This window comes from Nocardiopsis sp. SBT366 (genome assembly GCF_001083815.1).
Taxonomy (GTDB): Bacteria; Actinomycetota; Actinomycetes; order Streptosporangiales; family Streptosporangiaceae; genus Nocardiopsis; species Nocardiopsis prasina.
Genome location: NZ_LAVM01000006.1, coordinates 1 through 56,026 on the forward strand (window position 1 = coordinate 1; position 56,026 = coordinate 56,026).

A 56,026-nucleotide genomic window follows, 5' to 3' on the forward strand; every position below is an offset into this window, starting at 1 on the left:
CGAAGGGGACGTGGGTGGGGGAGTCGGGGGCCTCCCTGCCGTCGGGGTGCCGCCACAGGCCGCGTTCACGTAGGAGGGGGAGCACGCCCTCGCCGAACCAGTACGCCTCCTCGAGGTGCGGGTAGCCCGAGAGCACGAACTCCCCGATGCCCGCCCGGTGGTACTCCTCGATCAGGTTCGCGACCTGCTCGTGGCTGCCGACCATAGCCGTACCCGCTCCGCCGCGCGCCAGACCCACACCGGCCCAGAGATGGGGGTGGATCTCCAGGTCGTCGGCGCGGCCGCCGTGCAGATCCAGCATCCGCCGCTGACCCTCGGACTCGCTCCGGCGCAGACTGCTCTGCACCTGTGCGACCGTCTCGGGGGAGAGCCCGTCGAGCAGACGCCGGGCCTGTGCCCACGCCTCCGCCTCGGTGTCGCGGCTGATCACGTGCAACCTGATCCCGTACTCCAGCCTGCGGCCGCGCTCGGCGGCGAGCGCGCAGACCCGGCCGATCTTCTCCTCGACGGCCGCCGGGGGCTCACCCCAGGTCAGGTAGGTGTCCACGTGGGAGGCGGCCACCTCCAGGGCGGCGGGGGAGGAACCGCCGAAATACACGGGCGGGCGCGGGTCGGGCGTCCGCTGGAGCACGGCCCCCTCCACCGTGACGTGCTCTCCCTGGAGGTCCACGGTCCGGCCGCGCCACAGCGCGTCCACCACGCTCAGGAACTCGCCGGTGCGCCGGTACCGGGCGTCCTTGTCGAGGAAGTCCCCGTGCTGGCGCTGTTCGGCGGACTCGCCGCCGGTCACCACGTTGAGCAGCAGGCGACCCCCGCTGAGCCGCTGGTAGGTGCTGGCCATCTGCGCGGCCAGGGTGGGTGAGAGCAGCCCGGGGCGGAACGCCACCAGGAACTTGAGCCGCCGCGTGTCCCTGACCAGCATCGCCGTGGTCAGCCATGCGTCCTCGCACCACGAACCGGTGGGGGTGAGGACGCCCTCGAAGCCCAGCCGTTCGGCGGCCTGCGCGATCTGGCCGAGGTACTCCAGGGAGGGTTCGCGCGTCCGCCAGGCGGAGGAGGACACGACGTCCGCGCCGTGACCTCCGCCGACGACGCCTCTGCTGTCTCCCTGCGTGGGCAGGAACCAGTGGAAGGTCAGGGGCATGGGGTGTCAGTCCTTGCTCTCGTGGTGCTAGATCTGTCCGTGCCGGGGAGGACGGCGACGGTTGAGGGAGTACTCGCCGATGTGCTGGACCTTCCAGCGCACCGGGTCGTGGACGGTGTGGGTGCGGGCGTCCCGCCAGTGGCGGTGCAGGTTGGCGTCGTCCGCCGTGGCGCGGGTGCCCGCCGCCTCGAACAGGGCGGAGGAGACCTCCACGGCGGCCCGGCCGCCGACGACCTTGGCGGCGGCGACCGCTATCGAGGCCTCCGCGGTGGCCTCCTCGGTGCCGGGGGCGCCCTCGGTCAGAAGCGCGTCGGCCGCCTCCACGCGTTCGGCGGCGGTGACGAGCAGGGCCTCGGCCGAGCGGACCTGGACCTCCAGTTCACCGAAGCGCTGTACGAGCAGGGGGTCCTCCGTGGCGGTGTCCACGCCGCTCTCGAACCAGGGGCGGCTCTTGGTGCGCACGAACTCCGAGGTCTCCTCCAGCGCGCCGCGCGCCGCACCGACGTCGATGGCGGCGTGCAGGAGCTGGGCGAGGGCTCCGTACGTGGTGGGCTCCTCGAAGGTCCGGTACTGCTCCAGGACCAGCTCGGGGGAGACCGTCACACCGGCCAGGTGGACGGTGCCGCTGGCCGTGGTGCGCTGGCCCATGCCCGCCCAGTCGTCCTCGATCCGGACGCCCGGGTGGTCCGCGGGGACGAGGGCCAGGTGGGGACGGGGGCCGTCGGGTGTGGAGGCGGGGGCGACCACGGCCAGCCACCCGGCGAACAGCGAGCCGGTGGCGTAGTACTTGGTCCCGTCGATCCGGAAGGCTCGCCCGTCACGTTCGATTCGGGTGGCGTGGGTGTGCGCGTTCCTTCCGGAGCGCTCTGCCTGGGCGTTGCTGACCAGGGCGCCGGCGAGGACGTCGGGGTACACGCGGCGCCGCGCCTCGGTTCCGCCGCGCAGGCGCAGGGCGTTGAGGAACGCGAAGTGCGGTTGGAGGATCTGGGCCAGGCTCAGGTCGGCGGTGCCGAGCAGGCGCAGGACCTCGGCGACGGTGGAGGCGCCCACAGCCGCGCCGCCGAGGTCACGGGGGACGGTGACGCCCAGCAGGCCGGAGCGGGAGATCGCGCGGACCACGTCGTGGGGCAGACAGCGTTCCCTGTCTCGTGTGGAGGCCTCGCGCGCGACCAGGGGGACGAGGGTGCGGGCCACGCGGAGGGCCTCGGCGGCGGAGGTGAGGACGGGAACCGGCGCGGTGTCGGGGGCCGTGCCGGGGGTGGGTCCGGCGATGGTCTCGGACAAGGGGAACCTCCTGGGCTGGGGCGCGACCGACACGCCCGGTAATCCGAAATGCCTACTGGAATTACCTGGAATCAAAGCACGGGTGGGCCGGGTCGGTCGTGAGGCACACCGATCGTCGGTGTGGCGCGGCGGTTCCTGTGGTGTCCCGGGCCGAGGGTCGGGCGGCTCCGCGCATGGCAGCCCCCTCGGCCCGGAACGTGGACCGGCCTCGCGCTCGTGTGTCCGTCCGGCGGGGTGGCCCGGACGGCGCGAGGGTTCGGCGGGTCCTCGCCGACCGGCTCCGCGATTCCGGTCGGCCCGGTGTCCACTGTGGTCGCCGTAACCCGATTTTGTCAACCAATAAAGTAGGGATTTCTGAAAAGCGCTGGTCAGGGTGGATGGTGATGGAGTTCCGCATGGTGTTGCTGGGGTTGGTGAGGCGCGTGTCGAGTCGCTACTACCGACTAAACCTGTAGGGAATATGGTTTACTGGCGAGCATGGCAGTCAGCGCATCACCACACCTTCGGCCCTGGTGGCGACCGCTCACCTTCGACGAGCGCTGTCAGTGACCCCGTCCCAGCACGACCACTGACGCCGCCCGGAGAGAAGCAAGAAGCCCCATGACCCTCGACGACACCGCAGTACGCGCCGCCGCGCCCACACCGCTCACCCTGGACCGCCTGTCCGAGCTGACCGCGAAGGTCGCCGAGGAGGTCCGCCAGGGGATCCACGAGATCCGCTTCGACGCCGAGGACCGTTGGTCCGTCCGCCTCCATGCCGACGACTACACCGACGTCTGGCTCATCTCCTGGACGCCCGACCAGTCCACCCGGCTGCACGACCACGCGGGCTCCCTCGGCGCCCTGACCGTCGTCACCGGCGAACTGGTCGAGCACTACTGGGACGGGGAGCTGCGCGAACGCATCCTCGCCGAGCGCGGCGGCGGTCGCTTCCCGCTCGGCCACGTGCACGACGTCATCAACACTTCGGACCGTCCGGCCGTGAGCGTGCACGCCTACTCGCCGCCGCTGACGGCCATGCACTACTACGAGGTGACCGAGGACGACTCGCTGCGCCGCACGGGCAGCATCCTCACCACCGACCCCGAACCCGACGTCCCCACGCTGGAATCGGTGCCCGCCGCCGAAGGGGTGGACCGATGAGCGTCATCGAACGCGTCCTGAACAGCAGGCGCGCGCACCTGGAGCGGCTCACTCCGGTCGAGGCGCTGCGCGCCCAGCGCGACGGCGCTCTCCTGGTCGACACCAGGCCGGTCGTCAACCGAGCCGCCGAGGGGGAGATCCCCGGTGCCCTGGTGATCGACCGCAACGTCCTGGAGTGGCGGCTCGACCCCACGAGTCCGCACCGGGTGCCCGAGGCCGACTCGCCGGACCTGCACGTGGTGCTGTTCTGCAACGAGGGCTACGCCTCCAGTCTGGCCGCCGTCCAGCTCCAGGAGCTGGGGCTGGCGCGCGCCACCGACCTGGTCGGCGGCTTCCGAGCCTGGCGTGAGGCCGGTCTGCCCGTGACCGAACCCGCGCGGGAACGCGATTCCGTCTCAGCTTCCTGACCCGACCCACCGGCTCGGGCGGCCCTGACTCCGCCGCCCGGGGTCTGGTGCCGTCGCATGTCCTTTATCTATACTAAATGAGTAGGTTTAATGAGGAATGGTCGCCGGGACCGCGACCATCCACCCGTCCCACCCTCCTTCCCCTTCCCCCGACCCAGGGCGCCGGAGGCGCCCGGAGGAGAAGCGTCATGAGTGAAACACCCTCCACACCACCACCCGCCACCCCCGAACGGACCGGGTTCAGCATCAGCGAGGACTGGGCCGCCACCCTCACGGGTCTCGTGCTGCTCGGCCTGTGCCTGCTCGGCGTGATCCCCGAGGGGCTGATCCCGTGAGCGCTGAGAACACCGACCCCCACGGCTCCGACGACGCTTCCGGGAAGGGCGGACCCCCGGAGGCCGCCGCTCCAGCCACCACCGAGACTGCCGCTCCGGCCACCACCGAGGCCGAGGCCCCGGGCACGGGCGGGGCGTCCGGCGTCCCCCAGGACGCCACGCCTCCAGCCGCCTCCCGGGGCTGGACCGCGCTCGGCCTGCTCGTCGTGCTGGCGCTGGCCGCCGCCACCCGGTTCCTGGAGTCCTGGGTCCCCGAAGTCGCCGAGGGCACCGCGCTGTCCGGTTTCGCCGGCGCGGTCGAGTACCCCGTCTACGCGATCCTCCTCGGCCTCGCCGGGAACCTGGTCCTGTCACTGACCGGGCTGCTCGACCGCCTGTCACCGGCCTTCCGGACCGAGTTCCTCATCAAGACCGGTCTGGTGCTCCTGGGCTCCACGGTCCTGTTCGACGTCATCGTCCGCGCCGCCGGACCGGCCGTCCTCCAGGCCCTGGTCCTGGTCACCTCGGTGTTCCTCTTCACCTGGTGGCTGGGCGGCAGACTCGGCCTCGACGACCGCCTGCGCGCCCTACTGGCCTCCTCGGTCTCCATCTGCGGTGTCAGCGCCGCGATCGCCGCGGCCGGGGCCGTGCAGGCGAAGAAGGAGCAGCTGGCCTACACGGCGAGCCTGGTCATCCTCTTCGCGGTGCCCTCGATCTTCCTCCTTCCCTGGCTGGTCCAGGTGATCGGGCTCAGCGACGCCCAAGCGGGCGCGTGGATCGGCGGCAACATCGACACCACCGCCGCCGTCGCCGCCTCGGGGGCGATCGTGGGCGAGGAGGCGCTCCAGATCGCCTCCATTGTCAAGGCCACCCAGAACGTCCTGATGGGCGTGGTCGCGGTCCTGCTCACCGCCTACTTCGCCTTCCGGGTGGCCGCGGCCGACGGCACGGCCGCCGAGGGCCGTCGTCCCGGGGTGCGCACCCTGTGGGACCGCTTCCCCAAGTTCGTGCTCGGCTTCCTGGTCGCCTCGGTGGTGGCCACGCTGTGGGCCAACAACGCCGCCGAGGACGCCCAAGCGGGCCTGGACACGGCCAAGGCGCTGCGCGACTGGTTCCTCATCGCTGCCTTCACCAGCATCGGCCTGGAGTTCCGGCTCGGTTCGCTGCGCGAGGCGGGTTGGCGTCCGATCGGCGTCTTCGGCGCCGCCACCGTGTTCAACCTGCTGGTCGGTCTGCTGCTGGCGATGCTGCTGTTCCGGGACTTCTCCTTCTGACCCGGGAGGCTCCGGGCCGCCGGGTGGCCCGGCCGGACGAGGGGCGCGGCGCCTCCCCAGAGGGGGGCGCCGCGCCCCTGTCGTGTGCGTGGGAGCGGAGCGGGCCGCCGCGCGTTCTCCGAGAACTCCGCGCGGCGGCCCCGCCGGTCAGTCCCCCCGTTCAGGGACTGACGCCGAGGGGCCGTGGTAGATGTACCCGACCTTGCGCACCGTCGCGATGCGGCCCCCGGCCCGGCCGAGCTTGCGGCGCAGGCGGTGGATGTGCACGTCGATGGTGCGCGAGTGCAGTTCGCGGCTGGAGCCCCAGACCCGTTCCATGAGCTCGCCCCGGGTGACCGCGCGGCCGGGGGCGGCGGTCAGGCACTCGAGGAGTTCGTACTCCTGGAAGGTCAGCTCGACCTCGGTGCCCTGGGCCCACACGCGGCGCGAGTCCCGGTCCAGGAGCAGGTCGCCGCCGGCCTCCGGCACGGGGCGGACTCCGGGGTGCGGTTCGTCCACGACGACCCCGTACACCAGCATGTACCGGCCGCTCTCGGGGAGCGGGAGCAGGCCGAGGAGCGAGTGTTCGCCCTCCGGGGTCTCCGCGCCGGGGGAGACGGCGGGTCCGTGTACGGCGGTCAGGGCCGGGTGACTCCGCGTCGGGGTGGGGCGGTCGTCGGCTCGAGGAGGTGCGGTGTGTGCGCTGAGCATGTACCCATGATGCTTCCGGTTTCCTTCAAAAGCTACCGGATTAGTGGGTAATTTTTCACGCTGTGGGGAAGGCCACGATCGACCTCGGGCAAAACGGATTTTTCCTACCAACAAGGTGGTCTAGTCTCTGGTACCAACACGCCCGCGCCCCACGAGGGTGCCGGGCCTGCCGGTGTCGGTTCCCCCGCCGCCGGACACCCCCCGCGATCCTCCGTCCCACGACCACGAAGGAGTGCACCATGCGCACGACCTCGACCCTCATCGGCGCGTCCGCCCTGGCTCTGACCCTCGCCGCCTGCGGTGCCCCCAGCGAGCAGGACTCCGGGTCCGCCGACGCCGAGTCCGGGCAGGGGCCGCTCCGGGTCGGTGTCAGCCCGGTGCCGCACGGTGACATCCTCGCCTTCATCGACGAGAACCTCGCCGAGGAGGCCGGGCTGGAGCTGGAGATCGACGAGATCGCCGACTACAACACGCCCAACGCCGGGCTCGTCAACGGTGACCTGGACGCCAACTACTTCCAGCACCGCTCGTTCCTGAACGAGTGGGTCGCGAACGGCCCCGACGCGGAACTGACCTACGTCACCGACGTCCACATCGAGCGGTTGGGGCTCTACTCCGAGACCTACGAGGGCGTGGACGATCTGCCCACGGGAGCCAAGGTCGCGGTACCCAACGACCCGGCCAACCTCAACCGCGCGCTGACGATCCTGGAGACCGAGGGTCTGATCACCGTGGACCCCGACGCCGGTGAGACGGCCACGGAGAAGGACGTCGTCGACAACCCGCAGGACCTGGTCATCACGCCGCTGGAGGCCGCGCAGCTGCCGCGCTCCATCGCCGACGTCGACGCCGCGGTCATCAACGGCAACTACGCCATCGAGGCCGGGGTCACCGAGGACGCCAACGTCCTGGCCTGGGAGCCCGAGGGCGACGACTACGTCGAGAAGTACGCCAACGGCCTGGTGGTCCTGGACGAGAACACCGACGACGAGCGCGTCCAGCTGCTGGCCGAGCTGCTGCACGACGAGCGGGTCCTGGAGTACGTCCGGGACACCTGGCAGGGCGTGGTGCTGCCGGTCAACGCCGACGGTTCCCTCGCGGAGTAGTGTGCACGGGCCTTCGGGTCCGGCGTGCCCGACGGGCGCGCGCCTTCACCCCCTCGGGGCGGTGGAGCCCCTCGGGCCTCCACCGCCCCTTGCACGTTCCCGCTGGTGGGTGGCGGGTTGATCACTTTCCGTGATCGAACGTGGGTAAAGTGTCCTGAGTCATAGGAAACCTTTGCGCCTCCTATTCCACAAAACCTACTTATTAAGTAGAGTTTGGCCCGTTCGCCCCTCTGATCACCCGAAAGGGACCCTCATGAGCCTGCGCAAGCCCGTGCTTTCGGCCGCCGCCACGGTACTGGCGATCGGGATGGTCGCGACCGCCTGTGGAGGGTCGGGTGGTGACGGAGGCGGTGACGCCGACACCCTGACCCTCGGTTACTTCCCGAACATCACCCACGCTCCCGCCCTGGTCGGCGTGGAGAACGGCACCTTCGCCGACGCCCTGGGCGACGTCGAGCTGTCCACCCAGACCTTCAACGCGGGCCCGGACGCCATCAACGCGCTGTTCGCCGGGGAGATCGACGCCACCTTCATCGGGCCCAACCCGGCCATCAACGGGTGGTCGCAGTCGGACGGCACCGCCCTGCGCGTCATCGCGGGCTCCACCTCGCGTGGCGCGGGCCTGGTGGTCCGCCCGGGGATCGACTCCGTCGACGACCTGCCGGGCACCACCCTGTCCACGCCGCAGCTGGCCAACACGCAGGACGTGGCGCTGCGCTGGTTCGCCCAGGAGCAGGGCTGGGAGGCCGACACCGAGGGAGGCGGCGACCTCTCGATCATCCCGCAGGACAACTCGGACATCATCAACGCCTTCGAGCTCGGGGAGATCGACGGGGCCTGGGTGCCCGAACCCCACCTGAGCCGCCTGCTGGTGGAGCTCGACGGAGAGCTGCTGGTGGACGAGGCGGACCTCTGGGAGGAGACCGGCGGCGACTTCGTCACCACACACCTGATCGTCAGCGCCGACTTCCTGGACTCCCACCCCGACGTGGTGGAGGACCTGCTGCGCGGCCACATCGAGACCGTCGACTGGATCAACGACAACTCCGAGGAGGCGCAGGAGGCCGCCATCGCGCACCTGGGAGCGGTCTCCGGAAGCGGCCCCAGTCCCGAGGTGGTCGCCTCGGCCTTCGAGAACACGGTCTTCACCGTCGACCCGATCGCCCCCTCGCTCCGGGGCGGCGCCGAGCACGCCGAGGCCGTGGGTCTGCTGGACCCGGTCGACCTGGAGGGCATCTACGCCCTGGACCCGCTCAACAGGCTGCTCGACGAGGGGTCCCGTGAGCAGGTCGCCGGGCTGTAGCCGCCCGGCGGTCGAGGGGTGGCGGGCTCGGACGGGGCCGCCACCCCGGCTCACACCGCCCCGGTGCTTTCACAAAACCTACTTATTAAGTAGAGTTTTCCCCGTCCCTCCGCAGACACCGACAAGGACCCCTGAGATGCGCGTTTCCCCGACCCCGCTGAGAACCACCGCGGCCGCCCTGGCCTTGGGGCTGGTCGCCACCGCGTGCGGGGGCGAGGGGGACGGTGGCGCCGCCGACACCCTGACCCTCGGCTATTTCCCGAACATCACCCACGCCCCCGCGCTCGTGGGTGTGGAACGGGGCATCCTCGACGAGGCCCTGGGCGAGGTCGAGTTCGCCACCCAGACCTTCCACAACGGTCCCGACGCGGTCAACGCCGTCTTCTCCGGGGAGATCGACGCGGCCTTCCTCGGCCCCAACCCCGCCGTCAACGGCTGGTCGCAATCCGAGGGCGAGGCCCTGCACGTCATCGCCGGAGCCGCCACCCAGGGCACCGGCCTGGTGGTCCGCGACGACATCGAGACCGTCGCCGACCTGCCCGGACACACCTTCTCCACACCGATGCTCGGTGGTACCCAGGACGTGGCGCTGCGCTGGTTCGCCCAGGAGCAGGGCTGGGAGGTCGACACGGCGGGCGGTGGCGACCTCTCGATCATCCCCCAGGACAACCCCGACACCGTCGACGCCTTCCGGCTCGGCGAGATCGACGGCGCATGGATCCCCGAACCCCACCTGAGCCGGGTCCTGGCCGAGGACGACGCCCACCTGCTCGTCGACGAACCCGACCTGTGGGAGGGGACCGGCGGACAGTACGTCACCACGCTCCTCGTCGTCAGCGCCGAGTTCCTGGCGAACGACCCCGACGCGGTCGCCGACCTGCTGCGCGGTCACGTGGAGTCGGTCGACTGGATCAACGACAACCCGGGGGAGGCCGCCGAGACCTCCCGGACGCACCTGGAGGCGCTCACCGGAGGCGAACTCGATCCCGAGCTCACCACCGCGGCCTTCGAGAACGTCACCTTCACCGTCGACCCGGTCGCGCCGTCGCTCCTGGTCCAGGCGGAGCAGGCCGAGGCCATCGGACTGCTGGACCCCGTCGACCTCAACGGAATCTACGCCCTCGACCCGCTCAACGACGTCCTGGCCGAGGCCGGACACGAGCTGGTCGCAGGGCTGGAAGGGTAAGGGCACCAATGACCGCCATCACCGAACCCAGGACCGGGACGAACGCCGTGGAGATCGATTCCATCTCCAAGGTCTTCGGCCGGGGCAGGGGCGCCGTGACCGCCGTCGACGGCATGTCGATCCACGTCGGCACCGGAGAGTTCCTGTCCATCGTCGGGGCCTCCGGCTGCGGCAAGAGCACCCTGCTGTCGCTGGTCGCCGGCCTGGAGGAACCCACCACGGGTTCCGTGGACGTCGGAGACCACCGAGTGGCCATGATGTTCCAGGAGGCCGCGCTCTTCCCGTGGCTGACCGTGGGCGCCAACATCGAGGTCCCCATGAAGGTGAACCGGGTCCCCACGGCCGAGCGCCGCAGGCGCGTGACCGAGCTCCTGGACCTGGTCCGCCTGACCGGCTTCGAACGCAAGCGCCCCCACGAGCTCTCCGGGGGTATGCGCCAGCGCGTGGCCCTGGCCCGCGCCCTGGCCCAGGACGCCGACGTCCTGCTGATGGACGAGCCCTTCGGCGCGCTGGACGCCATGACCCGGGACATTCTCCACGACGAGCTCGAACGGATCTGGCAGGAGAAGTCGCTGACCGTCCTGTTCGTCACCCACAACGTGCGCGAGGCCGTGCGCCTGGGCGACCGGGTCGTGCTGCTGTCCAGCCGCCCGGGCCGCGTCATCGAGGAGTTCACGGTGCACGGCGAACGCCCCCGCCGGATCGACTCCGCGCCCATCGCCGAGCAGGCCGCCGCCATCACCGACCGACTGCGTGAGGAGGTTTCGCGCCATGCCTGAGACCGACGTGCGGGACCGACAGGTCCAGGGGCTCGACGCCCTCGAACTCCAGCCCCAACGCGGCGTCAACGAACGCGGCGCCGGTGAGATCGCCCGGGGGGTGTGGGCCGCGACCTGGCCCAAGCTGGCCGCGGTCGTCATCGTGCTGGCGGCCTGGCAGGCGGTCGTGTGGTCCGGCTGGCGCACCGAGTTCGTGTTCCCCGGCCCGGACCGGGTGCTTCCCACCCTGTTCAACGAGGTCACCAGCCCCGAGTTCTGGACCGCCGTCCAGGTCACCATGCGGCGCGCCTTCGTGGGGTTCGCCCTGGCCCTCGCCGTGGGCGTGGTCGTCGGGCTGGCGGTGTCGCAGTTCAAGCCGTTGCGGACGGCGATCGGCTCGCTGATCACGGGCCTCCAGACCATGCCGTCGATCGTGTGGTTCCCGTTCGCGATGCTGCTGTACGGCATCAGCGAGTCGGCCATCATGTTCGTGATCATCCTGGGCGCGGCCCCGTCGATCGCGGGCGGTCTGACCTCGGGCATCGACTACGTGTCCCCGTCCCTGCTGCGGGCGGGCAAGGTCATGGGTCTGCGTGGGGTCCAGCGCTACACGCTGCTGGTCATCCCGGCCGCGCTGCCCATGTTCGTCACCGGTCTCAAGCAGGGCTGGGCGTTCGCCTGGCGTTCACTGATGGCCGGAGAGCTGCTGGTCATCATCAACCAACAGAACTCGATCGGCTGGGCGCTGAGCCAGGCCCGTCAGCTCAACGACGCCGAGCGGCTGCTCAGCTACATCATCATCGTGCTGGTCATCGGCATCATGATCGACGTCTTCTTCAGCTGGGCCGACCGCTCCCTGCGCCGCCGCTGGGGCATCACCCAGTAGCCAGGGAACCCGAGGGGGAGGGGCCGTGTGTTCGCGAGGGCGCACGGCCCTTCGGCGTCGCGCCCACGGGACGCGACGTCAGACCAACAGCCCGACCAGGTAGGAGATCCCGGTGAGCGTCAGCAGCCCGCCGAGCAGGACTCGTAACGGCTGCTCTCCCAGGCGGCGGCTGAGGGACAGGCCCACCAGCGCGCCGAGCGCGCCGCCGATCCCCAGCGCCAGGCCCACACCCCAGTCGGGGGCGGCGGGGGCGGCGCCGAAACCCACCCGGTCGAAGACGGCGTAGGCGCCCAGCCCCACCACGGATGTGACCAGGGTGGTGGTCAGACCCACCACGGCCGCGCGGGAGGTGGGCCACCCGCCCACCGCGATCAGCAGCGGGGCCAGGACCGACCCCCCGCCGATCCCCACAGCGGCGCCGAGGAGCGCGGCGCCCCCGGCTGCGAGGGCGAGCGGAGCGCCACCCCGCCGGACCCGGGCCTGGGCTGGTTCGGGCCCCGGTCGCGACCTCGTGACCAGCAGCCGGGCGCCCATGAACAGCATGAGCACGGCGAGCAGGCCGCGGAAGAGCGCCGGGTCCGACAGCCACGTCACACGGACAGCGGCACCGGCGATCGCGCAGGGCGCCGCGGCGCACGCGGCGACCAGCATCGCCGTTCCGTGGCCGCGGGTGGAGAGGGCCAGACGTCTCAGTCCGAGCGGGGTGGACACCACGTTGTAGAGCAGGTTGGTGGCGCTGACCGCTGGGCCGTGCAGGCCCAGCACGCCGAGCTGGACGGGCAGGAGCAGCACGGCGCCGGAGATCCCCACCGGAGTGGTGACGGCGGCGACGCAGAAACCGGCCAGGACGGCGAGGAGCAGAGTCACCCCAAAACCCTACTGTAAAGGTAGGAATAAGGGCGTCGGTTCCTCGATCAGCCGTACACCGCGTGGTACAGCTCCACGATCTCCTCGGCGACGGGCACCCTCGGATTGTTGCCGGGCGATCCGGAGGCCAGCGCCTGCTCGGCCATCAGCGGCGCCAGCTCCCACCATCGCTCGACCCCGATCCCGTACTCGCGCGGGGTCGGCACCTCCAGCTCCTGGTTCAGCAGGCGAAGCTCCCACACCAGGGCGCCGGTGGCCTCACCATCGGTGCTGTCCGGGGCGGCCAGACCCATCGCCCGGGCGCAGTCGGCGTAGCGGGAGGGGGCGGAGGGTACCGAGAACTCCGTGACCGCGGGCAGGAGCATGGCATTGGACAACCCGTGGGCCACCCCGAAGTGCGCCCCGAGAGGTCGGCTCATCCCGTGCACCAAGGCGACACTCGAGTTCGAGAAGGCCATCCCCGCCTGGGTGGAGCCCACCATCACCGCCTCCCTCGCGGCCTGGTCGTCCGGGTCGGCGTAGACGGACCGCAGGTGGGTGAAGATCGTACGCATCGCCTCGCGCGCGAACCCGTCCGAGACCGGGTTGGCCCGGGCACTCACGTACGCCTCGATCGCGTGGGTCAGGGCGTCCACCCCGGTGTCGGCGGTCAGTCGCCGGGGCATGCCCAGCGTGAGTTCGAAGTCCACCAGCGCGGCTCGGGGCAGCATCGCCAAGCCAGAGCAGAGCATCTTCTCCCCGGACTCGGAGTCGGTGATGATGCTGTGGCGCGTGCACTCCGAACCGCTGCCCGCCGTGGTCGGCACCGCCACCACCGGCAGAGCGAGGGCGTCGGTGACCACCGGCGCCCGGTAGTCGCGCATCCGCCCGCCGTGCGCGCCCAGCAGGGCCACCGCCTTGGCAGTGTCGATGGGGCTGCCACCGCCCACACCGACCAGGGAGTCGAAGCCGCCCTCCCGAAGCGTCCGCACCCCCTCCTCCACCACGGCGGTCGTGGGGTCGGGAACGGTGTCGGCGAACACCCTCGGGGAGAGGCCGGACTCCTTGAGGCCGGCCAGGAGTCGGTGGAAGAACGGCTGCTCCGCGATGAAGGGGTCGGTCACCAGGAGCGGACGGGACAGTCCGAGGGAGTCCAGGGTCCCGGCCAGTTCGGCCGAGGACCCCGCGCCCACGCGGATGACCTGGGGCAGGACGATGGAAGCGGACACTCGGGGTACCTCCGGGGGACGGGAGTACGGGCACCGGCGGCGCCCCCCGGGGTGCCGGGGCCACGGCTCGCCGCCCGGTACCTACCCCGCTCTCCGATTCGACTCCTCCCGCGCCGTACCGATTTCGTACCGCCTCGGTGACGCACGGTCCCCGAGTGGGCGGAGGGCCGGGCGCCAGGCCCGGCCCTCCGGCAGGTGTTCGACGGCGCTGGTCCGGTCAGGTGTGCACGAGCGGCGTGTCCACCAGGTGCTCGGCCACGAACCAGGCCTCCAGCTCGTTGGTGCGGATGACGTCGGAGACCAGGACGTCGTTGGTGCCGTCGTCGCCCATCTCCTGCACGCGTGCCGCGGCGTCGTGGCAGTCATCCAGGACGGCCTCGTGTGCCTCCAGCAGCCTGGAGAGCATCGCCGGGACCTCCTCGACCCCGTTCGGCGGGCGCGGGATACTGGTCAGCTCCGCGACGTGCCTCGGGTCGCCCACCGCGACCCCGCCCAGGGTCTGGATGCGCTCCGCGACGGTGTCGATCAGCGCCGTCTGCTCCTCGGCGTGCTTGTCCATCAGCAGGTGCAGCTGGTAGAAGGTGTGCCCGCGCATCAGCCAGTGGTGCTTCTTGTACATGTCGTGCAGGATGCGGAGGTCGCTCAGCACCTGGTTGAGCCGCTGACACGAGTACATGCGCGTGTCGTAGGACAGACCGACCGGTAGCTGACGGACCGTCCCGAACTGCTGGATCTCCTCACCCCTCTGGTGAAGCCACGGCTGGCTGCTGCGCGGCTTGGGTGTCTGGCTCGAACTCTGGTCGGCGGTGGTCACTACGGGTTCCCCCTCCGGGTCGGTGTGCTGCGTGGAACAGAAGAGCTCCGCCAGCCAGTCTTGGTCACCGACCGTTGTCGGGAGAGAAAACGCACGCCATGTCAGGGCAAGGATTCAGGAGTTGTCCCGGTCGAACGCGACGGGGAGCGCGAACAGCCCGTGCATGATCATGCTCGGCCACCACCGCAGCTCGTCCTCGTCCACGGCCAGACGCAGGCCCGGGAGCCTCTCCAGGACCGCGGTGACGGCCACCCGCGCCTCCACACGGGCCAGCTGCGCGCCCACGCAGAAGTGGGCCCCGTGTCCGAAGGACAGGTGTGAGGCCCCGCGCCGGGGGTCGAAGACGTCCGGGTCCTCGTAGCGCCGCGGGTCGCGCCCGGCGGCCAGCAGTGACACCAGCACCGGTTCCCCGGCCTCCAGGCGAACCCCGCCCACGGTCGTCGGCTCACCCGGGAAGCGCCAGGTCGCGTTCTGCAACGGGCTCTCGAGCCGCAGCGACTCCTCGATCGCCGGGCCCACGAGTTCGTGGTCGGCGCGCAGACGCGCCATCTCCTCGGGGTCGCGCAGCAGGAGCAGGAGCATGTTGCCGATCAGCGCGACCGTGGTCTCGTGCCCCGCCACCAGCAGCAGGAACGCCGTCGAGGTCACCTCGTGACGGGAGAGTTCACCGGACCGGTGGGCCTCCACCAGGTCACCCAGGAGGTCGTCGGAGGGCTCGCGCAGCCGCGCCGCCACCAGCCCGTCAAGATAGGCGTCGAACCAGTCGGTGGCCGCGCCGATCGCCTCGTACTCGTCCGGGGAGGAGGAGTCGATCACCGCCGCCTGCCGGTGGAACTCGGCCCGGTCCTCCTCCGGCACCCCGAGGATGTCGCAGATGATCGCGATCGGAAGGGGGTAGGCCAGGTCGCGCACCAGGTCCGGTGCCTCCTCCTTCGTCAGTGCGTCCAGGAGCTCACCGGTGATCCGCTCGGCGCTCTCCCGCAGGGACCTGACCCGGCGGGGGGTGAACGCCCCACTGGTCACCTTCCGGAGTCGGGAGTGGTCGGGAGCGTCCACGTTGACCATGCTGCGCACGAGGCTGGGACGGTGGTCGAAGGGCAGCCCCAGCCCGGCCCGGTACCAGGTCGCGTTGGCGCGCCCGGGGTCCTTGAGCATGTTCGGGTCGGCCAGCACCGACCGGGCGTCGTCGTACCGGGTCACCAGCCAGGCCCAGGCGCCACCGGGCAAGTCGATCCGGTGGACGGGCGCGTGGTCGCGCAGCCAGCGGTAGGCCGGGTGCGGGTCCGCCTCGAACTCGGGTCCGTGCAGTGCGGGGGGTGTGCGGGTCATCGTCGGCCTCTCCACAGGGATGCGGTTCTCCCGTTTCCTACCCACCCGGGAGGCGCCGTGTCGCGGTTGCGGAGTACGGGGGCGCCGCGCCTCGGAACCCCCGTGGCGCCGCCGGGAACGGGCTCAGGGTGCCACCGCGCAGGCGGTCTCCAGGACGAACCTCGGCCAGGGGCGGTGGGGGTCGTGGCCGGTCAGTTCGCGGACGCGCCGCAGCCGGTACCGCAGGGTCTGGGCGTGGACGTGCAGCGACTCCGCCGCCGTGGTGGCCGCGCCCGCACGGAAGTAGGCGTGCAGTGTGTCCAGCAGGTGGCGGTGGTCGTGGGTCAGCAACGGGCCCAGAACCACGTGGCGCACCGTCGACGGCGCTACCCCGCCACCGTTGAGCAGGGACAGCACACACGCGTCGGAGTCGCGCAGCAGGTCGTGCGAGCCGAAGGCGTGTGGGGGAGCGGTCTCCACGGCGCCGTCGGCCAGCCGGTACGCGGCGGACAGGTCCGCCAGTCCGCGCGGATCCAGGGCGCAGCCCCGCCATCCCCGCGCCAGTACGGTCCGGGTGATCCGCTCGGCGTCCTCGGGCGCGGCCAGGACGACCACCCGGCCCGAACGCGTGGTCACCAGGGCGTCGGCTCCTGCCGGTGAGGCCTCCGCGACCAGCTCCATCCCCACAGCCACCGTGACGTCCTCGGCGCGCACGGGTTCGGCGACCACCAGCACCGCCGGGTCGGGCGGGGCGATGCCCAGGGTCCGCGCCCGGTCCCGGATGGCACCCCGGGACGCCTGGCGGCCGATCAGCAGGTCGTCGAGGAGCGCGCGCCGGGCACGTTCCCGATCCGCGTCCAGCCGTTCGGCGGCCTCGGCGTGCCCCGTCTCCAGGCTCTCGGAGATCTGGTCGAGGGAGGCCAGCCACAGTTCGCTCAGAGCGAACACGTCGGCGGCGTCGAGCCTGTCGCCCGCCTGATCGCGCAGCAACCGCGCGGCGGCGGCCGATCCGACCCGGTGCGCCCGCACCACGGCACCGATCGAACGGCCGTCTGCGGCCCGTGCCCGGCCGATCCCACGGAGCCGCTCCACGTCCTCCGGAGGCAGGCGACGGTCCCCGCGCACCCACAGCTCCAGGGACCGGGCGACCAACCAGCCGGTGATGGCCCGCACCTCCGCCAGCTGGGATCCGTGCAGCGCTCGGTAGGCGGGCACCTCCGTGTGGACCTCGGCGACGATCCGCTCCACCAGCCCGGCCCGGTCTCGCTCCAGCTCAGCGCTGACCCGTACGCGTTCCTCGCGGCCCATGCCCCTCCTCGTCCCGCGCCGACGATCCTCCGGCGGGACCGCGCCGAGCGCGACACCTCGTCCTCCGGGCGGGCGGGCAGCCTATCGCCACATCCGGCGCACGCCGAGACCGGCCATCCGGGTAAAAACCGTGCACATGTGCGGCGCAGCCTCAGAGGTCGACCCCCGCTGACATGGCAGTATGCGCACACAGGCCCGGTATAGAGCACGAGTCCAACACCGAGCGTCGGCGTGCCGGGCGCGCCGGGCACACCGGTCGGCCGGGAGAACGGCCGGGCCGGACGGGGAAGACGGGGGATGAGGACGATGACGGTTCCCGGCATCGCGCTGAACAACGGGCTGCAAATGCCGCAGCTGGGTTTCGGCGTGTGGCAGGTGCCCGACGACGCCGTGGGCGAGGCGGTCTCACACGCCCTCGCGGCGGGCTACCGCAGTATCGACACCGCCGCCGCGTACGGCAACGAGGAGGGGGTGGGCGAGGCGCTGCGCCGGTCGGGGCTCCAGCGGGAGGACCTGTTCGTCACCACCAAGCTCGCCAACGCCGACCACGGCTACGACTCCGCTCTGCGCGCCTTCGACGCCAGCCTGGAGCGGCTCGGCCTGGACATGGTGGATCTCTACCTCATCCACTGGCCGCTGCCCGAGCGCGACCTCTACGTGCCCACCTGGAAGGCGCTGGAGCGCCTGTACGCGGAGGGCCGCGCCCGCGCCATCGGCGTGTGCAACTTCAAGCGCACGCACCTGGAGCGGGTCATGAAGGAGGGCGGGATCGCCCCCATGGTCAACCAGATCGAACTGCACCCGCTGCTCTCCCAGGGGGAGATGCGGGCCTTCGACTCCGCCCACAACATCGCCACGGAGGCCTGGAGCCCGCTCGGGCAGGGCGAACTCCTCCGCCACCCGCTGATCACGCGGATCGCCGAGGAAATCGAACGGACCCCGGCGCAGGTGCTTCTGCGGTGGCACGTCCAGTTGGGCAACGTGGTCATCCCGAAGTCGGTGACGCCGGAGCGCATCCGCGCCAACTTCGAGATCTTCGACTTCGAGCTCTCGGACGAGGACATGGCCCGGATCGACGGTCTCGACCAGGAGCACCGGTTCGGCCCCGACCCGGACAGCTTCGACGGAGACTGAGCCGCGCGGCCGACCGGTGACCGGGGGCGGCGCGGCTCGCGGCGTCGCCTAGCGGAGCTCGCGGAGCCTGCGGGCGCCGGACAGGGTGGCCTCGATGCCGTCGCGGCGCACACGGGCGACGTACACGCCACCGCCGACGAAGATCGCGAGGAAGAGCCCGACCACTGCGGTCAGGGCCAGGACGGACAGCACGGAAGTGATCATGCGGTCATGATAGCCGCATGTCGGACGACGCTCTCACCGGGGGAGTCCCGGGTGCGTGCCGAGCGAGACGGAGGGTCCGCCGATGGACCAGACACCGCACGAGATCATCAACCCGCTCTCCCTTCCCGACCCCGTGGGCTATTCACACGCCCTCGTGGTGGCCCCGGGCCGCACGGTGTACGTGGGCGGACAGATGGCCCTGCGTTCCGACGGGGTACTGACCGGTGACTCACTGGTACAGCAGTTCGACCACGCGCTCGCCAACGTGGTGGAGGCGCTGAGAACGGCGGGGGCCGAACCCGCTCACGTGGTGAGCATGCGCGTCTACACCACCTCGGTGGGCGTCTACCGGGTCAACCTCAAGGCACTGGGATCGATCTACCGCCGCCACATGGGTCGCTACTACCCGCCGATGGCGGTCCTGGGCGTCACCGAGTTGCTGGAGGAGGGGGCCCAGATCGAGCTGGAGTGCGTGGCGGTGGTCCCGGACTCGCGTGACGGCGCGGAGTTGGACGAGGGGCGTCCCCGCGAACTCGTGGAGGAGGTCGACGACCCCTTCGCGGACGCCCCGGCGACCGCGGAACCCGGGGAGTTCTCCCGGGACACGCGGCCCTGATCACGGCGGGTGGGCGCGGTGCCCCGGCCGGGGACGGTCGGGGCACCGCGCTGGCGCTCAGCGCTCGTGGGAGCGCACCAGGAGCACCGCCACCACACACACCGCCATCCCGGCCAGCGCGCCCGCGCCCACCGGGTCGCCGAACATCAACCACGTCCACACGAGCGTGGTGGGCGGGGTCAGGTAGAGCAGCGCGGACACCCGCGCCACGCTGGTTCGTGCCAGGTTGATCCAGTACAGCCCGTAGCCGCCCAGCGTGGACAGAACGACCACCCACGCCACCGCGGCCCAGAACCCCGCCGTCATGGGCGGGGCCAGGGTGCCCGTCGAGGCGGCGAGCCCGGTGAACAGGATCGCGCTCACCGCGCACTGCACGGCCAGTGCCTCCACCACGCTCCCGCCGGGACGCGATCTGCGCTCCACGAGGGTGGCGGCCACCAACGAGAGCATGGCGCCGAACGGGAGCGCGTACGCCCACCAAGGGGCGGACCCGGCCTGGAGCAGGTCCGAACCCACCACCATGCCCACACCGACCAGGCCCACCGCCAATCCGACGACCTGGCGCCCGCGCACCCGCTCACCGAGCAGGGGGACGGCGAGCGCGGTGGCCACCATGGGTTGGAGGGCGGCGACGAGCGCGCTCGTCCCGGTGGCCACCCCGGCTTCGGCGGCCGCCACCACCCCGTACAGGTACCCGGCCTGGGCCAGGAGCCCGAGCACCGCGTGCAGTGCCATGTCCCGGCCGCGCATCCGGGCCCCGCGCCACAGGCACCAGGCCACGAGCAAGCCGCCCACGACGAGGAACCTCCACGCGAGGAGGGTGGTCGCCGGGGCCTGCCGGGTGCCCAGTTCGGCCCCGACGAACCCCGAACTCCACATCACGACCAGCCCCGAGGCCAGCAGGAAGGGGATCAGGGGTCGGGCGGTCGAGCGGGTCCGTGTGCGTGAGGTCATGACGTCCATGCCGCAGAGGTAAACACACCGGTCGGTATACTCACAATGTAGTCACCGACCGAAGGAGCGCATCATGGCCGGCATCACCCGGGAACCGCGGCTGACCCCCGCCGCTCGCCGCGTCCTGGACGTGGCGACCGACCTCTTCTACACGCGGGGGATCAACACGGTGGGCATGGAACTGGTCGCCGAACGCGCCGGGGTCACCAAGAAGACCATCTACGACCGGTTCGGCTCCAAACAGCGGCTGGTCGTGGCCTACCTGCGGGCACGGGACACCCGTTGGCGCGACTTCCTCGACACCCACATGGACCCCGCCGCCTCCCCGCGTGCCCGGATCGGGGCGACCTTCGAGGCCCTGGACGCGTGGATGCGGCAGGAGAACCAGCGCGGCTGCGCCATGGTCAACGCCTACGCCGAGCTCTCCGACCCCGAACACCCCGGCCGCACCGTGGCCGAGGAACAGAAGCGGTGGCTGCGCGACCTGTACACCGACCTCGCCCGTGAGGGCGGAGCCACCGGCCCCGAGGCACTGGGCGAGGTCCTGGCGATGCTCCACGAGGGCGCCGTCGTCGCGCGCAACGTCACCGGCGTCGCCGACGCCGCCCTGACCGCGCGCGCGGCCGCCGACACCCTGCTCACCACGAACGGGGTGGGCGCCTAGAGGTAGCCCAGCCTGGACAGTTCGTGACGCGCCACCTCGTGCACGTCACCGTGGTCCTTGCGGGTCAGCCGCTCCCGCCACGAGCCCACGCCCCAGGAGTGGTCGGTCAGCAGCTCACTGGCCGAGACCCGGGCGCCGGTGAAGTCCAGGAGCCTTTCGGAGGTCTCGATCTCCTGGCCGTGCACGTCCTCGTAGCGCAGGGTCATCAGCTGTTCCGGGCCGATCTCCTGGCGCAGCCTCGCGGACATGCGCACCGCGCCCCGCCAGCGCATCGCGCACTTGGTCGCCACCGAACCCTCGGTGAAGTCGTCCAGGTCCGACTCCTCCTCCAGGCCGAAGAAGTGGTTGGGGAACTCGTGGTCCAGCTTCATGAAACTGGGCTTGAGCCAGGCCAGCGAGCGCTCGTCCTCCATCATGTCCGCCACAACGTCACGGCCGTCGCGGATGATCTGGACGAAGCGCGCGTCGGGGAACGCGGCGTACAGGGCACTCGCCGAGTACAGGAGGTCGGGGCTGGCGTCACCGTAGCGGAGGGCGGCGGCGCTGTGCTCGCACGGTTCGGCGGAGGCGTTGGCGGGCACCCGGGCACCGGGGCCCGGGCATCTGGGACAGGTCAGGGGGGTGAGCTGCCAGGTCTCGGCGTAGGCCTCGCGCAGCAGGCTCGCGGTTCCGGACACCTTCTCCTGAGCGAGGGAGGGGCGCCTGGCCACGGCGTAGACGGCGTTGAGCACGCCCGAGGAACCGGCACCGAGATGGAAGCCGGGCGCGCGGGCCAGGGCGTGGGCGATCACCGGAACCCCGGAGTGGGGGGCACCGAGCACGAACACCGGGCGCTCCACCTTGGTCCCGTTGACCACGAGGATGTAGGAGGGCTGCTTCATGATTGTGTCGTATTTTTGCACCCTTTGCCCTTCTCGTGTGCATCGGTCGGGGCCTGGCGGCACCCGCCCCACACGTTCCCCGAGGTTAAGGGCAGGATCGGTCCAGAAAGCGCCGTGCTGGGCCAAGACCGGGGAAAGCCGTGCAAAGACGCTGTAAGAATGGGGTATGGCCTCGATGACCGACGACACCACGCCGTTCGCCGACCCGGAGGGGTTCGAACACGCGGCCGAGCTGCTCGCCTCCGCGCGGCGCATCACCGTCCTGACCGGCGCCGGAGTGTCCACGGACTCCGGTATCCCGGACTTCCGTGGCCCCCAGGGGCTGTGGACCACCGACCCCGACGCCGAGGCGATGTCGGACATCGACAGCTACATGGGCGACGTCGACGTGCGCCGCCGAACGTGGCTGGCCCGCCGCTCCCACCAGGTCTGGAAGGCCGGACCCAACGCGGCCCACCTCGCCCTGGCCGATCTGGCCGCCGCCGGGCGCCTGCACGCGCTCGTCACCCAGAACATCGACGGTCTGCACCAGCGCGCCGGGGTCCCCGAGGACGAGGTCATCGAGGTCCACGGCACCATGCTCCGGGTGATGTGCATGTCCTGCGGACTGCGCACCCCCAGCACGGAGGTGCTCGCGCGCCTGGACGAGGAGTCCGACCCGCACTGTTCGGTGTGCGGAGGAATCCAGAAGACGGACACCGTCTCCTTCGGCCAGCGCCTGGACCCCGAGATCATCGAACGCGCCGCCCAGGCTGCCCGCGAGTGCGACGTGTTCGTGGCGATGGGCACCTCGCTGACCGTCCACCCGGTGGCCGGGCTGTGCGACGTCGCCATGATGGGGCGGGCCCCTCTGGTGGTCGTCAACGCCGAACCCACCCCCTACGACGACTACGCCAGCGCGGTCCTGCACGACCCCATCGGCGACCTGGTCCCGGCGTTGGTCAGGCGCGCCCTGGCGGGCTAGGGCAGGTCGTCCGGAAGCGGCCCGGCGGAGCCCCCCAGGGACCCGGAGTGCTTGATCGGTCGCGATGGCGCGGACTGGTTGACGGGCAGGGAGGGTGTGACGCTCCAGAGCTCCTCCCCGGGATGGCTTTCCAGTTGCCCGAGGAGCGTCATCAGTTCTCCGCGGAGCCGCTGGAAGGAGTCCCAGACCTCCTGCGGGGTGGTGGGGCTCCTGTGCACGCCACGGAGTGCCTTCTGAACCATCTGGGAGAGCTTCAGGCGGGAGTCCGGGCCCAGATGGTTGGGCCAGGAACGCAGGTCCTCCAAAGCCTGGCGAAGGACTGTGAGCACCACGCGGTCCGGCTTGTCGCGGAACAGGAGCCCCGAGTAGCTGCTCAGCCGCTCGCTCACCAACTCCGTCGGAAGCAGGTCGATCGGCTCCAGACGCAACCGGAGTACCTCGTGGGACTCGATCCACGGCTTACGGCCCTCCGCCGTGTACCAGGTGCCCAGGTCGTCTGAGATGTGCTTCAGGTAGGGGGTCAGGACCAGAGCCAGACGGGACGCCGTTCCGTTGGCACGCAGGGCCATCGACCGGAGCAACCGTGAGGTGACCGTCCCACTGGGGACCGTCACCTCGTACGGGTTGATGTTCGCTGCCTCTCCGGAGACGTCCGCGCGCAGCTCGAAGCCCACAGCCTCGCCCACGTTGAAGGGTTCGCCCCGCTCACGTGTCAGAACCGTGACCGGTTCACTTCCCTCCCAGTAGCCGAGGTGTCGCATACGCAGGGTGCCCAGGACCCCGAACCACTGGGGAGCGGGGAGGGCGCGCCACAGAGCGACGGTCTTACGCCAGGAGTGCCATGGGTTCTTTTCACCCGGGAAGAGCGTTTCCAGCCGCACGGGTTCGTCGAGGACCAGAACCAACAGGGTGAGCAGGTTGGCCGTGTAGCGGCCCTCCCGGTCCGAGACGGAGAAGCGCTGTGGCTCGTATCCTGCGAACGAGCGGTTGGCCGCGGGGAAGGGCGCCTCCTGGAAGAGATCGAGAAGCAGTTCCCGGAACTCCTCCCGCAGGTCCGGTTCCCTCTCCAGCAGTCGAGACAGGAGCTCGTCCAGGAAGGTCACCACCCTGTCCCGGCCCGCGTAGGCGGCGAAGGACGCCAGCGCGTACAGCTCACCGTCGTCCAGGTGCAGGGCCCGGCTCCGGCGACGGGACACCCGGGCGCGGTCCTCGACCAGCTCCTCCAGGGCCGCCACCACCATGCGGGCCACCAGGTACTCCCCGAAGGTGGCGTGGAGGAACTCGAAGGCGCTGCTGGTGCCGTCCGTGGTCCTGGAACGCGCCTCGTGGACGAAGAAGAACCGTCCCAGCACCTGGTGGGCTGGAGCGATCTGACCGTGCAGATCGGCGTTGTCGGGTGTCTCGGCGGCCTCCGGCATGAGGACGGCCAGATCCGCGTCCAGTTCCTCCGCGCGCACGCTCTGGCGTCCGCGTGCGAACATCGCCATCGCGGCCACCTCCAGACGCCGCAGCTCGTCCTCGATCGCCCGGGCGAGGTCCCGGCCGCCCAGGTGGGGCCGGTGCTTGTCCACCTCCCGCCGCGCGAACATGGTGAGCAGCCGCTCGTACAGCTCTCCGTGGGAGAGGGTGTCCGAGGCGTTGAGCAGTGCGTTGCCGTGGGCGTCGTAGATGAGCAGCATGATCAGGAGGAGGGGCTGCTCGGCGAGATCGCGGTAGCGGAGCACCGCCTCCGGCGTCAGGGGCCGCAGTTTCGAGGCGTCGTTCGCCTCGTTCCACACCCGAAGCATCTGCTCGATCTGGGCGTCGTCGAAGGGCTCCAGCCGGATGACCGTGGTCAACGGGGGGAACCGGGTCCGGTCCGCCACCAGGGTGCGGCTGGTGACGATCACGACCACCGGCTGCCCCATGTGCTCCTGCTTCTCCTGGAACTCCTGAACTCGCTCCAGGTAGTCGGACCGGTCGACCCCGGTCGCTTGGAGGAGTTCGTCGAATCCGTCCAGGATGATGACGGGCAGCGCACCGTCGGCGTCGTCGGCCAACTCCCGCCAGGACACGGTGGCGTGCAGATCCGCCCGTAGCCCCTCCTCGATCTGGACGTGCAGAGGCGCGTTGGGGCTGACCGCGCGCAGCTCCACGCGGATGGGGAGGAAGTCCTCCGGCGGCAGTTGGGCGGCGAGCATCTCGGTGAACTTGGACTTGCCCGCGCCGGGGTGGCCCAGAACCACAGTGGGGTGTTCGGTGGCACGGGGGTGTGTGATCAGGGAGGCCACGATCGTCTGGAGATCGTCCTGGACGGGAAACTCCCGCCACCAGTCGTCACTGGCGGGGCTGCTGTTCTCGCGTGCCATGGTGATCCGCCCGCGCGGTGGGATGTATCCCGCCCGGAGCGAGGGGAGAACCAGCCCGGCCGGGGCGTCGTCGGAACGCAGGATCGGCCGGTTGAGCACCGCCTGGTAGGAGGCAGTGAGTTCCTTCCTCCTCCGGGTGACCGGGCGCGTCGAGCTGATGCGGACCAGTTGTTCGTGCAGGTCGGAGAGGCCGGTGCCGATCTCCTGACGGGTCCGCTCCTGCTCGCTCGTGTGCAGCCACATGCCGAACTCGGGAACCTCGGCACCCAACCGTCGGATGTTCTCGTCCAGACGCCCCGGTACCACCTGGGCCATGGAACTCCGGAACTTCCTCATCAGATGGTGGTCCCAGGTGATCCCGTGCCGCTCGGCCACCGCGAGAGAACAGAAGAAGTCCGTGAGGTGGGCGGCCACACCCTTCATGTACTCCGCAGTCACCGAGCCGTGCTTCCTGCGACTGCCGGAGTGTGTGATCGGGAATGACAGCCCCGGTCCCGGGATCTCCACGAGACGTTCCCGCAACAACGTGAACTGCTCCTCCGAGGTGATCTCCAGGTCGTCCAGCCCGAAGGGCATCCCGATCCTGGTGAACACCTCCTCCGCCGACTCGAACACCGACGTGATCACCAGAATCTGGTGGGCCGCCTGGATCTTCTCGGTACGGGACATCCGGCTCTCGCCCCGGAGTCGGCCGCCCAGCCCCTCCAACAGCTGGCGGCCCCTGCTCACCAGGGCGCCGCGCACCCCGAAGACGTCGGGGACCCCCACCAGCCCCAGTCCACCGTCCGCCACCTTCTCCGCGAGGTCCAGTGCCTCCGAATCGCTGTTGCCGAGGATCCTCAGCGCGTCACTGTAGGTGAGCCGTCTGGCCATCGGGTCGGTGCCTCTTCCTCGTCCGGGGGTGCCTGGGGGCGGGAACGCGATCGGACCCGACACCGGGGGTGGCGTCGAGTCCGCACGTCAGAAGGGGTTTCGCGAATATGGGGTTGTCCCTTGGATGAGCGCCCACGGGGGAGCGGACGCTCACGAGGGGTGAGACGCCCTAGGGCAGCTGCCAGTTCACCGGGTCGGCGCCCTGTTCCCTGAGCATCTCGTTGGTCCTGCTGAACGGCTTGGAGCCGAAGAAGCCGTTGCGAGCCGAGAGCGGGCTGGGGTGCGCGGACTCCACGCACGGGATGCCCGGCATCAACGGGCGCAGGTTGCGGGCGTCACGGCCCCACAGGATCGACACGAGCGGCTTGCCCCGCTCGGCCAGCGCCCGGATGGCCTGCTCGGTGACGGCCTCCCAGCCCTTGCCCCGGTGCGATCCGGCGTTGCCCGGAGCCACCGTCAGGACCCGGTTGAGTAGCAGGACACCCTGCTGGGTCCACGGGGTGAGGTCACCGTTGGAAGGCATGGGGGTACCCAGGTCCTCGCCCATCTCCTTGTAGATGTTGCGCAGGCTCGCGGGGAGGCGGACCTCGGGCGCCACCGAGAAACTCAGGCCGACGGCGTTCCCGGGCGTGGGGTAGGGGTCCTGGCCCACGATCAGCACGCGCACGTCGTCGAAGGGCTGTTGGAAGGCACGAAGGACGTGGTCCCCGGCGGGCAGGTAGGTGCGGCCCTCGGCGACCTCCTGACGGAGGAAGTCGCCCATAGCGGCGATCTGCGGGGCGACCGGCTCCAGCGCCTTCGCCCAACCGCTGTCCATGATCTCGTGCAGGTCCTTGTTCGGCATGGCCAGAACACTAGCGCCAGCCACGGACAACCAGGTCCGGTTCGGCCTCTCTGGCCGCCACACCCGCCCCATCGCAGCGGGCACGGATGGTCACCGGAAGACGCGAGCTCCAGGGAGGACCCTCTCCGGGGGAGACAGGGGTCCATCCCGATCACCCAGATGGATCCGACGGAGGGCTCGCACGGGCGGCGGAAACCGACCGCCGGTCGGTGAAGAACGGGAGAGGTGTGCTCACGGGCGCAGCTTTCCACTCCTTCTGGCACGTGCAGGTGATCCGAATGAAGCCAGACGGCCACCGTTGGTGTGGGCGAGCGTCCAGCTCCAGCGGCACCGTGACCCTGAGTGTCATCGTGGACTGCGACCCGAGGGCCAAGGAGCCCCTGCGACCGGGCATACGTCTCTGACACCGCGCCTGCGCCTCGGATCGAGAGACAGGACACCAGGGTCCGTCCCGTGCGGGGCGGATCCCACGCCGGCCACCGGCTGACCGCCGCGCCGCCCGCGCGTCAGTGCTCCGGGCGGCGGCGAATCCTCGATGACTCCTATGGAATGTTCACATAAGCGTGGTGATCAGCCAATCAGCGGCAACGTACAACAACGTGAGGACGAGGCCAATCCTGAGGATCGAGGCGGCAACCAGGAAAATGCGGTCAACAGCACGGAACCGGTGATTCTGGGACACGATGCGGTCCTGCTTCTCTGACAGGTGCCGCTCCAGTTCCTCCCGCTTCTCGATTGCACGTTGTTCCACTTCGGAAGAGCGCTTGACCAGGCTGTCGAAATGTTGTTTCGCCTGTTGTGCGTTGACGACGGGATTGAGTTGTTCCGGGTAGTCGCTGGCTGGCAGGTATCCGTAGATGCGCTTCTCGCACTTGCGGGCAGCTTCCAAGCGCTCCTGGAAGGAGGAGCGCTCGATCTCAAGTGCCTGCTTTCTCCTTTCGCGAATAAGGTCTGTGGTCACCATGTCGTCGGTGGCGTGGATGGAGCGTTTTCTGAGGTCGACCACCATCCAGCCAAGAGCGAGGAAGGCTGGAATCGAGACAATAATCAGTATCGTGAACCAGATGGATTCGTAGGGCACTACTATTCACCCATCCCCTTGTCCTCTGCTTCGTTCTCCGAAGCGGGCTTGGTGGCTCTTCTTGCGTGTTCCAAGATACCTTTTATCTCGGTGGATCTTATTGCGGCGTGGGGTGTGTTCTTTGCAGGACCCGTGGCTCTTGGGGAAAGGGGGTGTCGGGGTGAGGTCTGGACGTCTGATGAACTTCCCGTGCCGATTTCATTCCGCGTTGGTCCAGGGGTGATTTGCTGCCGCTCTTGCCCCTGTGTGTCGGGTGATTGTGTGGAATAAATCTCCAGGATCTCCCTGCTCACTTCGGTGTGGAGGTCAAGTGTCCCTTTGTATGGGGCCAGTAGTTCCTCCTCCGTTGCCTGTGAGTTCTTGACGGCCTCCTCTTTCATGGTGTGGAGTTCCTCAGAAACCGATTGTAGTGGCCCCTGGAGTCTTCTGGCATTTTTGACGTACTCGTTCCCCTCGTCGACTCCTGCCCGAAGGATGTCCCTGTCTTCCTCAGGAAAGTCAGAGAGGCTCAAGATGTCATAGGTTCCGTCTTCCTTCTTTGTCGCTGCTCCCAGGTCTACCAGGGTTTTCATGGTTCGATGGAACTTCGCGATCCTTGCTCTCTGTCTGGCCGGAATCTCGGCGCAGGCAGCCAAAGAGATGTCGGTCTGCTCTGCCTCGCTTTTCTCGGCAGAAATTCTGTCCGTGGAGAGGCTCTTTTTGCTGTCTTCGATCTGTTCCTGGCCGGAGAGGATGTTGGCTCGCGTGTTGTCCTCGCTCTCCTCCATCTCCAGATCCGAGATTTCTGTTCGGGTCTTGTCGTTCTGGAGTTTTGCTTTGACCAGCTTGCGGCTGGATATCACGGCCCAGGTTGCCAGGCCGCCTACCGTGGCGAGCGCAGCGGGGGTCGCTGTGGCGACGAGGGTGGTGAGCATGGTTAGCTCCTATCTCTGACTGTCAGATTGTTCCTCTGTGGCAGACCCCTGTTAGGGCGTGTGGTCGCCGAGAATCGTTTTGGCGTCACTTTCGGAACTCTCTCGCGATTTCAGTAGGTCCTTCCTCGCGTAGCTGACGCTGCCGTGCTGCCCTTCCTCAGGCATTTTGCTCACCTCGTTTTCGAGTGTCATGACCCTTGCTTTGAGCGATGCTTCTGCTCTGGCTATTTCGATCTGCGTTTCGTGAATCTCGTCCAGTTTTTCCTCCAGGGTGTCCATGTAGTCCATGTCCGGTGTGAGAACGTCGGACTTCTCGATCGCGACTTTGTGGGACGCGTAGGCGGCAGTCAGTAGGACTGATGCCGTGATGATCAGGATCATTATCACGGAGGGCAACATGAGTTATCTCTCCATCTCTTCGGGTTTTTCGGTCGATTTGTTTCTGTTGGTTGCCTGGGGGGTGGGCTTCTTCCGACGTTTTCCGCCCCGGGGTGCTTTCGGGGTCGGGCCGTTCTTGGTCCGGTCGGATGCTGTCTCTGGGGGCTGGGCCTCCGGTTCGGCTGATTGCGCCTTGAGGCGCTCGGATGCCTTTTCGACGATGGAGGTGAAGTCCTTGTCCTCAAACAGGACCTGCTTCTTTGCGTCGTCCCCCCAGGCTTTCACCTGTTTGTCTATGTCGCTGCGTCGGGACTGGCGATCCGAGAGCTTCCCGCTGACGTCCTGGGCGGATCTTTCCAGGTTCTTGGAGATTTTCGAAATAGTATTCTCTATCTGCCTCTCATCCCCGGAAAGATAGGCTTTCTTGCTCTCGAGCTGCTTCCGTTTCTCGTTCTCGGATGCACGCCCAAATCTGCTGCCGATGATGGTCCCGGCCAGGGTGGCGCTTATGATGCCCAGGCGGAGTTCTGTGAGAAAATTATTTGACATTCTGGCCTTGTGGGGAGCTGTGTGTTGACCGGGTCTGGTGTCCCGGTTTCTGCTTTCCGGTCTCAGGGGGGGAGGAGGCTCGCAGCGGAGCTCGGTTCGGGTGGTCGTGGCGGCGGTCCTGCTGAGCGCCGTGGGCAGGACGCCAGATCGCTTTTTACCAGGGTTTCGCGGCGGGAGACGACAGCCGGTGTGGCCGCATGCGGCCAGCTGCTTGACCCACGACGAAAGCCCCCGCGTTGGCACGGGGGCTTTCGGAGCGGGGGAACGGCTACTCGGCGCGCCACCCTCCCTGGCGGTCGGCGAGGTTGAGCGCCGTGGTCACCAGGGGCACGTGGCTGAAGGCCTGCGGGAAGTTCCCCACCTGGCGGCCGGCCCCGGGGTCCCACTCCTCTGCGAGCAGGCCGACGTCGTTGCGCAGGGAGAGCAACCGCTCGAACAGCTCACGGGCCTCCTCCTGGCGGCCGATGGACAGCAGGGCGTTGGCCATCCAGAAGCTGCACGCCAGGAACGCGCCCTCGTCACCGGGGAGCTGGTCGGCGGAGTTCTCCAGGTCCGTGCGGTAGCGGAGCACGAAACCGTCCACCATCAGGTCCTCGCGGACCGCCTCGATGGTGCCGACCACGCGGGGGTCGTCGTAGGGCAGGAAGCCGACCTCGGGGATGAGCAGCAGGGCGGCGTCCAGCTCCTTGCTGCCGTAGTACTGGGTGAAGGTGTTGCGCTGGGGGTCGTAGCCGTACTCGCACACCTCGGCGTGGATGGTGTCGCGCAGCGCCTTCCAGCGTTCGATGGGCCCCTCGGTGTTGAACTCCTCGATGCTGCGCACCGCCCGGTCCGCGGCCACCCAGGCCATCACCTTCGAGTGGACGAAGTGCTGCCTGGGGCCCCGCACTTCCCACAGGCCCTCGTCGGGCTCGTCCCAGCACCACTCCAGGTAGTTGACCAGGGACCGCTGGAGCCCCCACAGGTGCTCACCACCCTGGATGCCCGAGCGCCGGGCCAGGTGCAGCACGTCCATGACCTCGCCGTACACGTCCAGCTGGTACTGGCCCACCGCGGCGTTGCCGACGCGGACCGGCGCGGAGGACTCGTATCCCGGGAGCCACTCGGCCTCCCATTCGGTGAGGCGGCGCTCCCCCCTGATGCCGTACATGATCTGCATCAGCTGGGGTTCACCGGCGACCGCGCGGGCCAGCCACTCGCGCCAGGCCATCGCCTCGTCGGTGTACCCGGAGCGGATCAGCGCCTCCAGGGTGATGGTGGCGTCCCGCAGCCAGCAGTACCGGTAGTCCCAGTTGCGTACCCCGCCGATCTCCTCGGGCAGGGAGGTGGTGGGCGCGGCCACGATCCCGCCGGTGGGGCGGTAGGTGAGCCCCTTCAGTGTGATGAGGGAGCGCACCACCGCCTCACGGTAGGGGCCGTCGTAGGTGCACTGGTCCACCCACTTCTCCCAGAACCTCTCGGTGCGGGAGAGGGCCTTTTCCGCGTCCAGGTGGTCGGACTCCTCCACCTGGGAGGGGTGCCAGGTCATCACGAACGGCACGCGCTGTCCGGCGGTGACGGTGAAGGTGGTGTCGTGGGTGAAGTTGTGGCCCTTGAGGGCCACGGGGGCGCTCAGCCAGATCGCGTCGGGCCCGGCGATCGCGACCAGCTCGGTCCCGGCGCGGTGCATCCACGGGACGACGTGCCCGTAGTCGAAACGGATGCGCATGGTGGTGCTCATGCGCACGGTGCCGCTCAGCCCCTCCACGATCCGCACGATGTGCGGCGCCCCGCCCCGGGGCGGCATGAAGTCGATGACCCGGACGGATCCGGTGTCGGTGTCCCATTCCTGTTCCAGGATGAGGGTCTCGCCCCGGTAGTGGCGCCGGTCGGCCCGGGGACTTCCCTCGGCCGGGCGCAGGGTCCAGTGACCGTTCTGTTCGTCGCCCAGGATCGCGGAGAAGCAGGCCGAGGAGTCGAAGTCGGGCAGACACGCCCAGTCGATGGACCCGTCCCGCCCGACCAGCGCGGCGGTCTGCATGTCGCCGATCATTGCGTAGTCTTCAATCCAGCCGGGCACGCGGCTCACCCCCAACACGTCGTCTTCGTCTGTGCGGTGGCGCGAGCCGCCCCGTCGCCACGGGGACTGTCGCTTCCGCGCGTTCCTGCGCGCGCACGCCCGTGTGCGCATCCCGTCGGGGACCTGTCTCCCGACCCGCCTTCGGATCGGGGCGCCGTTCGGGTCATGCTCTTCCCCCCGGACCGCCCACAGCCGTCTCGTACCCGGGTATGTGCCCAGGTGTGGGCAGGCGAAAAGGCCGGTTCTGGAAAAGGACCCGTCCCCACCGGTCACCGCGGTCCCCATCTTCCATGCTCAGTGGGGACCTGGCTACAGGCCGATGCACGTGCATTCGGATGAGCGAGAGGTATGTCGCGGAATGTGCGGCTTTCAATGGGGAGAAGTTATGACGCGGTGATCAACGAGCCGTGACGGACCGGCTAACGGCCCGTCAGAGTGGGGCTTTCCGGCGTATCCTCCGGCATCCGCAGCATCGGGAGGAAGACCTGGGCCAGGGGGCCGATGGTCACCATGAACACCACGGTTCCCACGCCGACGGTCCCGCCGAGCAGGAACCCGGACAACGCCACGGTCACCTCGATGAGGGTGCGGGCCAGCCGCACGGACAGTCCGCGCGCGGCCAACCCGGTCATCAGGCCGTCCCGGGGCCCCGGGCCCAGTCCCACGCCGATGTAGAGGCCGGTGGCGACCGCGCACACCAGGACCCCCGACCCCAGCAGGAGCACCCGAACCGGCAGGGAGTCGGTGGTGGGCAGCAGCCACAGGGACAGGTCCACGGACGCGCCGACCATCACCACGTTGCTCAGCGTGCCGAGTCCCGCCTTCTGGCGCAGCGGGATCCACAGCAGGATCAGCAGGGCGCCGACGATGACGCTCCAGGTGCCGATCGACAGTCCGGTCTGGTGGGACAGTCCCTGGTGCAGCACGTCCCAGGGCATGGCGCCGAGGTCGGAGCGGATGAGCAGAGCGCCGCTCAGGCCGTACATGGAGAGGCCGAGGTAGAGCTGAAAGAGGCGGCGCAGCCGGGGTCGTGGCAGGACCGGGGTGATCAGCAGCCGCCGGGCCAGGGCGGAGACGGGGTTCCGGGGTGGTTCGGACAAGGCCGGCCTCGACTTTCACGCGTATACCGGCGCCGCGCCGGAACAGATTCATGGGGTGATTGGATGACCATCCACAGAGGGGCCACATCGGTATCGTGGCCCAGGTGGTGCTCGGATTGAAGAGCCAATCCTGGCAACTGGCCCGATTTCTCCCCCGGTGAGGTGAATCCCATGGCGAGGCAGCGCACCGACCATCCCGGAACCGGTGGCGGCACCCGGCGGATCAACGGCCGACTGCTCGCGCGCCTGATCGGTGAGGGCCCGGTCGAACGCCCCTACTACCTCGCGATCGCCCGGGCCGTGAGCGGGCTGGTCCTCGACGGGCGGGTCCCCACGCACACGCGGTTGCCCGCCGAACGCGACCTCGCCACCGCGCTGGGGGTCAGCCGCAACACGGTCACCGCCGCCTACGCCTGGCTGCGTGACAACAGCTTCCTCGACAGCAGGCAGGGAGCGGGCAGCTGGACGGTCCTGCCGGACTCGGGCACCCGGGGGCCCGCGCCCTTCGTCCCCGCCGCCGAGCAGATCGACCTCGGCGTGGCCGCGCCCCCGGCGGTCGACGGTCTGCGCGCGGCCTCCTTCCACGCCTCCGAGCAGCTCGCCGCCCACGTGGGCGGGATCGGCTACTACCCCTACGGCCTGCCAGAGCTGCGGCACGCCATCGCCCGGCGGTACGTGGAGCGCGGGCTGCCCACCACCCCCGAACAGATCTTCGTCACCAGCGGTGCCCAGCAGGGCGTCACCCTCGCGATGGATCTGCTGGTCAACGAGGGGGACGAGGTCCTGCTGGAGTCACCCACCTACCCGCACGGCCTGGACGCGGCCCGCCGCAACGGCGCCCGCATCCGCACCACCGGGGTGACCCCGCAGGGCTGGGACATGGAGTACCTGGTGGACGCCTTCCGTCAGCGCAGGCCGACCGCGGCCTACATGATCCCGGACTTCCACAACCCGACCGGCGCGCTCATGGACGACGACGAACGCCGGGTCCTGGTGCGGGAGGCCCGCCGCGCGGGCTCCCACCTGATCATCGACGAGTCCGGAGCCGAGCTGGCCATCGACTCCGGGGACCTGCCCGCCCCGGTGGCCTCGCACGACACCGACGGGCGGGTGCTGACCGTGGGCTCGGTGGCGAAGCTGTTCTGGGGCGGGCTGCGGGTGGGCTGGGTGCGCGCGACCCCGCCCATGGTCACCCGGATCATGGCGATCCGCCAGCGCTTCGACCTGGCGGGGTCGGTGCACGACCAGCTCACCGCGACCCACCTGATGTCCGACGTGCTGCGCATCCGGGCCGAGCGAAGCCGCCAGCTGCGCCGCAACCGGGACGCCCTGTTGTCCGCCCTGCGCGACCGCCTGCCGGACTGGCGGCCCAGCGTGCCCGGTGGCGGACTGGTGCTCTGGGCGGCGATGCCCCAGCCGGTCGCTACCGCGCTGTCGGAGGCCGCCGTCCGGCACGGGGTGCACCCGGCGGCCGGGCCGGTGTTCGGCGCGGACGGCACCCTGGAGCGGTACCTGAGGCTGGCCTACACCCGGCCGCCGGACGTGCTGGCCGACGCCGTGGAGCGGTTGGCCGCGGCCTACGCCGAGACACTGGCCCACCCCTCGCAGCCGCGCGGCCAGCTGTATGTCTGACCTGTTCTAACGCCGTGCCCTGGCGTGTCCTCAGACGGCGAAGCGCCGCGCGAAGCGGACCACCTCGGCGATCACCTCGTCGCGGTTGGTCTCGTTGAACACCTCGTGCCGGGCGCCGGGGAAGACGCGCACGGTGACGTCCTCGCCCGCCACCGCCTCGATGCCCGTCCTGGTGTCGTCCAGCGGCACCAGTCGGTCCTCGTGGCCGTGCACCCAGAGCAGGGGGAGGGAGCCGAGGTCTCCCGATTCGTTGCCCCGCCTCAACTCGGTGAGCAGGGCGTTCACGGTGGCGCGCTTGAAGGGGCCGTGCCAGACCAGCTCGTCGGCCACGTAGGCCTCGCCGACGCCGGGGTCGCGCGAGAGGACGGACGGGTCGATGGGGGCGTCCGGGATCACTTCGGCGGCGGCGATCTCCTCCAGCGCGGTCCAGCGGCCCAGCACCGGGCCGGACAGCACCAGGGCCTGCACCGCGCCGGGGTTCACCTGGGCGTAGCGGGTGGCGATCAGGCCGCCCATGGAGTGACCGATCATCACCAGGGGGAGGCTGCGGTAGGCGGTGCGGGCCTGGGTGACCACCCGGTGCACGTCCTCGACGACCCCGGCGTAGTCGTCGATGAGCACTCTCTCACCGGAGGAACCGCCGTGTCCCCGGTGATCGGCGCCGTAGACCACCGCTCCGGCGGCGCACAGGTCCCGCGCGACCTGTTCGTAGCGGCCCAGGTGTTCGCCGTAGCCGTGGACGAGCACGGCCAGCCAGGTGGGTTCGCCCTCTGTTGGGGCCCAGGCCCGCGCCGCCAGTTTCCCGGAACCGTCGGGCCCTCCGGCCAGTCCCCACTCACGTGTGCTGATCACCGTGTCCTGCCTCCTCGTTGCCGCTGCCGTCTGCGACGATCGGGTGGTCGCCGCCGGAGAGGTCACCCTAGAACATCCGTGAGGCGGGGCCGGGGCGCCTCGTGGGGGTCGTGGTCACGGTGTGTGTTTGGGGCAACGGCCAGAGAGGGCGGTGTGATCTCGTGCGAGTCGACGAAATATGCCAAATGGTGCGATCGCGACGACTCGCCGTGAAACTGGATCTTCTACGCTTAAGAGGGGGTATCCCTCTTGTGGGAGCACCCCCGTGCTTTCCCGACAGGCAAAACCGGACTGGAGAGGAGGATGACGCTCGTGCTGGCCGACTCCTATGGCCGCGTGGCGACGGACCTGCGTGTGTCGCTCACCGACAGGTGCAACCTCAGATGTACCTACTGCATGCCACCGGAGGGACTGGAGTGGCTTCCCAAACCGGAGCTGCTCACCGACGACGAACTCCTTCGCCTGATCCGCATCGGCACCACCCGCCTCGGTATCAACGAGGTCCGCTTCACGGGCGGTGAGCCCCTGCTGCGGCGCGGCCTGGTGAACATCGTCGCGGGCACCACCGCCCTCGAACCCCGCCCGCACACCGCGCTGACCACCAACGGGATCGGGCTCGCCCGGACCGCGCCCGCCCTGGCCGAGGCCGGACTGGACCGGGTCAACGTCTCCCTCGACACCCTCGACCCGGTCGTCTTCGAGAAGCTGGCCCGGCGCCGACGCCTGCCCGACGTCCTGGACGGGATGGCCGCCGCGGCGAGCGCCGGACTCACCCCGGTCAAGGTCAACGCGGTGCTGATGCGCGACGCCAACGACCACGAGGCCGCCGATCTCCTCCGCTTCTGCGTGGAGCACGGTTACGAACTGCGCTTCATCGAGCAGATGCCCCTGGACGCCCAGCACGGCTGGCGCCGGGACACCATGATCACCGCCGACGAGATCCTGGGGCGCCTGGAGGCCGAGTTCGACCTCGACCCGGCCGACGCCGACACCCGTGGCAGCGCTCCAGCCGAGCTCTTCCACCTGCGCGGCCAGACCTTCCCCAACGGCGAACCCGCCACGGTCGGGGTCATCGGTTCGGTCACCCGCCCGTTCTGCGGGGCGTGCGACCGGGTCCGGCTCACCGCTGACGGCCAGATCCGCAACTGCCTCTTCGCCCGCGAGGAGTCCGACCTGCGCACACCCCTGCGCGAGGGCGCCAGCGACGACGAGATCGCCGACCGCTGGCGGGCCGCCGTCGGGGCCAAACTCCCCGGACACGGCATCAACGACCCGAGCTTCCTCCAGCCCGCCCGCCCGATGTCCGCTATCGGCGGCTGACCAGATCACACCGCGCGGCGGCCCGCCAAGGTGGGGCGAACCGGCGTAAAGCAGTTGCCGCCCTCCCTTCTCACTGGCTTTGATGTTCCGGGGCACCGACACCGACCAACGACGGTGCCCCGGGCTGACGGCAAGAGAAACGGGAGGTGCCCATGCCCTACACCGAAGTCCCCGGAGACCTGGTACCGATCCGCATGTGGGCCGACCCCGAGCAGGTCGAGTCCGCCGCCATGGACCAGCTCCGTAACGTGACGAGCATGCCCTGGACGCACGGGCTCGCCGTCATGCCCGACGTGCACTACGGAAAGGGCGCGACGGTCGGCTCCGTGATCGCGATGCGCGACGCCGTGAGCCCGGCAGCCGTGGGCGTCGACATCGGCTGCGGGATGACGGCCGTGCGCACCGGCCTGACCGCCGAACGGTTGCCCGACGACCTCGGGTCCCTGCGTTCGGCCCTGGAGGCCGCCGTCCCGGTCGGGTTCCACGCCCACGACGAGCCCGTCGACCCCGCGCGCGTCCCCGGTCTGGGCAACACCGGCTGGGACCGCTTCTGGGACGGTTTCGACGGGCTCGCCTCCGCCGTGCACCCCCGAAACGAGCGCGCCCGGCGCCAGATGGGAACCCTCGGCGGCGGGAACCACTTCCTGGAGGTGTGCCTCGACGACGACGGCGCCGTCTGGATGGTCCTGCACTCGGGGTCCCGCAACATCGGCAAGGAACTGGCCGACCACCACATCACCCAGGCGCAGGCGCTGCCGCACAACCAGGACCTGCCCGACCGCGACCTCGCCGTGTTCGTGTCCGGAACCCCCGAGATGGACGCCTACCGGCGCGACCTGTTCTGGGCCCAGGACTACGCCCGCCGGAACCGGGACGTCATGATGGGTCTGGCCTGCCAGGTCCTGGCCGAGCGCGTCCCCGGCACCACGTTCGAACAGCGGATCTCCTGCCACCACAACTACGTGGCGGAGGAGACCTACGACGGCGTGGACGTGCTCGTCACCCGGAAGGGAGCGATTCGTGCGGGTTCGGGGGATTTTGGCGTGATTCCGGGCAGTATGGCCACTGGGACCTACATCGTGAAGGGCCTCGGCAATCCCGCCTCCTTCAACTCCGCCTCGCACGGCGCCGGACGCCGCATGAGCCGGAACAAGGCTCGCAGGACGTTCACCCGGGCCGACCTCGTCGAGCAGACCAAGGGCGTTGAGTGCCGCAAGGACCTCGGGGTCGTGGACGAGATCCCCGCCGCATACAAGGATTTGGAGTCGGTGATCGAGGCCCAGACCGACCTCGTCGAGGTGGTCGCCCACCTGCGCCAGGTGGTCTGCGTCAAGGGGTGAGCCCCGCGCTCCCGGCCGACGCCGCGTGCGGCATGCTGGGAGGGTGATCGAGAACCTCGACGCGGTGGTGCTGGCCGGGGGAGCGGCGACCCGCATGGGCGGCGCAGACAAGCCCGGCCTCACCGTCGCCGGACGCACCCTGCTGGAACACGTGGTGGGCGCGGTGCGCGCCCACTCACCGGACGCCGACGTGACCGTGGTCGGGCCCGAACGCGACCGTCCTCGTGCCCGCTACGTCCGGGAGGACCCGCCCGGCGGGGGTCCCGTCCCCGCCCTGCGTGCCGGACTGCCACACGTGAGCGGCGCGTGGGTGGCGCTGCTCGCCGCAGACCTCCCCCACCTGGCCCCGAACCACCTCGCCGCTCTGGGCGCCGCGCTCCGGGGCCAGCGCGCGGGGGAGCCCGGTGGAGCCGTCTTCGTGGATCCCACCGGCCGCGAACAGTGGCTCACCGGGATCTGGGACACCGCGGCGCTGCGCACCGCCCTCGACGCGTACACGGGGCGTTCGCTCCACCGGCTGCTCAGCCCTCTCGGTCCCGTGCGGGTGCCGCTCACCGACGCCCCCGAGGAGTTCGACGTGGACACCCCCGAGGCCCTCGAACGCGCCCGCGCCGCCTGGACTCCCAGGGAGCAGGGACCGGCCTGACCGCTCCTCACTGAGCGGATTCCGCGATCTGCGGGGGCTCGCCCCGGCGCCGTTCGTCCAGGTCCGCGAACGCCCTTGGACCAGCCTCCGGGTCCCGAGTGGCCTGCTTCCGGCGGGGGCGCACCTGTCGGGCGCCCGTGAGCGACCGAGGAGGCCTGTCACCGCATGCGCGTTGTGGTGGACCACCCACGGGAGGGGCACTCAGGAGCAGGGAACGCCGCGGTACGGGTGGTGCGCCGCCCTCCGGAGGAGGCCGAGGCCGACCCCGGTCCGGGCGGGCTCCAGGCGGGCCTGCTCGGACCGGCCCTGGTCCAGAACGCTCTGAGGGCCACCTCCTGGGCTCGTCCCTGGCCGGAACCGCTGGCCGAGGCGGCGCGCTGCCGTCACCAGGAGGTCCGCCTGAGGGCCTGGAACACCGCTGTGGGGTGACGGATCAGGACTGACGGATCAGGGGCGGGTACCGGGCCCTGATCCGGGCCCGTCCCCTCCGGTCCGACCAGCGTCGTCGCCGTCACCTTCACTGGCAAGGAACTCGGTCATGGGGACCGTCTCACGGAGGAAACCGCGCAGGCCGAGGAAGTTGGCGAGGTACTCGCGGTGTTCGTCGCAGGCCACCCACACCTTGCGCCGGTCGGGGGTGTGCAGCTTGGGGTTGTTCCACACGAGTGCCCACTCGGCGGCGGCGCGGCAGCTCCTGCGCGAGCAGTGTGTGTCCGGTGCGGTATTACCCAATGCTGGTCCCCTGGCGACAAAGCGGATTCGGTGGTCAAGCCCCGGCCACGGGCGGGTATTCACGCCGACCGGGTGCGGACAAAAGGCGACGCCGGGTGGTTACGGGGGCAAACCACCCGGCGTCGCGCGCGATGTTTCGACGGGGGCTCGAAACATCGTCCCGCGCTTCGACGGGGGATCGAAGCGCTAGACCCAATGTACACCGACGCCCCCCGGGGTACGTCAAGAGTGAGTTACGACGTTGTCTCGGGACAGTCCCGCCAGGGACGGTCCTAAGTCCCAGGTCAGAACTTATCTGACACTTCACCGACCCTTCCGGTCCTGGTCGGTCGGCCCATTCCCTTGATGGAACGCCTGTCACCTGGGCCAAGCCCGTCCCAACCGGGGCCAAAGTCCTCAGAAACAAACAGCAAAGCCCGCCGATCCGTTCTCCGGAAAGGTTCCCGGAGTAAATCGAGGAGGCCGTGTGGCCGGCGGGGATTGAGGGGAGGCAGGGAGCGGGGCCGGGTTCGCGCGGCCCCAGCCACCGACTACACAGGGGGTCACCCATGACCGGCCACACCTACCGCGTCACGGAAATCGTCGGAACCTCTTCCGAGGGCGTCGACCAGGCGATCCGCAACGGCATCCAGCGGGCCTCGGCCACGCTGCGCGGGCTCGACTGGTTCGAGGTCACGCAGGTCCGGGGCCACATCGAGGACGGCGAGGTCGCCCACTTCCAGGTGGGCCTCAAGGTCGGCTTCCGGCTGGACGACTGACCGCCCGGGTTCCGGGGTCCGGCGTCACGGCCCGGAACGCGGTCCGGGCCGGGGCCGAGGGATCGGGCCCCGGCCCCGCGCTCAGTCGTCGTCGGGTTCCGGGCCGCGCAGAACGTCCACGTGCACGTGGTCCAGGTGGCGCAGGATCTCGTTGTCGGGGTCGGCCTCGTAGTGACGCCACCCCATCGAGGGGTACCGGGTGCTCCAGATCTTGTCGTCGAAGATGATCACGTCGATCTGGTAGTCCGGGGCGTGCGCGATCAGCCAGTGCGCCAGCAGCCACCCCTCCCGCCGGTTGTCCTCGTTGACCGGTCGGTAGAAGACGTCGAGCGCCCGACCCTCGTAGTGCGCCGAGCCCTCGCCGTGGCCGGTGTCGTACCCGCCAGCCACGAACCCGCCGATCTGGGTGTCGGCGAAGTCGTTCTCGATCCCCGCCTTGAGCGTCTCGGTGCGCGGGGTCATTCCGGAGGGGAGCTCCTCCTCGAACTCGACCTCCTCACCCGAGTAACTGCAGCTCATCGACGGGCCCGCGTCATCCTCCGGCCCGTTGACCAGCGCGTCCAGGACCTCGTCGGGAATGTCGTCGACGTCCGGTCGCGAGATGGGCGCGTCGTCCCCCTGGGCGATCACGGCGGCGGCGGTGCTGGCCCGCTTGGCCTGGTCGCGGTCGAGCTTGACCTGCTCGTCTCCGGTCCAGACCGAGCACCCCTGGCTCCACGGCGTGGCGGTGGGGAAGATCCGGTTCTGGTTGGCCACCACCCAGCGGGTGCCGAGCACGGCGATCACTGCCAGGACGGTCAGGACGGCGATGGCCAGGACCAGTCCGTGCCATCGTCGGTGGACCCTGTCGGCTCCGGGAATTCTGTGGGTCATGGACTCCGCTCCTCCACGCCGGAGACGGGGGCGGCCCCTGCCGCCGTCGACGCCTCGGGCGCCGTGTCTGTCCGGCTACCTCGCACATTCCTCCGTATATGGGACACGGCGGGAACAGCACTCATTCCCGACAGTGACGCGGATCAAGTGGAAGCGGTCATGACGCCGCACGGGTCGGATGGATCACCACACCGACCACAGGACCATGACGCCGCCCAGGAGCAGGGTCAACGCCCACACACGGTCCATGGTCACGCCCTTCCAGCGCAGAGCGTGCACGCCGAGAAAGTCGTAGGCGATCAGCGCCGCCACCCCCGCCGCCCCGAGCATGGCCAGCGAGTGCACCCCGGTGGCGGCCAGACCGAGGAGGGTGGCGTCCCACAGGTTCCACGCCCCCTCGGCGGCCCCCGCGGTTCCGGCCCCCGCGGTCACCTCGGCGGCTGACCCGGTGACGTCGACGGGTCCGGGAGCTCCGTGCCCCGCGTGACCGCCGCCCTCCACATGCGTGTGGTCGAGCTGCCCCGACAGCACCGGCATGAGCATGAGACCGGCCCCGTGGGCCGAGGACATCAGGAAGGACCATGCGGTCAGCTGCCACAGCGACAGGCGCACGTCCCGCCAGTGGAAGTGCTGGCGCGAGAGCAGGATCACCAGCCCCAGCAGCACGATCACACCGCCACCCAGGACCGGGAAGAGGACCGAGGCGGTGGCCGACCCCGTGACGGTGATCGCCACCGCGGCGACGGCGACGCTGACCGCGTGTCCCACGGCGATCGCGGGCAGGGCGGCCAGCACCTGGCGGCGACCGCCCTCCTGGAGACCCCTGCTGACGGCGAGCAACCACCCCATGCCGGGATGCAGCCCGTGGAAGGCGCCCAAGGCGACGAGAGTCCAGAGCTGCGCTGTGGTCACCGAGTCAGGTTCACACGCCCGCACAGGGGTGACAACGGCCCGTGGCCAACTGTCCGACTCCGGTCACCGTGCGTCGCCGGTGTTTGCCGCAAGCCCCCCAGGGGCATCGCGGTCCCCTCCCGGGCCCGGCGCACCGGGCCCAGGGGAAGGAGATCAGGGGCAGATGGAGCCGAGGTCGGTGGCCTCGGAGCCGACCTGACGGCCCGGGTCGGCGGGGGAGGGCTCGTCCAGACCGGTGTAGCGCTGCCACTCGGTCCGCTCGTCCTCCTCCCACTCCTCCCACTCCTCGGGGGTCGGGTCCTCGGCGTCCTCGGGGCGGTCACCGTCGGGGGAGGCGGAGGGTTCGTCGAGGGGCGCGTCGTCCTCCTCCTCGCTGACCACGATCGCCTCCGCGACCAGCTCCTTGATCTCGTCCCAGTCCGGGTTGCCGGTGGACACCTGCGGAGGGGACAGCTGCAGGGCGCTCATGTCACCGTGGTCGGTGAGCTCGTCGGCCAGTTCGATGAAGGCGGGCACCTTCGACTGCGGGATGTCGGTGGTCAGGGTGCGCTTGGTGGCTCCGGCCAGCCGCCGGTAGCTCGTCAGGACCGTGGTCGGGTCGACCTGTTCCGCGACGTACTTGACCAGGCAGCCCTGGCGGCCCATCCGCCCGTAGTCGTCGGAGCCGATCCGGGAGCGCCCGTACCAGAGCGCCTCGTGGCCGTCGAGGCGGCGCACGCCCGGCTCCAGCACCCCGCCGTGCACCCCGTAGGGGATGGGCTCCTCGATCCGCACCCGCACGCCGCCCACGGCGTCGATCAGGTCGCGGAAGCCCATCATGTCGACCATCGCGTAGTACTCGACCTCCAGGCCGAGGTTGTGCCCGATCACCTTCTTGAGGGTGTCGGCGGCGGGGTCGGCGGCGATCGGGTTGAGGGCCAGCTCCTCGGGCTCCTCCGCGACCGTCTGGTACACGTCGTTGAGCAGCAGGTCGAAACCGTACGGCTCGGGGTAGCGATCGGCGAGCGCGCTCTCCTCGGGGAAGCGCACGTTCTCCAGGTTGCGGGGGAGTCCGACCAGGACGGCGTCGCCCGTGTCGGTGTCCAGGCTCGCCACCATCATGGTGTCCGTGCGCACTCCGTAGCGGTTGTCGGCGGAGTCCGCACCGATCAGCAGCACGTTGACCCGGTCGGCTCCGTACCAGGGGTCGGCGGCGTCGTGCGGCGGCAGGTCGTCGCGCTCCGGGGCGTCGAAGACCTCACCCAGCGTCTCGTAGGCCGTGTAGCCGCCGTGGAGCGCCCAGGCCGCCGGTGCTCCGACGGTCAGGCACAGCAGCAGGACCACGACGCCACCGAGCAGGCGCTGGCCGAACCGCGCGCCCTCGGGGCGGGTGATGGCCCACGAGTGCACGATGACGGTCAGCCACAGGACGGCCACCACGAACACGGCGCCCATCACGCCCAGCAGCCAGCGGTCCTGCACGGCCATCCCGGCCAGCACGGTCATCGCGCCCGCCTCGTGGGTGCCGATCCGGACCAGACCGAGGACCAGCGCCGCGACACCCACGAGGTACACGCCGAGGATCACGGTCCCGGCGAGCCGACGCCTCATGCGCAGGTGCGCCACACCGGGGAGGGGAAGCGACGCGACGGTCCACAGCAGCGCCCCTCCCGTGCTCGGGCGCGTGGGCGCCTTGTCCCGCCGCTCGTCCTCCGCTGCCACCAGCGATTCCTCTCAAGCCGCGGGGCGATCACGGCCGCCCCGTTTCTCCGGTTTTGATCGTTCGCGCCACGTTCGCCGTGTGACGGTCACTTCCTGTTGTTATGCCCTTTCTCAGGTGCTCGCACGGGGGGCGGCCCGCCGGTCGTCCCGCGCGGTGGGCGGTGCGTGCCCTCGGGGTCGTGCCCTCGGAGGGTGTCGCTCGGACCCGTGTGTTCAGTGTGGCGCTTTGTCGGGGTTGTGTGCACAGCGGCCACCTCATAAGGGGTGTTCTATACAAGTCTGTTATGTGGTCGAGAGAGGCCTGTTGGGGCATTGGACGGCGCTGTCCGGCCGGTCAAAGGGGTGAATCAACCGATTTCTTTGGCGATCAGTAGTGAAGCGGCTCCACAACTGCGATGATCTGGCCGGAGGAGGGGGCGCCGTCCGGGGGTAAGGGCGGCGTCATGGGAACGAAAGGCAACCATCGTGCTCGATGCGGTTGACGCCGCGCTCATGCGGGCGTTGCAGGGGGACGGCAGAGCGACGTTCCAGGCCCTGGCGGACGGGGTGGGCCTGTCCAGGACGGCGGTTCGCGCCAGAGTGCGCCAGTTGGTGCAGTCGGGGGCGATCAGGATCGTCGGCGTGTTGCACGCCGGTGTGGTGGGCATGGAGGTCCTCGGTCACGTGTCGTTCCGCGTCAGCGGGCCGGTCGGTCCGATGCTCGACGCGCTGGGGGAACGTGAGGCCGTGACCTTCGCGGCGCAGACCGCCGGGAGGTTCCCGGCCGTCGCGCAGGTCAGGGTGGCCGACGACGCCGCCCTGACCAAGGAGTTGGCCGACCTGCGCTCGCTGCCGGGTGTGGACGGCGCGGAGGTCTTCCGTGCCAACGCCGTGTACAAGGACGCTCACAGCAGCGTGCGTGAACTACGCGACGTCGAGTTGGACGCGCTTGACTGGCGGCTGGTTCGCAGGCTGCTCAAGGACGGCCGGGCCTCGTACGCCGACCTGGCCCGACAGGTGGGGTTGTCGCAGGCGGCGGCGCGCTCGCGTGTGGTGCGCCTGCTCAACTCGGGGGTGGTCCACGTGACCGCGCTGGTCGAGCCGTCGGCCGTGGGCGCCAACGAACAGCTCGGCTTCGGACTGCGCTGCCGGGGTGACGCGGACGCGCTGGGCACCGCCATGGCCAACATGGGGCGGATCTCGTTCCTGGCCAGCGGCTTCGGTCGCTACGACGTGATCGGGACGCTCACGGCGCCGGACCGGTGCCAGTTGGTGGACGCGCTGGAGCGGATCCGAGCCACCGCGGGGGTCGGGCACGTGGAGACCTGGGAGCACCTCCAGGTGCGCAAGGAGCGCCGGGGTGGTGAGCGCACGCTCGGCTGGGTACCCGGCTGATCCGGGCCGACCACGACGGGGCGGGGCGGGTGACCGTCCGCCCCGTTCGTACCCCAGGATGGAGCCATGGTGACGGACGGTCCGAAGACGCCGGAGACAGCAGCCAAGCGTGAGACCGGGGACCGGCGCCCGGTGGCGCACGGCCCCGGGACCCTGCGGTTGCGCGGGCGGACCTTCGCCGGTCGGCGCTTCGCGGTGATGGGCGTGATCAACCGGACCCCCGACTCCTTCTACGACCGGGGCGCCACCTACGCCCTGGAGGCCGCGCTGGCCTCCGCGGACCACGCCGTGGCGGCGGGGGTCGACATCATCGACGTCGGCGGAGTGAAGGCCGGGTACGGGGCGCACGTGGCCGAGGCCGAGGAGGTCCGCCGCACCGTGCCGTTCGTGCGCGAGCTGCGGTCCCGCCACCCCGACGTGGTGATCTCGGTGGACACCTGGCGGGCCGGGGTCGGGCGGGCCTGCGCCGAGGCCGGGGCGGACATGATCAACGACACCTGGGCGGGGGCCGATCCCGACCTGGCCCGGGTGGCGGCCGAGTTCGGCACCGGCCTGGTGTGCAGCCACAGCGGGGGACTGGCCCCCCGCACCGACCCCCACCGCGTGCGTTACGAGGACGTGGTCGAGGACGTGGTGTCCGGGGTGTGCGAGCTGGCCGAGCGCGCCGTGTCGGTGGGGGTGCGCCCGGACGGGGTGATGATCGATCCCACGCACGACTTCGGCAAGAACACCTACCACTCGCTCGAACTCACCCGCCGTCTCGGCGAGCTGGCGGCCACCGGCTGGCCCGTGCTGGTGGCGGTCTCCAACAAGGACTTCGTGGGGGAGACCCTCGGCGCCGGGCTGACCGAACGCGGTGACGGGACCCTGGCCACCCTGGCGGTGTCCGCGTGCGAGGGCGCCCGGGTCTTCCGGGTCCACGACGTCGCCGCCGCCCGTGCCGCTCTGGACGTGGTCGCGTCGGTCGTGTGACGCGGGCGCTGGTCGCCCTGCCAGGCAGGGAACGCCGGAAGTGGGGGGACGGACACGGGCGCCCGCCCAGATGTAACCATCGGTAGCATTTTTACGTGTTTCGGGCCCGCATGCCTTGCGTCACGTTTAAGTTACCCGCGAGTATAGAAGGGGTCGGTCCGAACCGACCGCACCGGGCGCGGGTGTAATGGAGGCTGACGTGGCGCTTGCGAAGACGTTGACGGCTGTGGGAACGGTGGCCCTGGCACGCTGCGGGGGTCGTCCCTTCGGGACCCACCTCTTCTCCGTCTGGCCGGGGGCCGGGTTCGCCGCGAGTGCCTTCCCCGTCCGCTGCGCGCCGGGCGACAACCTCGCGCTGCACGTCGCGATCGCCCAGGCCCCGCCGGGTTCCGCCCTGGTGGTGGACGTCTCCGGAGAGTCCGAGTACGGCTACGTGGACGAGATCCTCGCCGTGGCCGCCCGAACCCGGGGCGTGGCCGGGATCGTCCTGGACGGCTGTGTGCGCGACATCGCCGCCATCGCCCGTTGCGAGCTGCCGGTCTTCGGTGCCGGGGTGGCGGTCCGCGAGGCGGGGCACGACGCGGGCGGCTCCGTGGGACAGCAGGTGTTCATGGACGCCAGCGGCCCCGCGCCGCTGCCGGTCCGGCGCGGCGACTGGATCGTGGCCGACGACGACGGGGTGGTGTGTCTCCCGCGCGGCCAGGTGAGCACGATCATCGCCGAGACCATGGACAGCGTCTCCCGTGACCGGGAGCTCATCGACGCCGTCTGTGCGGGGGAGAGCACCCTCGACCTCCTGGACCTCGACCCGTCCAGGGTGACGGGTTGGGAGGGCGCAGCGGACCGGGGTGCCCGGCGCGGTCGTCCGAGGTCGATCGGATCGCGGCGCGAGGGCCGCGCGGTGCCGGAAGGGCACGCCCGCCCCAGACTGGGTCCGCGCTCGGTGGTGGGCGACGTCCACGGCGGAGACTGAACGGCACGGCCCCGGCGCGGACAGGACCGGCGGTCCCGGAACGACCGGGGAGCAGGGGGCCGGGGAGGGCCGACCGCACGGCGCTCGACCCGAACACGGGAGCGGGCCCGGAACCATCAGTGGTCCGGGCCCGCTCCCGTGTTCGTCCCCGGGTGACTCAGTCCTCGGTGAGGGAGAGGAGTTCGTCGAGGTAACAGGTGGCCTCACGGGCGGCGCGGACGGGGTCCGCCTCCCGGACGGCCTCGGTCAGGCCGCTGTGGTCGATGCCCTCGGTGGCGGAGGAGGGACCGTCGGAGGCTTCGGCGCTCTGCTCGTAGGCGGTGTGCGCGATGCTGGCGTAGACGACCTGCGCGATGTCGTCGTAGAGGTCGATGAGCAGGGTGTTGTGCGTGGCGTTGACCACGGCGCGGTGGAACGTGAAGTCGGCCTCCACGAAGGCACCCATGTCCTTGGTCCGCCAGGCCTCCTCGCGAAGGGCCATGGCGCGGTCGATGTCGGCCATGTCCTCCTCGCTGTGGCGCATGGCGGCCAGGCGCGCGGCCTCGACCTCCAGTGCGCGGCGCACCTCCAGGTTCTCCCGCAGGCGGGAGCGTTCCAGGCGGCGGCGCAGGGCTCCGCCGAGCTCGCTGGAGGCGCGGACGAAGGTCCCCGCTCCCTGGCGGATCTCCAGCAGGCCCGCGTGGGCGAGGGCCCTGACGGCCTCGCGGACGGTGTTGCGTCCGACCTCGAGTTGTTCGGAGAGCTCGGACTCGGTGGGGATGCGGTCGCCGACGCCCCACTCACCGGAGTCGATCTGGGCTCGTAGCTGACTGATGACCTGGTCGACGAGACCGGTCCGGCGTGTCGACGCGAGGGGCACGCTCATACCTCCTAGGGGCGGGTCGCCGGATGACAGGCCCAGCGCACGGGTAGGGAACGGTTAAGGAGGGAGCCTAGACCAGTTGGGCGCAGGAATAGGCCCCGAACGGCAATGCGTTATCCTCATGAAGTACATAGGGTCATCCTACGAATTTGTGAGCCACGTCCTATGAGCGTCACCCCCACGCGCGAGAACGCAGCGCAGGGCACCCCGCTTCCCGGTACCGACCAGCCCAGAGCCGCGACCCGCGCGGCTCTCGTTCTGATCGCCGTCGCCATCGCCCTCGCCGCGCTCAACCTGCGCACCGCGATCACGAGCGTGGGCCCCGTCCTCGGTGAGGTCACCCAGGGGCTGGGCATGACCGCGGTGGGCGCCGGTGTCCTCACGACGCTCCCCGTCCTGTGCTTCGCGGTCTTCGGCGGGCTCACACCCATGCTCAGCCGCCGTCTCGGCTCCCACCGCCTGCTCGTCCTCGCGCTGACCGCCGTCACCCTCGGACTCGTCACGCGGGCCATGGCCCCCGAACCCTGGCTGTTCCTCACCCTGAGCGTCGTGGCGCTCGCTGGCGGCGCAGTCGGCAACGTCATCCTCCCGGCCCTGGTCAAGCAGCACTTCCCCCACCGTGTGGGTCTGATGACCACGGTGTACACCACCGGTCTGGCCGTGGGCACCGCGATCGCGGCCGCCGCCACCGTCCCCCTGGAACGGGCCACCGGTGACTGGCGGATCGCCCTGGGCGCCTACGCCCTGTTCGGTCTGGTCGCGGCGCTTCCGTGGCTCCTGGCCCTGCGTCACGAGCCCGCTCCCGGCGACGCCCGCGCGGCCCTCAGCGTCCGCCAGGTGCTCGGCACCGGGCTCGGATGGCAGGGCGTCCTGTACTTCGGAACCCAGTCCTCCATCGCCTACATCATGTTCGGCTGGTTCGCGCAGATGCTCCGCGACCAGGGACTGGACGCCCAGTCCGCCGGGGTGATGCTGGCCTACCTCACCGCGCTGGGCATCCCGATGTCACTCGTCATGCCCTCGCTCATCGTCCGCGTGCGCGACCAGCGCCCCTTCGTGTTGCTCTTCGTCGCCGCCTACCTGGTGGGCTTCACCGGTATGTGGGTGTCCCCGCTCAACGGCACCTGGGTGTGGACCACCTTCGTCGGAATCGGCCTCGGCAGCTTCGTCCTGGCGCTGACCGTCTTCGCCGTGCGCACCCGTACGGCCGAGGGCACCGCCGCCATGTCCGCCTCCAGCCAGAGCCTGGGCTACCTGCTCGGCGGTGCCGGGCCGTTCCTGTTCGGACTCCTGCACGAGACGAGCGGTGACTGGCACGCACCGATGGCGATGGTGATCGGCCTGGTGCTCGTCAACCTCGTCGTCGGCCTCCTCCTCGGCCGCCCCCGCTACCTGGAGGACGCGATCGCCGCGAAGGCGGCCCAGCGGGCGGCCTGAGACGACGGGTCAGACCGGCAGCCAGTCGATCCGGCCGATGAGGTACACCGCACCCACGAACGCCACGACGTCGATCACCGTGTGCGCGACCACCAGCGGCATCACCCGGCCGTAGCGCAGGTAGAACCAGCCGAACACCAGCCCCATGACCAGGTTGCCGAAGAACATCCCGACACCCTGGTACAGGTGGTAGAAGGCGCGCAGAACCGAACTGGCCAGCACCGCCTTCCACGGCGACCACCCCATCTGCCCCAGTCGGTGCAGCAGGTAGCCCACCACGATCACCTCCTCCAGGACGCCGTTCTTCAGCGCCTGGAGCAGCAGGACCGGGGTGTCCCACCAGTTGCCGTCCAGGGTGCTGGGCACGATGGTGCGTGTGAGTCCCAGCTGCCAGGAGACCAGGTACACGACCAGCCCGCCGGTGCCGATCAGTGCGGCCAGGGCCAGACCGCTCCAGGTGTCGAACCCCGGACGGCGCAGGTCGAACCCGACCGTGCGCGCGGACTCCCCGCCCCGGTGCAGCAGGTACACCACCAGTGCCACGGGGGCGAAGGCGAAGAGCACCGAGTACAGCTGGAAGGACAGGTCCAGCCACGGACGGTCCTCGGCCCGCGAGCGGATGAGGTTGGCGGTCTGGTCGGCCATCGACTCGGGAGCGGTGAGCACGCCCAGGAAGGAGATGGTCGCCGACACGGCGGCGGCGCCCAGAGACAGGGCGAGGACGCACAACACCTCCCAGCGCATCAGTGAGCGGCTGGCGAGCATGTGCGGGACGGTGGTTCCCGCGCGCGCCCCCTCGGCGGAGCCGTCGGGGGAGGGGCGGGGAGCGCGCGGGTCGGGGTCGGTTCTGTCGGTCACGCGTCGAATCTACGCGCTGTCGGCGCGGGAGGCCGCGACCCCCGGGAAGGACGGAAGGGCGTCGGGTCGGTGGCCGAGGCTCAAGGCCCCGGCCGGGAGAGGACGGCTGACCTAGTCGTCGTCACCCTCGTCGCCGTCACCGTCGCCTCCCTCGTCCCCGCCCTCGTCGCCGTCGCCGCCGCCGATGACGTCATCGATGCCCTCCTCGATGTTCTCCTCGACCTCCTGCTCGATCCCGTCCCTGACCTCCTGTTCGAGGTCGTCGGTGTTCTCGCAGGCGGCCGCGCCGAACACGGCGACGGCGGCGATCGCACCCGCCGCCACTACGCGGCGGGTCGTGGAGAGGGTCGCTCTGCTGGTGACATCGAATTTCACGTCGGCTCCGTGTGGTCGGCGAATGGGTGCCCCGGGTGGTCGGTCGAACGCTCCGGGGCCGTGGGGGCGGCCCGGAGGGGTCCGCGAGGGGCGGACTTGACTGTTCCGTTACCGGTTGCTTGGAGACACCGTATACGCGCCACACGCCCGCGCGCGGACTTTTCGGACACGCCGAAGAGCCGCCGGTCATGCGCGAGTGACACGGACCGCGCATGGCCGACGGCCAGGAGGAGGCCGTCCCGCCCCGCCCCAGCCACGAAAGCGGGGAGGGACGGCCTCAGGGACGAAGACCAGGGTCAGTGAGCCGCTGAGAACTGGTCTTCTTCGGTGGAACCGGTGAGAGCCGTGGTGCTGGCCTCGGGGGAGATGGTCGTGCTGATCGCGTCGAAGTAGCCGGTGCCGACCTCGCGCTGGTGGCGGGTCGCCGTGTAGCCGTCGGCCTCGGACGCGAACTCGGCCTCCTGGAGCTCGACGTACGACGTCATGCCGTTGCGGGCGTAGCCCTTGGCCAGGTCGAACATCGAGTGGTTGAGCGAGTGGAAGCCCGCCAGGGTGATGAACTGGAACTTGTAGCCCATGTGGCCCAGCTCGCGCTGGAACTTCGCGATGGTCGCGTCGTCGAGGTGACGCTTCCAGTTGAAGGACGGCGAGCAGTTGTAGGCCAGCATCTGGTCCGGGTACTCGGCCTTGATGCGCTCGGCGAAGTCGCGGGCGACCTCGAGGTCGGGGGTCGCGGTCTCCATCCAGAGCAGGTCGGAGTGCGGGGCGTAGGCCAGGCCCCGGGCCACGCACGCCTCGACGCCGTTGCGGAAGCGGTAGAAGCCCTCGGCGGTGCGCTCACCGGTGGTGAAGGCCTGGTCGCGCTCGTCGATGTCGCTGGTGATCAGGGTCGCGGCCTGGGCGTCGGTCCGCGCGATGACCAGGGACGGGACACCGGCGACGTCCGCGGCGAGGCGGGCGGCGTTCAGGGTCTTGACGTGCTGGCTGGTCGGGATCAGGACCTTGCCGCCCAGGTGGCCGCACTTCTTCTCGGAGGCGAGCTGGTCCTCCCAGTGGACACCGGCCGCGCCCGAGGCGATCATGCCCTTCATGAGCTCGTAGGCGTTGAGGACGCCACCGAAACCGGCCTCGGCGTCGGCCACGATCGGGGCCAGCCACTCGGGTGCGCTGTCGTCACCCTCGGACCAGGTGATCTGGTCGGCGCGCATGAGCGCGTTGTTGATGCGGCGGACGACGGCCGGGACCGAGTTGGCCGGGTAGAGGCTCTGGTCCGGGTAGGTGCTGCCGGAGAGGTTGGCGTCGGCCGCGACCTGCCACCCGGAGAGGTAGATGGCCTTGAGACCGGCACGGACCTGCTGGACCGCCTGGTTGCCGGTGAGCGCGCCGAGGCTGTTGACGTAGTCCTCGGTGTGGAGCAGGTCCCACAGGCGCTCGGCGCCGTGCCGGGCCAGGGTGTGCTCCTCGGTGACCGAACCACGCAGCTTGACGACGTCGTCGGCGGAGTAGGTGCGCTCGATACCGGCCCACCGGGGGTTGGTCTCCCAGTCGCGCTGGAGTGCGGCGCTGGCTTCCTGACGTCGAGCGCTGGTGCTCATGTTCGATCCCGCCTTACGTGTAGTCCCCAAGGTCTTCGCACCGGTCGAGTGTCCTGCCAAGGGCCAGGGGGTGAGCCCCTGAGCGGTAAGTTCCCCGCCGGTAACTATGATTCTTGGGCAAGATCCAAGGGTTTTCCACTGGAAATCTGGTGAAGATCGTTGTTTCTTTCCGTAAGATGAAGCCATGGCGTACTTTGGTGCTGAAGAAATACCGTCTTTGACAGGTGACCTGGATCTCGTCACGTTTGGCCAGAGGCTCCGTCATCTGCGCAAGGCGCGCGGGATGACCCTGTCCGACCTGGGGGAACGCGTCGGTCGGGCGCCCTCGCAGCTCTCCCTTCTGGAGAACGGCAAACGTGAACCCAAGCTCTCCCTGCTCACGTCCTTGGCCTCCGCCCTCGACGTGTCCGTCGAGGAACTCCTGTCGAAGCAGCCCCCGAGCCGCCGCGCGCAGCTGGAGATCGCCGTCGAGGAGGCCCAGCGCGACTCCCTCTACCAAGGCCTCAACCTTCCGCACCTGAAGGTCGGCAAGCGGGTCCCCAACGACGTCCTCGAACACATCGTGGGGCTCTACGACGAGCTCAAGAGACGCAACGCCAAGCCGACCGCCACCCCCGAGGAGGCGCGCCGGGCCAACGCCGACCTGCGCCGCCAGATGCGCGAGCGGGGCAACTACTTCGAGACCATCGAGGCCGCGGCCGCCGACACCCTCTCGGCGGTCAACTACACGGCCGGTCCCCTCTCCCAGGGGCAGATACTCGCGATCGCCACCCACCACGGGTTCTCCCTGAAGTACGTGCAGGACCTTCCCCGCTCGGTGCGCTCCCTGACCGACCACGTCAACCGCCGCATCTACCTCAAGCGCGAGACCACGCTCGGTATGCACAGCCCGCGCACGATCCTCCTCCAGACGCTGGGCCACGTGATCCTCGGCCACAGCCAGCCCCGCGACTTCGGCGACTTCCTCCGCCAGCGCGTGGAGGCCAACTACTTCGCCGCGGCCGTCCTCATCCCCGAGAGCACGGCGGTCACCTACCTCCAGGAGGCCAAGAAGGCGCGCGACCTGTCCGTGGAGGACCTGAGGGACGTCTACTCCGTCTCCTACGAGATGGCGGCGCACCGGTTCACCAACCTGGCCCACCGCCACCTGGACCTGGTCTGCCACTTCATCCGCAACGACGAGACCGGCATCATCTACAAGGCCTACGAGAACGACGGTCTGGTCTTCCCCACGGACGACTCGGGCGCCATCGAGGGCCAGCGCATGTGCCGTCAGTGGTCGGGCCGCCAGGTCTTCCAGTCACCGGACCGGTACTCGATCTACTACCAGTACACGGACAAGCCCAACGGCACCCACTGGTGCGTGGCCCACGTGGACCCCAGCCGCGAGCGCAACTTCGCCATCACCCTGGGCGTGCCCTACAAGGAGTCCCGCTGGTTCCGCGGACGCGAGACCACCAACCGCACCAAGTCCAACTGCCCCAACGGCGAGTGCTGTGTGCGGCCGCCCGCGCAGCTCGCCAGCCGGTGGGAGGGCAACGTGTGGCCCTCGGCCCGCGCCCACTCCCACGTGCTGTCGGCACTGCCCTCGGGCACCTTCCCCGGTGTGGACGAACACGACGTCTACACCTTCCTGGAGGGCCACAGCCAGGACTGACGCCCCACCCGCCCACCAACACGAGGGGGCCGACGCCCACGGCGTCGGCCCCCTCACGGTCGTCTCCGGGCCCTTCGGTTCCCGGAACCGATCAGGCCCGCAGGTCCCGCAGTGCCTCCGGGGTGAGGTCGGACAGCGAGGGGTAGCCGTCGACCGCCATGAGCAGGTCCGCCTCGGCCAGCATCGACCGCAGCACGTGCACGACCCCGTCCGCGCCGCCCAGGGCCAGCCCGTAGACGTAGGGACGGCCGACCGCCACCGCCGTCGCGCCCAGCGCCAGGGCCTTGACCGCGTCGGTGCCCGACCGCACCCCGGAGTCGAAGACCACCGGCAGGTCCGTGGCCGCGACCACGTCCGGCAGGCACTCCAGGGCCGGGATGCCGCCGTTGGCCTGGCGGCCGCCGTGGTTGGACACGTAGACGGCGTCCACGCCCCCGTCCGCCGCCCTACGGGCGTCGTCGGGGTGGCACACACCCTTCACGATCAGCGGCAGGTCGGTCAGGGACCGCAACCAGGGAAGGTCCTCCCAGGTCAGCGGATTGCCGAACACACCGGCCCAGTGCGCCACCACGGCGTCGCGAGGGGCGTCGGAGCCCACCCGCTCCTGGAAGACGGGATCGGAGGTGTAGTTGGCCAGGCAGTGGCCGCGCAGCATCGGCATGTTGGCGGTGGCCAAATCGCGTGGGCGCCAGCCGGTGACCCAGGTGTCCAGGGTGACGACGATCCCCGCGAACCCGGCCGCCTCGGCGCGGCGGACCAGACTGGCCGCCAGTTCGCGGTCGGTCGGCGTGTACAGCTGGAAGAACCCCGGGGTGTCGCCGAACCGCGCGGCGACCTCCTCCAACGGGTCCTGGGACAGCGTGGAGGCGATCATCGGGACCCCGGTGCGCGCGGCGGCCTCAGCGGTGGCCAGGTCGCCGTGCCCGTCCTGGGAGCAGAGGCCGACCACCCCGACCGGGGCCATCATCAGCGGTGAGGCCAGGCGGACACCGCACAGGTCGACGCCGGTGTCGCGCTCCTTGGCGCCCACGAACATGCGCGGGTACAGGCCCCACCGGCGGAACGCGGCGGCGTTGGCCTCCTGGGTGTGCTCGTCGCCCGCGCCCCCCGCCACGTAGGACCACACCCACGGCGGGAGCGTCTCGGCGGCCCTGCGCTCCAGTTCGGCGAAGGTCACGGGGTGGGAGGGGACGACGCCGGTGAGGCCGTCGAGGTAGATCTCCAACTGGTAGTCGCCGTAGTGCGAAGCCATGGTCGCCTCCGGGAAGGGGGTGGGGGGTGGGACCCGCATCATTCAGACGTGCACGCGCGCGTGTCAAGCTCCCCGGGGCGCGAGAGACCCGGGGCGGTGCCTTAGCTGGGAATTGGTCTCCCGATGAGCTGCTGCGGGGTAGGGGGCAGGCGTGGAACCGATGCTCGCAAGCGCCGTCGACCATCTCCCCACCGGTGAGAGCCTGCTCTACGAGCCGAAGTGGGACGGTTTCAGATGCCTGGCCGAGACCGGTCCGGTCCGCCTGACCAGCAAACAGGGAAGGCTGCTGTCCCAGCGGTTCCCGGAGATCGTCGACGCCCTGGCCCAGCAGCTGCCCGAGGGGGTCCTGCTGGACGGGGAGATCATCCACTGGGCGCGGGACGGGCGGCTGGACTTCGGTGCCCTGCTCAGGCGCAACGGAGCCTCGGCCCGCCACGCCCGCGCCCTGGCCCGCACGGACCCGTGCCACCTCGTGGTGTTCGACCTGCTCAGAGCTGGCGGCCGGGACCTCGCGCACCGTGCGCTCTCCCACCGGCGTGAGGAACTCGAACACCTGATGGGACTGGTCGAGCAGCCCTCGCCGCTCACGCTCGGCTGGCAGACCGACAACCCCGAGGTGGCCATGCAGTGGTGGGAGGAGATGCCCGCCGTCGGTGTGGAGGGCGTGATGGTCAAGGACGCCCGCCGTTCCTACCGGCCGGGCCGCAGGGACTGGCGCAAGTGGAAGCACCGCGTCACCACCGAGGCGATCGTCGGCGGGATCGTCGGCCACGCACGAGCTCCACGCGCCCTCATCCTCGGGCGCGTGGACTCCGCGACCGGGGAGCTGAGGGTGGCGGGTCGGACCTCGGACCTCTCCCCGGACCAGTCCGAGGAGCTCGCGGGGCACGTCGTCAAGACCGACGACCACCCCTGGCCCCGGCTCCTCGCCGCGACATGGGGCGGGGACGAGTCCCGCCAGAGCTACACGCGGGTCGTCCCCGACCTGGTGGTGGAGGTGTGCCCGGACTCGGCGGAGGTGTCCGGCCGGTGGCGGCACGTCGTCCAGTACCTGCGCGCGCGCCCGGACCTGACGCCCGGTGACGTGCCACGGGACCTGGACGCGGAGTAGCGGTCAGCTGGCCTTGGAGATCGCGTCGGCCAGTTCGTCCTTGCTCATACGGGAGCGGCCGGGGATGTCGAGCTGCCTGGCCTGCTCCAGGAGCTCGCTCTTGGTGGGCTGGTGGTCCTCCGAGGACCTCGGAGCGGGGGCGCGTCCGCTCCGTCCGGACTTCGCCGCCCGGTCCTTCTTCCTCTGCTTCAGGGACGCGCGCAGTGCGTCGTCCAACGCGACGACCTTGCC

54 protein-coding genes and 1 pseudogene (1 of these 55 cut by a window edge) are annotated in these 56,026 nt (G+C 70.1%); 25 read left to right on the forward strand and 30 right to left on the reverse strand.

Annotated features, from left to right (window positions below; genetic code table 11):
* Positions 1-1,144: LLM class flavin-dependent oxidoreductase (locus tag ADX84_RS02680; protein ID WP_049566869.1), on the reverse strand; the 1,144-nt coding region annotated here is incomplete at its 3' end.
* A 27-nt stretch (positions 1,145-1,171) separates the two neighbouring features.
* Positions 1,172-2,428 (reverse strand): SfnB family sulfur acquisition oxidoreductase, encoded by a 1,257-nt coding sequence (locus ADX84_RS02685; RefSeq protein WP_049566872.1) that lies wholly within the window; start codon positions 2,426-2,428, stop codon positions 1,172-1,174.
* 600 nt (positions 2,429-3,028) lie between these two features.
* Here ADX84_RS02685 and ADX84_RS02690 point away from each other — a divergent pair.
* The 4 genes from ADX84_RS02690 to ADX84_RS02700 all read left to right on the forward strand — a co-directional run bounded on the left by ADX84_RS02690 (position 3,029) and on the right by ADX84_RS02700 (position 5,566).
* Complete coding sequence (locus tag ADX84_RS02690; protein WP_049566876.1) at positions 3,029-3,571, forward strand: cysteine dioxygenase family protein; 543 nt, start codon at positions 3,029-3,031, stop codon at positions 3,569-3,571.
* Positions 3,568-3,978 carry a rhodanese-like domain-containing protein gene (locus tag ADX84_RS02695; RefSeq protein ID WP_049566879.1) on the forward strand — a complete coding sequence of 137 codons (411 nt, stop codon included), beginning with the start codon at positions 3,568-3,570 and terminating at the stop codon, positions 3,976-3,978. Before ADX84_RS02690 ends, ADX84_RS02695 begins: the two co-directional genes overlap by 4 nt.
* 188 nt (positions 3,979-4,166) lie before the next feature.
* Positions 4,167-4,313, forward strand: coding sequence for a hypothetical protein (locus ADX84_RS26225; protein WP_199776454.1), 147 nt, complete (start codon positions 4,167-4,169; stop codon positions 4,311-4,313).
* Entirely contained in the window at positions 4,310-5,566 is a 1,257-nt protein-coding gene (locus ADX84_RS02700; RefSeq protein WP_049566882.1) for a YeiH family protein, read from the forward strand. The genes ADX84_RS26225 and ADX84_RS02700 overlap by 4 nt, the downstream gene beginning before the upstream one ends.
* Positions 5,567-5,713: 147 nt before the next feature.
* Here the strand turns inward: ADX84_RS02700 and ADX84_RS02705 are convergent, their stop codons facing one another.
* A complete protein-coding gene (locus ADX84_RS02705; RefSeq protein WP_049566885.1) occupies positions 5,714-6,256 on the reverse strand; it encodes a winged helix-turn-helix domain-containing protein in 543 nt (180 codons plus the stop codon).
* A 239-nt stretch (positions 6,257-6,495) separates the two neighbouring features.
* On the opposite strand from ADX84_RS02705, the gene ADX84_RS02710 reads away from it, so the two are divergent.
* The 5 genes from ADX84_RS02710 (at position 6,496) to ADX84_RS02730 (ending at position 11,495) form a co-directional block, all read left to right on the forward strand.
* Positions 6,496-7,362, forward strand: a complete 867-nt coding sequence (locus ADX84_RS02710; protein ID WP_049566888.1) for a MetQ/NlpA family ABC transporter substrate-binding protein — start codon at positions 6,496-6,498, stop codon at positions 7,360-7,362.
* A gap of 253 nt (positions 7,363-7,615) precedes the next feature.
* Positions 7,616-8,665, forward strand: a complete 1,050-nt coding sequence (locus ADX84_RS02715; RefSeq protein ID WP_049566892.1) for an ABC transporter substrate-binding protein — start codon at positions 7,616-7,618, stop codon at positions 8,663-8,665.
* 136 nt (positions 8,666-8,801) lie between these two features.
* A complete protein-coding gene (locus ADX84_RS02720; protein ID WP_049566895.1) occupies positions 8,802-9,851 on the forward strand; it encodes an ABC transporter substrate-binding protein in 1,050 nt (349 codons plus the stop codon).
* 8 nt (positions 9,852-9,859) lie between these two features.
* Entirely contained in the window at positions 9,860-10,630 is a 771-nt protein-coding gene (locus ADX84_RS02725) for an ABC transporter ATP-binding protein (RefSeq protein ID WP_049566898.1), read from the forward strand.
* Positions 10,623-11,495 (forward strand): ABC transporter permease, encoded by an 873-nt coding sequence (locus ADX84_RS02730; RefSeq protein WP_049566901.1) that lies wholly within the window; start codon positions 10,623-10,625, stop codon positions 11,493-11,495. The genes ADX84_RS02725 and ADX84_RS02730 overlap by 8 nt, the downstream gene beginning before the upstream one ends.
* Positions 11,496-11,573: 78 nt before the next feature.
* Here the strand turns inward: ADX84_RS02730 and ADX84_RS02735 are convergent, their stop codons facing one another.
* The 5 genes from ADX84_RS02735 to ADX84_RS02755 form a co-directional block, all read right to left on the reverse strand.
* Positions 11,574-12,362, reverse strand: coding sequence for a sulfite exporter TauE/SafE family protein (locus ADX84_RS02735; RefSeq protein ID WP_049566905.1), 789 nt, complete (start codon positions 12,360-12,362; stop codon positions 11,574-11,576).
* A 47-nt stretch (positions 12,363-12,409) separates the two neighbouring features.
* Positions 12,410-13,570, reverse strand: coding sequence for an iron-containing alcohol dehydrogenase (locus tag ADX84_RS02740; RefSeq protein WP_049566909.1), 1,161 nt, complete (start codon positions 13,568-13,570; stop codon positions 12,410-12,412).
* Between the two features lie 217 nt (positions 13,571-13,787).
* Positions 13,788-14,384 (reverse strand): Dps family protein, encoded by a 597-nt coding sequence (locus ADX84_RS02745; RefSeq protein ID WP_049566911.1) that lies wholly within the window; start codon positions 14,382-14,384, stop codon positions 13,788-13,790.
* Between the two features lie 114 nt (positions 14,385-14,498).
* Positions 14,499-15,713: a cytochrome P450 gene (locus ADX84_RS02750; protein ID WP_049566914.1), complete on the reverse strand. Its 1,215-nt coding sequence runs from the start codon at positions 15,711-15,713 to the stop codon at positions 14,499-14,501.
* A 123-nt stretch (positions 15,714-15,836) separates the two neighbouring features.
* A complete protein-coding gene (locus ADX84_RS02755) occupies positions 15,837-17,000 on the reverse strand; it encodes a CdaR family transcriptional regulator (RefSeq protein ID WP_049566917.1) in 1,164 nt (387 codons plus the stop codon).
* A 306-nt stretch (positions 17,001-17,306) separates the two neighbouring features.
* On the opposite strand from ADX84_RS02755, the gene ADX84_RS02760 reads away from it, so the two are divergent.
* The gene (locus ADX84_RS02760) at positions 17,307-18,134 is read left to right on the forward strand and encodes an aldo/keto reductase (RefSeq protein WP_082206265.1); all 828 of its coding nucleotides are present in this window, start codon (positions 17,307-17,309) and stop codon (positions 18,132-18,134) included.
* Positions 18,135-18,182: 48 nt separating this feature from the next.
* On the opposite strand, the gene ADX84_RS26230 is transcribed toward ADX84_RS02760, so the two are convergent.
* Positions 18,183-18,338: a hypothetical protein gene (locus ADX84_RS26230; protein ID WP_017544712.1), complete on the reverse strand. Its 156-nt coding sequence runs from the start codon at positions 18,336-18,338 to the stop codon at positions 18,183-18,185.
* 82 nt (positions 18,339-18,420) lie between these two features.
* Here ADX84_RS26230 and ADX84_RS02765 point away from each other — a divergent pair, with 82 nt between their 5' ends.
* Complete coding sequence (locus ADX84_RS02765; RefSeq protein WP_049566923.1) at positions 18,421-18,954, forward strand: RidA family protein; 534 nt, start codon at positions 18,421-18,423, stop codon at positions 18,952-18,954.
* Positions 18,955-19,011: 57 nt separating this feature from the next.
* On the opposite strand, the gene ADX84_RS02770 is transcribed toward ADX84_RS02765, so the two are convergent.
* On the reverse strand, positions 19,012-19,917 hold the full coding sequence (locus ADX84_RS02770) for a DMT family transporter (RefSeq protein WP_049566926.1): 906 nt from the start codon (positions 19,915-19,917) through the stop codon (positions 19,012-19,014).
* Positions 19,918-19,981: 64 nt separating this feature from the next.
* Here ADX84_RS02770 and ADX84_RS02775 point away from each other — a divergent pair, with 64 nt between their 5' ends.
* Positions 19,982-20,572, forward strand: a complete 591-nt coding sequence (locus ADX84_RS02775; protein WP_049566930.1) for a TetR/AcrR family transcriptional regulator — start codon at positions 19,982-19,984, stop codon at positions 20,570-20,572.
* Here the strand turns inward: ADX84_RS02775 and ADX84_RS02780 are convergent.
* A complete protein-coding gene (locus ADX84_RS02780) occupies positions 20,569-21,453 on the reverse strand; it encodes a sulfotransferase (RefSeq protein WP_049566933.1) in 885 nt (294 codons plus the stop codon). The two genes, ADX84_RS02775 and ADX84_RS02780, sit on opposite strands and share 4 nt — an antisense overlap.
* 166 nt (positions 21,454-21,619) lie before the next feature.
* Here ADX84_RS02780 and ADX84_RS02785 point away from each other — a divergent pair, with 166 nt between their 5' ends.
* On the forward strand, positions 21,620-22,417 hold the full coding sequence (locus tag ADX84_RS02785; RefSeq protein ID WP_049566935.1) for a Sir2 family NAD-dependent protein deacetylase: 798 nt from the start codon (positions 21,620-21,622) through the stop codon (positions 22,415-22,417).
* On the opposite strand, the gene ADX84_RS02790 is transcribed toward ADX84_RS02785, so the two are convergent.
* The 8 genes from ADX84_RS02790 to ADX84_RS02825 form a co-directional block, all read right to left on the reverse strand.
* Entirely contained in the window at positions 22,414-25,638 is a 3,225-nt protein-coding gene (locus ADX84_RS02790; protein ID WP_049566938.1) for an NACHT domain-containing NTPase, read from the reverse strand. The genes ADX84_RS02785 and ADX84_RS02790 overlap by 4 nt on opposite strands.
* Positions 25,639-25,807: 169 nt before the next feature.
* Positions 25,808-26,482: a uracil-DNA glycosylase gene (locus ADX84_RS02795; protein WP_049566940.1), complete on the reverse strand. Its 675-nt coding sequence runs from the start codon at positions 26,480-26,482 to the stop codon at positions 25,808-25,810.
* Positions 26,483-27,035: 553 nt separating this feature from the next.
* A complete protein-coding gene (locus tag ADX84_RS02800; protein WP_049566944.1) occupies positions 27,036-27,563 on the reverse strand; it encodes a hypothetical protein in 528 nt (175 codons plus the stop codon).
* Positions 27,564-27,565: 2 nt separating this feature from the next.
* Positions 27,566-28,477, reverse strand: coding sequence for a hypothetical protein (locus ADX84_RS25910; RefSeq protein ID WP_156208012.1), 912 nt, complete (start codon positions 28,475-28,477; stop codon positions 27,566-27,568).
* A 51-nt stretch (positions 28,478-28,528) separates the two neighbouring features.
* On the reverse strand, positions 28,529-28,876 hold the full coding sequence (locus ADX84_RS02810) for a hypothetical protein (protein ID WP_049566950.1): 348 nt from the start codon (positions 28,874-28,876) through the stop codon (positions 28,529-28,531).
* 3 nt (positions 28,877-28,879) lie between these two features.
* Positions 28,880-29,404 (reverse strand): hypothetical protein, encoded by a 525-nt coding sequence (locus tag ADX84_RS25915; protein ID WP_156208013.1) that lies wholly within the window; start codon positions 29,402-29,404, stop codon positions 28,880-28,882.
* A 268-nt stretch (positions 29,405-29,672) separates the two neighbouring features.
* On the reverse strand, positions 29,673-31,478 hold the full coding sequence (locus ADX84_RS02820) for a glycoside hydrolase family 15 protein (RefSeq protein WP_234003825.1): 1,806 nt from the start codon (positions 31,476-31,478) through the stop codon (positions 29,673-29,675).
* 404 nt (positions 31,479-31,882) lie between these two features.
* Positions 31,883-32,563, reverse strand: a complete 681-nt coding sequence (locus ADX84_RS02825; protein WP_049566959.1) for a YitT family protein — start codon at positions 32,561-32,563, stop codon at positions 31,883-31,885.
* Between the two features lie 171 nt (positions 32,564-32,734).
* On the opposite strand from ADX84_RS02825, the gene ADX84_RS02830 reads away from it, so the two are divergent.
* The gene (locus ADX84_RS02830; RefSeq protein WP_049566962.1) at positions 32,735-34,195 is read left to right on the forward strand and encodes a PLP-dependent aminotransferase family protein; all 1,461 of its coding nucleotides are present in this window, start codon (positions 32,735-32,737) and stop codon (positions 34,193-34,195) included.
* 30 nt (positions 34,196-34,225) lie between these two features.
* Here ADX84_RS02830 and ADX84_RS02835 read toward each other — a convergent pair whose 3' ends face one another.
* On the reverse strand, positions 34,226-35,047 hold the full coding sequence (locus ADX84_RS02835) for an alpha/beta hydrolase (RefSeq protein WP_049566964.1): 822 nt from the start codon (positions 35,045-35,047) through the stop codon (positions 34,226-34,228).
* Between the two features lie 312 nt (positions 35,048-35,359).
* Here ADX84_RS02835 and moaA point away from each other — a divergent pair, with 312 nt between their 5' ends.
* From moaA to ADX84_RS02855, 4 genes are all read left to right on the forward strand, one after another.
* Positions 35,360-36,367 carry a GTP 3',8-cyclase MoaA gene (gene moaA / locus ADX84_RS02840; RefSeq protein ID WP_199776456.1) on the forward strand — a complete coding sequence of 336 codons (1,008 nt, stop codon included), beginning with the start codon at positions 35,360-35,362 and terminating at the stop codon, positions 36,365-36,367.
* Positions 36,368-36,519: 152 nt separating this feature from the next.
* Positions 36,520-37,707: an RtcB family protein gene (locus ADX84_RS02845; RefSeq protein ID WP_049566971.1), complete on the forward strand. Its 1,188-nt coding sequence runs from the start codon at positions 36,520-36,522 to the stop codon at positions 37,705-37,707.
* 43 nt (positions 37,708-37,750) lie between these two features.
* Complete coding sequence (locus ADX84_RS02850; protein WP_049566975.1) at positions 37,751-38,353, forward strand: molybdenum cofactor guanylyltransferase; 603 nt, start codon at positions 37,751-37,753, stop codon at positions 38,351-38,353.
* 165 nt (positions 38,354-38,518) lie between these two features.
* Positions 38,519-38,782 (forward strand): hypothetical protein, encoded by a 264-nt coding sequence (locus ADX84_RS02855; RefSeq protein WP_156208014.1) that lies wholly within the window; start codon positions 38,519-38,521, stop codon positions 38,780-38,782.
* Between the two features lie 99 nt (positions 38,783-38,881).
* On the opposite strand, the pseudogene ADX84_RS02860 reads toward ADX84_RS02855, so the two are convergent.
* Positions 38,882-39,085, reverse strand: a pseudogene (locus tag ADX84_RS02860) (hypothetical protein); the annotation flags it as partial.
* Between the two features lie 548 nt (positions 39,086-39,633).
* On the opposite strand from ADX84_RS02860, the gene ADX84_RS02865 reads away from it, so the two are divergent.
* A complete protein-coding gene (locus tag ADX84_RS02865; RefSeq protein ID WP_049566986.1) occupies positions 39,634-39,843 on the forward strand; it encodes a dodecin in 210 nt (69 codons plus the stop codon).
* A gap of 81 nt (positions 39,844-39,924) precedes the next feature.
* Here the strand turns inward: ADX84_RS02865 and ADX84_RS02870 are convergent, their stop codons facing one another.
* The 3 genes from ADX84_RS02870 to ADX84_RS02880 all read right to left on the reverse strand — a co-directional run bounded on the left by ADX84_RS02870 (position 39,925) and on the right by ADX84_RS02880 (position 43,329).
* Complete coding sequence (locus tag ADX84_RS02870) at positions 39,925-40,716, reverse strand: hypothetical protein (RefSeq protein WP_049566989.1); 792 nt, start codon at positions 40,714-40,716, stop codon at positions 39,925-39,927.
* A 183-nt stretch (positions 40,717-40,899) separates the two neighbouring features.
* On the reverse strand, positions 40,900-41,628 hold the full coding sequence (locus ADX84_RS02875; protein ID WP_049566993.1) for a hypothetical protein: 729 nt from the start codon (positions 41,626-41,628) through the stop codon (positions 40,900-40,902).
* Between the two features lie 153 nt (positions 41,629-41,781).
* Positions 41,782-43,329: an LCP family protein gene (locus tag ADX84_RS02880; protein WP_049566997.1), complete on the reverse strand. Its 1,548-nt coding sequence runs from the start codon at positions 43,327-43,329 to the stop codon at positions 41,782-41,784.
* A 465-nt stretch (positions 43,330-43,794) separates the two neighbouring features.
* Between ADX84_RS02880 and ADX84_RS02885 the strand changes: the two genes are divergently transcribed.
* From ADX84_RS02885 to ADX84_RS02895, 3 genes are all read left to right on the forward strand, one after another.
* Positions 43,795-44,703, forward strand: a complete 909-nt coding sequence (locus ADX84_RS02885; RefSeq protein WP_049567001.1) for an Lrp/AsnC family transcriptional regulator — start codon at positions 43,795-43,797, stop codon at positions 44,701-44,703.
* A gap of 66 nt (positions 44,704-44,769) precedes the next feature.
* On the forward strand, positions 44,770-45,675 hold the full coding sequence (gene folP, locus ADX84_RS02890) for a dihydropteroate synthase (RefSeq protein ID WP_199776455.1): 906 nt from the start codon (positions 44,770-44,772) through the stop codon (positions 45,673-45,675).
* A gap of 226 nt (positions 45,676-45,901) precedes the next feature.
* Positions 45,902-46,648, forward strand: a complete 747-nt coding sequence (locus ADX84_RS02895; RefSeq protein ID WP_049567004.1) for an RraA family protein — start codon at positions 45,902-45,904, stop codon at positions 46,646-46,648.
* A 157-nt stretch (positions 46,649-46,805) separates the two neighbouring features.
* On the opposite strand, the gene ADX84_RS02900 is transcribed toward ADX84_RS02895, so the two are convergent.
* Entirely contained in the window at positions 46,806-47,507 is a 702-nt protein-coding gene (locus tag ADX84_RS02900) for a FadR/GntR family transcriptional regulator (RefSeq protein ID WP_026129287.1), read from the reverse strand.
* A 168-nt stretch (positions 47,508-47,675) separates the two neighbouring features.
* Between ADX84_RS02900 and ADX84_RS02905 the strand changes: the two genes are divergently transcribed.
* A complete protein-coding gene (locus tag ADX84_RS02905; protein ID WP_049567008.1) occupies positions 47,676-48,947 on the forward strand; it encodes an MFS transporter in 1,272 nt (423 codons plus the stop codon).
* Positions 48,948-48,956: 9 nt separating this feature from the next.
* Here ADX84_RS02905 and ADX84_RS02910 read toward each other — a convergent pair whose 3' ends face one another.
* The 3 genes from ADX84_RS02910 to aceA all read right to left on the reverse strand — a co-directional run bounded on the left by ADX84_RS02910 (position 48,957) and on the right by aceA (position 51,775).
* Positions 48,957-49,805 carry a type II CAAX endopeptidase family protein gene (locus ADX84_RS02910; RefSeq protein WP_049567012.1) on the reverse strand — a complete coding sequence of 283 codons (849 nt, stop codon included), beginning with the start codon at positions 49,803-49,805 and terminating at the stop codon, positions 48,957-48,959.
* A gap of 111 nt (positions 49,806-49,916) precedes the next feature.
* A complete protein-coding gene (locus tag ADX84_RS02915) occupies positions 49,917-50,180 on the reverse strand; it encodes a hypothetical protein (RefSeq protein WP_049567015.1) in 264 nt (87 codons plus the stop codon).
* A gap of 296 nt (positions 50,181-50,476) precedes the next feature.
* A complete protein-coding gene (gene aceA / locus ADX84_RS02920; protein WP_049567018.1) occupies positions 50,477-51,775 on the reverse strand; it encodes an isocitrate lyase in 1,299 nt (432 codons plus the stop codon).
* A gap of 217 nt (positions 51,776-51,992) precedes the next feature.
* On the opposite strand from aceA, the gene ADX84_RS02925 reads away from it, so the two are divergent.
* Positions 51,993-53,432, forward strand: coding sequence for a helix-turn-helix domain-containing protein (locus ADX84_RS02925; protein ID WP_082206267.1), 1,440 nt, complete (start codon positions 51,993-51,995; stop codon positions 53,430-53,432).
* Positions 53,433-53,523: 91 nt separating this feature from the next.
* Here the strand turns inward: ADX84_RS02925 and ADX84_RS02930 are convergent, their stop codons facing one another.
* Positions 53,524-54,684 (reverse strand): alpha-hydroxy-acid oxidizing protein, encoded by a 1,161-nt coding sequence (locus ADX84_RS02930; RefSeq protein ID WP_049567154.1) that lies wholly within the window; start codon positions 54,682-54,684, stop codon positions 53,524-53,526.
* A 160-nt stretch (positions 54,685-54,844) separates the two neighbouring features.
* Here ADX84_RS02930 and ADX84_RS02935 point away from each other — a divergent pair, with 160 nt between their 5' ends.
* A complete protein-coding gene (locus ADX84_RS02935; protein WP_049567026.1) occupies positions 54,845-55,795 on the forward strand; it encodes an ATP-dependent DNA ligase in 951 nt (316 codons plus the stop codon).
* A 3-nt stretch (positions 55,796-55,798) separates the two neighbouring features.
* Here ADX84_RS02935 and ADX84_RS02940 read toward each other — a convergent pair whose 3' ends face one another.
* Positions 55,799-56,026, reverse strand: partial view of a Ku protein gene (locus ADX84_RS02940; protein ID WP_156208015.1) — the end only. It continues 726 nt past the right edge of the window; 228 of the gene's 954 nt are visible here — the last part of the coding sequence; its start codon lies beyond the right edge, outside the window; the stop codon is at positions 55,799-55,801.

What these genes read in the sequence shown, in the direction of transcription:
- ADX84_RS02830 (WP_049566962.1), top strand. Translation starts at nt 32,735, where the DNA reads ATGGCGAGGCAGCGCACCGACCATCCCGGAACCGGTGGCGGCACCCGG.
- ADX84_RS02710 (WP_049566888.1), top strand. Translation starts at nt 6,496, where the DNA reads ATGCGCACGACCTCGACCCTCATCGGCGCGTCCGCCCTGGCTCTGACC.
- ADX84_RS02770 (WP_049566926.1), bottom strand. Translation starts at nt 19,917, where the DNA reads ATGGACGTCATGACCTCACGCACACGGACCCGCTCGACCGCCCGACCC.
- ADX84_RS02855 (WP_156208014.1), top strand. Translation starts at nt 38,519, where the DNA reads ATGCGCGTTGTGGTGGACCACCCACGGGAGGGGCACTCAGGAGCAGGG.
- ADX84_RS02725 (WP_049566898.1), top strand. Translation starts at nt 9,860, where the DNA reads ATGACCGCCATCACCGAACCCAGGACCGGGACGAACGCCGTGGAGATC.
- ADX84_RS02720 (WP_049566895.1), top strand. Translation starts at nt 8,802, where the DNA reads ATGCGCGTTTCCCCGACCCCGCTGAGAACCACCGCGGCCGCCCTGGCC.
- ADX84_RS02785 (WP_049566935.1), top strand. Translation starts at nt 21,620, where the DNA reads ATGGCCTCGATGACCGACGACACCACGCCGTTCGCCGACCCGGAGGGG.
- ADX84_RS02765 (WP_049566923.1), top strand. Translation starts at nt 18,421, where the DNA reads ATGGACCAGACACCGCACGAGATCATCAACCCGCTCTCCCTTCCCGAC.
- ADX84_RS25910 (WP_156208012.1), bottom strand. Translation starts at nt 28,477, where the DNA reads ATGCTCACCACCCTCGTCGCCACAGCGACCCCCGCTGCGCTCGCCACG.
- ADX84_RS02760 (WP_082206265.1), top strand. Translation starts at nt 17,307, where the DNA reads ATGACGGTTCCCGGCATCGCGCTGAACAACGGGCTGCAAATGCCGCAG.
- ADX84_RS02870 (WP_049566989.1), bottom strand. Translation starts at nt 40,716, where the DNA reads ATGACCCACAGAATTCCCGGAGCCGACAGGGTCCACCGACGATGGCAC.
- ADX84_RS02780 (WP_049566933.1), bottom strand. Translation starts at nt 21,453, where the DNA reads ATGAAGCAGCCCTCCTACATCCTCGTGGTCAACGGGACCAAGGTGGAG.
- ADX84_RS26230 (WP_017544712.1), bottom strand. Translation starts at nt 18,338, where the DNA reads ATGATCACTTCCGTGCTGTCCGTCCTGGCCCTGACCGCAGTGGTCGGG.
- ADX84_RS26225 (WP_199776454.1), top strand. Translation starts at nt 4,167, where the DNA reads ATGAGTGAAACACCCTCCACACCACCACCCGCCACCCCCGAACGGACC.
- ADX84_RS02750 (WP_049566914.1), bottom strand. Translation starts at nt 15,713, where the DNA reads ATGACCCGCACACCCCCCGCACTGCACGGACCCGAGTTCGAGGCGGAC.
- ADX84_RS02695 (WP_049566879.1), top strand. Translation starts at nt 3,568, where the DNA reads ATGAGCGTCATCGAACGCGTCCTGAACAGCAGGCGCGCGCACCTGGAG.
- ADX84_RS25915 (WP_156208013.1), bottom strand. Translation starts at nt 29,404, where the DNA reads ATGTCAAATAATTTTCTCACAGAACTCCGCCTGGGCATCATAAGCGCC.
- ADX84_RS02905 (WP_049567008.1), top strand. Translation starts at nt 47,676, where the DNA reads ATGAGCGTCACCCCCACGCGCGAGAACGCAGCGCAGGGCACCCCGCTT.
- ADX84_RS02935 (WP_049567026.1), top strand. Translation starts at nt 54,845, where the DNA reads ATGCTCGCAAGCGCCGTCGACCATCTCCCCACCGGTGAGAGCCTGCTC.
- ADX84_RS02705 (WP_049566885.1), bottom strand. Translation starts at nt 6,256, where the DNA reads ATGCTCAGCGCACACACCGCACCTCCTCGAGCCGACGACCGCCCCACC.
- aceA (WP_049567018.1), bottom strand. Translation starts at nt 51,775, where the DNA reads ATGAGCACCAGCGCTCGACGTCAGGAAGCCAGCGCCGCACTCCAGCGC.
- ADX84_RS02845 (WP_049566971.1), top strand. Translation starts at nt 36,520, where the DNA reads ATGCCCTACACCGAAGTCCCCGGAGACCTGGTACCGATCCGCATGTGG.
- ADX84_RS02795 (WP_049566940.1), bottom strand. Translation starts at nt 26,482, where the DNA reads ATGCCGAACAAGGACCTGCACGAGATCATGGACAGCGGTTGGGCGAAG.
- ADX84_RS02715 (WP_049566892.1), top strand. Translation starts at nt 7,616, where the DNA reads ATGAGCCTGCGCAAGCCCGTGCTTTCGGCCGCCGCCACGGTACTGGCG.
- ADX84_RS02810 (WP_049566950.1), bottom strand. Translation starts at nt 28,876, where the DNA reads ATGTTGCCCTCCGTGATAATGATCCTGATCATCACGGCATCAGTCCTA.
- ADX84_RS02755 (WP_049566917.1), bottom strand. Translation starts at nt 17,000, where the DNA reads ATGGGCCGCGAGGAACGCGTACGGGTCAGCGCTGAGCTGGAGCGAGAC.
- ADX84_RS02690 (WP_049566876.1), top strand. Translation starts at nt 3,029, where the DNA reads ATGACCCTCGACGACACCGCAGTACGCGCCGCCGCGCCCACACCGCTC.
- ADX84_RS02775 (WP_049566930.1), top strand. Translation starts at nt 19,982, where the DNA reads ATGGCCGGCATCACCCGGGAACCGCGGCTGACCCCCGCCGCTCGCCGC.
- folP (WP_199776455.1), top strand. Translation starts at nt 44,770, where the DNA reads ATGGTGACGGACGGTCCGAAGACGCCGGAGACAGCAGCCAAGCGTGAG.
- ADX84_RS02930 (WP_049567154.1), bottom strand. Translation starts at nt 54,684, where the DNA reads ATGGCTTCGCACTACGGCGACTACCAGTTGGAGATCTACCTCGACGGC.
- ADX84_RS02790 (WP_049566938.1), bottom strand. Translation starts at nt 25,638, where the DNA reads ATGGCCAGACGGCTCACCTACAGTGACGCGCTGAGGATCCTCGGCAAC.
- ADX84_RS02730 (WP_049566901.1), top strand. Translation starts at nt 10,623, where the DNA reads ATGCCTGAGACCGACGTGCGGGACCGACAGGTCCAGGGGCTCGACGCC.
- ADX84_RS02865 (WP_049566986.1), top strand. Translation starts at nt 39,634, where the DNA reads ATGACCGGCCACACCTACCGCGTCACGGAAATCGTCGGAACCTCTTCC.